This is a genomic window from Candidatus Macondimonas diazotrophica (assembly GCF_004684205.1).
Taxonomy (GTDB): Bacteria; Pseudomonadota; Gammaproteobacteria; order UBA5335; family UBA5335; genus Macondimonas; species Macondimonas diazotrophica.
Genome location: NZ_SRIO01000016.1, coordinates 1 through 45,480, shown reverse-complemented (window position 1 = coordinate 45,480; position 45,480 = coordinate 1). Strand labels below are relative to the sequence as shown.

Sequence of the window (45,480 nt, the reverse complement as noted above, 5' to 3'; positions counted from 1 at the left end):
AGCATGGCTGAGGCCTGAAGCGCACCGAACCGATCGCTGGCGGCCGGCTCGGCTGAAAAAGGCGACCCGCTCAGGGTCGCCTTTTTCACGCCAGCGGTCGTTTGCTGTGCTGGACGAGCGGGTCAGTCCGCGTCCGGACAATCTTGCGTCAAGGCATAGCCGAACGCGAAGGCGGCGTCACTGGCCGGCCAGGTCGGCACCCAGTAGAGCGGCTGAGGATTCAGCGGCAGATCGTCCGTCGTAGCAAGCCGGGTAAGTGATGCCGGTGGGGCGCTGCGCTCGGCTGTTGCCCGCCAGACCCACAGGCATGGACCGGCGGGGGCACCGTCGGGCCATCCCAGACGGGCCAGTGTGACCGGGTCGACCACGGCGCTGCCGGGAAACTGCAACTTGAGGTTGCCGGCGGTCAGCGCATCGGCGGCGAGGATGCGGCCGTTCTGGAAGCCTTGAGTCTCGAGTTGGGCGGCGAGTGCGGGATAAGGGACATTCATGCGGTTGGGGTCGGCGAGCGCCGGGCCCAGCAGGATGCGTAGTGGCATGAGCAGAAGGATCAGCCAGGCTATCGTGGCACTCAGTCGCAGGAATCGTCGCATCCGGGCCGCAGCGAGGCAGCCGTCACCGGTGTGGGAAAAGGCCCACAGGGGCACGAGAAACAAGAGCGGTTGCAGCCACCGATCCTTGAAATGGGGGAAGCTGAGCACCCACGCCGAAAAGATCAAGGTGGCCAGCAATGTGCTGAAGTAAAATGAGAAACTGAAATTCTGGCGCAACGATGGCGACTTTGAGCGCCAAGGCCGGAAGCACAACGTCCAGACCAGTGTAAAGGGCAGCACGAAGCTGATGGTGGCCAGCACCAGGCTTTGCAGGCTGCCGCCGAGGCTGGAATGGGCATCGGCCCGGAGCGCCGCTGTGGTATCGGAGAGCTCGGCCGGCAGGGCCAGCAGGACCGGGGCGGCGATGAGCATGGCGGGCAGCCAGGCCAATGCCAGGGCGGCGCGAGTTTGGGCGTTTCGGGCGGTCCAAGCGGCGGCAAGGCTGATGGCGATCAGAACGTACAGGCCGTTGAGTTTCGCCAGCAGCAGCGCAGCGGCCAACACGCCCCAGCATCCGGCTCGCCACGGCGCCGGATGGCGTAGCAAGTCGAGCGTCGTCACGAACAGCATGGCGGCAAGGCTCATGGCCAGGACGCTATGGGTGAGATCGCGCTGTGATTCCCAGGCGATCTGGGGGATCAGGAAGAGTGAAACGGTGGCCAGGACAGGTCGGAAGGGGTCCGCGAACAAGCGTTTTCCGGCCGCTAGAACCGACAGATGGAAGATCAGCAGCAGCGTGTTCTTGAGCACCGCCAGGGTCCAGATCGGGGATGGACTGAACCGGCCGAGTCCGATCACGATCCAAGTATAGAGTGGGGGCTGGCCGGGGTAGGTCTTGGTCAGCCATTGCGACCAGAGCACCTGCTGGGCCTCGTCGCTTTCCAAGGCATGCGGAAAAGCGAGGCGGATCGCCGTCTGCCCGATAAAGAAAACGGCCAGACCGAGGGCCAGCCACCGACTGTTGCAGGGAAACGCCGGCAAGGCGGACTGGTGGCAGGGCGAGCGGGCGGCGCGGATGCCAGGACGGAACCTGTCCATGTCGATCGGCATTGGTCTAAATCGGCGGGGGATGCTTGCGATTAGTCTAATGGATGAATGCGTCAGGATGACGACGCTGAAGTTTCGCGCAACGCGGAATGGGCAGCGGCACCCGGACGGGTCGTGGATGCCCGCATGTTTTGAAAGTGGGTCAGTGGCAAGCTTTTAATAATCGGTTAAGGTGTGCGGTCTAGTTTCGCAGCTTTCCACGATCTGACCGGGCATAAAGAGATTTGAAGACACATGGCGGGGTGCGCGCGATTCGGTGGTCGGCGCACTGGGGATGGCTTTTCGTATGGGCATTGTTCATCACCGTTGCCGCATCGACGCGGACGCTATGGCCGATCGACGAGACGCGCTATGCCACTGTCGCTTGGGAGATGTGGCACAACGGGCAATGGCTGGTCCCTCATCTCAATGGGGCGCCCTACCCGCATAAACCCCCGATCCTCTTCTGGCTCATGCACCTGGGGTGGATGGCGTTCGGCGTGAACGATCTGTGGCCGCGACTGATCGCGCCGCTAGCGGGACTGGCCAGCGCGCTGCTGGGCCGCGCTCTGGCGCGCCGGCTCTGGCCGGAACATGCGCCGGTTGCCTGGCTGTTGCCGTGGCTGCTGTTGTTCGGTCTTTACTGGGCCGGCTTCCATGGCATGTTGATGTTCGATGGCCTGATGGTGCTCTGGACACTGCTGGCGTGGACGGGGCTGTGGCAGGCGACGCAACGGCCGCGCGCCGGATTCGCCTGGATGGGGGCGGCATTGGGATTGGGCCTGCTGACCAAGGGGCCGATCATCGCGCTTTTTGTCTTTCCCCCGGCCGTGCTGGCGCCCTGGTGGCATCCAATGTGGCCGGGATGGGCGGTGTGGGGCAGGGGGCTGCTGCGGGCCATCGGGATCATGGTGCTCATTGCGCTTGCTTGGGCGTTGCCGGCGGCACTCTTGGGCGGGCAGTCCTACGCGGCCGATCTGCTCTGGCGCCAGAGCGCGGGGCGGGCACTCGAGTCCTTTGCGCATCGTCGGCCATGGTGGTGGTATCTTCCGGTGCTGCCGCTGATGGTGCTGCCCTGGTCGCTGTTTCCGGCGTTTTATCGCGCCGTTGCGAGGGCTGTGGCCCAGACTGGTATCGATCGTGGGGTGCGTTTCTGCCTCGCCGCATTCCTGCCTGGCGTGGTGCTTTGCTCCATGGTGAGTGGCAAGCAGCCACATTACCTTTTGCCGTTGTTGCCGGCGCTGATGCTATTGGCGGCACGCGGCATGGTGGCGGCGCCGCAATCGTTTTCCCTGCGCCCGATGGCGGGCGCACTGGCCGTGATTGCCGTGGCGCTCACGGTGGCGCCGATCTGGACACGGGTGCGCGGCGATACCAGCTGGGTTGCCGATCTGTCTCCACTGTGGGGATTGAGCGTGCTGCCGCTGATGGTGCTGATCTGGCGCATGCCGCATTCGGGATTCGCCCGACAGGTGCCGCTGCTGGGGATGCTGATGGCTTCGATGCTCGTGTTCGGGCACCTGTCCGTGATCCGTGAAGCGCGGTCGAGATTCGATCTGACCGAAGTGAGTCGTATGCTCGGCGCGCTGGAGCGGGATGGACATCCGTTGGCTTTCGTGGGGACCTATCGCGGCCAGTTCCAGTTTCTCGGTCGTCTGGAACAGACGCCGGCATTGTTGAAAGACCACGAGGCGGGACGGCTTTGGGCCGCGCAGAATCCCGCCGGCATCCTGATCGACGAGGTGGATCGGGAACGCGATTGCATCGTCCCGCCCAGTCTGTTGTGCCGACCCTATCGGGGTCATTACCTGGTGCTGCGAGAAGCGGCGCAAATTCGGGTGCTCAGCGATGTCAACGCTTTGCCCTGATGGGGCAATGCATTCTCCGGTCCGCGCTGCGGTTACAATGAACTGCTTGGCTATGCTAAACCCCTGCTCGACTGTTCGACTCATTCTGGAAAGACGTCTGCATGCAAGCTGATCCACTGGTTTCTGTCGTGATTCCTGTCAAGGATGAAGCGGCCAATGTTGCGACCTTGGCGCGTGAAATTGGCCAAGTACTCGATGGGGTGATTCCCTTTGAGATGATTTTCGTCGATGACGGCAGCACCGATGCCACGGTGGATCAGCTCGTGCAGTTGAAAGACGCGTTTGGCAGCCGGTTGCGGATTCTGCGCCACGTTCGCAATGCCGGTCAGAGTGCCGCGATCACCAGCGGCGTTCGGGCGGCGCGAGGTCGATGGATTGCGACCTTGGACGGTGATGGTCAGAACGATCCGGCCGATCTGCCCCGACTGCTCGGCCGCACGCAGATCGATCTCGATCCGCCGGCCCGTGTGCTGATCCAGGGGGCTCGCACACGACGCGAGGACGACTGGCTCCGGCGGGTTTCATCCCGTGTGGCCAATGCGGTGCGGGCCGCGCTCCTGCAGGACCAGACGCCGGACAGTGGGTGTGGTATCAAACTGTTGCCGCGATCGCTCTATCTCGAACTACCTTATTTCGACCATATGCATCGCTTCATGCCAGCACTCGCGTTGCGCGCGGGTGCCGCGGTGCAGTGCATTGGCGTCAATCACCGGCCCCGCGGTGGCGGGAAATCCAAATACGGGCTCAACAACCGGCTCTGGGCGGGTCTGGTCGACCTGTTTGGGGTGATGTGGTTGCGGCGGCGTGGGCGCCTGGACTTTCAGGCGAGGGAAGATTCATGAACTGGACTGAAACTATTTGGCTGGGTGTCGGTTTTGCTGGACAGGCGCTTTTTTCCATGCGTTTTCTGGTGCAATGGCTTTACAGCGAGAAAGCCAAGCGCAGCGTGATCCCGGTCCAGTTCTGGTATTTCAGTGTGGCCGGTGGCCTCACATTGCTGACCTATGCCATCTACAAGCGCGATCCGGTGTTCATTGTGGGTCAGGCCAGCGGCCTGTTCGTTTACGCCCGCAATCTGTACTGGGTGCGCCGTGAAGATGATTCGCTGACATCGCTTGATCAACACCTGAAATCCTGATGACTGACGCAAAGATTACTCGCGCCGCTCATCGGCGACGCGATCGCTTCGTCCTGTTCGTGGTCGGACTCGTTTTGTTCGGGCCCGGTTTGGGTCTGCGCGATCCTTGGCCGGCGGATGAGCCGCGCTTCGCGCAGATCGCGCGCGAGATGCTGTCCAGCGGGCAATGGCTCATTCCACATATCGGTGGTCATCCCTATTCCGACAAACCGCCCGTCTTTTTCTGGGCCATCGCCGGCTTCGAGGCGATTACGGGCAGCCCGCGGCTGGCCTTCTTGTTGCCTTCTCTCTTTGCTGCGCTGGCCACTGTGTTGTTGACCTACGACCTGGGACGGCGGCTGTGGAATCCACGCGTCGGTATGATGGCCGCTTTGCTGCTGGCTTTTACCGTGCAGTTCACGCTTCAGGCCAGATTGGCGCAGATCGACGCGCTGCTTTGTTTCTGGACCACACTGGGCCTATGGGGTTTTTTGCGACATCTGTTGCGCGGCCCCGATCTGCCGGCCCTGTATTTGGGATTTTTCGCCATTGCGGCGGGAATCCTGACCAAGGGGGTGGCATTCTTGCCACTCATCGTCCTGCCGATTGCGGCATTGTTGCGCCGTCGAGCGGGCGTCGAGCTGTTCGGAGTCCCGTTGCGTCATCTCGTGGGTGGTTTCATCCTGTTCGGCGTGATATTGCTCGCTTGGGTGGGGCCCATGCTGTGGGTCAGCATGCAGGACCCGGCTCTGGCAGCCTATCGGGACGATCTGCTGCTGCGGCAGACGGTCACCCGCTATGTCGATGCCTGGGGACATCGCGAACCGTTCTGGTACTACCTGGTGCAGGTGATTCCGCTGTTCTGGTTGCCGGGGAGTCTGTTTCTTCCCTGGTTGATTCCGGCTTGGCGCCGCCGCCTGGCAAGGGGCGATTCACGTTATCTTTTGTTGCTTGGTTACGTGGTGACCGTGGTGGTGTTCTTCAGCCTCAGCAGCGGCAAGCGGGGTCTGTATGTGTTACCCGCGCTGCCTGCTTTTGCGCTGGCGTGCGCCCCCCTCCTGCCGGGCTTGCTCCGCAAGAAAACCGTGCAGCTCGTGGTCTGGAGTGCGGTTGTTCTGCTCGGTCTGGGGCTGTTGGCGGGATGGCTCTATCTGGCCTGGATCGACGATGCGTTGGTGCAGGAGCTGGCACTGCGCTATCGGATTCAACCATGGGCACCGCTGTCGATCATGACCGTGGCGACGCTCGGGTTGGCGGCCTGGCTGGGTCCCCGTCGGGGTTATCGGGCGCTGCTCATGACCCTGCTGGTCGGTTGGTGGGTCTATGGCTTCTGGGGCGCCCCGATGCTGGATGACGTGCGGTCTGGGCGGGTACTGATGCGTCAGGTGGTCGATCGCCTTGATCCGCAGGCCGAGTTGGGCATGGTGGATTGGAAGGAGCAGTTTCTCTATCAGGCTGACCGCCCGATTGCGACGTTTGGTTACCGCCGCGCCGACCGCGTTGGCGAGGCTGCCGAGGCGATCGAATGGATGCGGGCCCGGCCCGGTCGCTGGGTTCTGTTGCCCGAAGAGCGGCTGGTGCCCTGTTTCGAACCGCGACTGGCTACCCTCGTGGGCCACGCCCATCGGGAGCAATGGTATCTGGTTGGTCCGGCAGCCGCCCGGACTTGCGGAGACGCCAACGAATGACCCGTCGTGAAATGGCCGTCTGGCGTTGGGCGCTTGTGATCCTGACGATCCTCGTCGGTTTGGCCAACATGGTTGACTTACCGATGGAGCCGCATGAGACCTACGTGGTCCGCACGGTCGAGGAGATGCATGATCGCGGCGACTGGGTCGTGCCTTATCTGAATGACGTGCCCCGGTTGAACAAACCCCCGCTGAACTACTGGCTGACTGCGCTGGTTGGCGAACTGGCCAATGATCTCCACCGGGTCGCGCCGTGGGAAGGACGATTGGTGTCGGTACTCGCCGGCGGCGGGTTGGTGGCCGTGACCGGGCTTTTGGGCGTAGCGTTGGCGAGCCCCCAGATTGGCCTCATGGCCGCAGCCATCGCTGCTTCGTCTTACGGCACGTTCTATTACACCCACAGTGCCCGCCCCGAGATGCTCTACGCCTTCTTTTGCGCAGTGGGGTTGTTGTGGTTTGTCTATGCCTGGCGTGCCGAGGAACCGTCGATGCGGTGGCGCTGGGTGCTCGCGATGTGGCTGGCTTTCTCCTTGGCGTGTCTGACCAAGGGTCCTCAGCTGCCCATTATGCTGATCTTAGCCTGCGCCGCGTTCACCCGTCTGCACGTGCCGTTGCGTCCACACAGCTTGGCGCTGCTCCGGCCGTTATCGGGCGTCTTGATCCTGTTGGCGTTGAATGTGCCTTGGTGGTACGCGCTCGGTGAGCGTGTCGGCATGGCGACCCTGGAGAATTCGCAGCTCGGCGGGGCTTTGCTGCGACCCCGTCTATTGGATGGGAACCCCTATTATTTTTATCGAACCTGGCAGCTGGTGCTGCCGTGGGTGGGTTTGCTGCCGGCCCTGATCGTCTTGCGCCGGTTAGAGCCGCACCAGCGGCCTGCCCTGACCTGGTTGGCGTTGGTGGTGGTACTACCCGCCGTGGCACTCAGTTTCGGACCCCAGGAACGCTGGTATTACATGCTGCCCGCATTGCCCGCGTTATGCGTCCTGCTGGCGCTCGCGGCAGATCGCTTCTGGCATCCGCACCGGTTGCGGCGGTGGATGCCGGCCTGGCTGCTCAGTCACGGGATCCTCATGCTGGGTCTGGTGGGCGGTATTGGGCTGATGTATGCGCCTTCGGCGCGCTGGCCCCTGCTCGGTGTCACGGCCATCCTTGCTCTGGCGATGTTGGCTTGGCGTCAGAACCGTCGCCCGGGAGGGTTGTCGCTGCCCGGGTGGATACTCATCACCGCAGCGTTGTTCATGACCACCACCGCGAGCGTGGCCTATATTCCGCAGATGTGGGGCATGGATCGCTATGCCGAGCGCGCGGAGGCGGTGCGACTTGCCCGCCTGGTGGGTCCTGAAGAGCCACTCGTGTCATGGCGGACCGATTTGACGAACCTGGTCTACTACCTCGACCGTCCGATCCCACGGGCCGAGCATGCACCGGATCTGCATCGCCTACGGGCCCAATGGGTGCTGACGCCGGCGCGCGGGGTGCACAGTTTGCTCGCAGCGGCGCCGGTGATCGGGCACTGTGCATTCAATGTCGGCGATGAGTACCTTTGGCTGGTTCGGACCGGAAGCGTGGATGGCATCGATCCGTCCTGGTTCAATGCCCCAGATTGCGACCCCCGTCCACTGCCAGAATCTGTCCCGTGACATAGGGTGCCTCGAACAAAAGAAAGGCTACGGTGCGGGCAATGTCTTGCGGGGTGCCAGGGCGCTTCAGTGCGACCCGTTCCACGATCCGCTCGCGTGCCAGCGTCGACATGGGCCGTTCCGGCCACAAAATGGCGCCAGGGGCCACGCCATTCACCCGGATGTCGGGCGCGAGTTCACGCGCGAGTGAGCGGGTCATCATGGCGAGGCCCGCTTTGGCGACCGAATAGACGGAATGTTCCTTGAGCGGCCGTTCCGCATGAATGTCCACCAGGTTCACCACCGCCCCTTGGGTGGCGCGCAGCGCTGGCGTCAGGGCTTGGGTGAGGAAATACGGCGCGCGCAGATTGGTGCCCATGAGGTCCTCCCATTGCGTATCGGTCGTGGACCCGATAGGCGTCGGGTAGAACGTCGAGGCGTTGTTCACCAGACCGTCGAGCTGCCCCCAGCGGTGCCAGGCGGCATCGGCTAGTGCCTTGAGCTGAGCCGTTTCGCGCAGGTCCGCGGCATGGCAGTGTGCGCTGTCTGGCCGCTGCGTATTGAGTTCATCCACCAACAGCCGGGCCGGCTCGGCGGCATGATGATAGTGGATCAGGACATGCGCGCCGCGTCCGTGCAGCTCCCGCGCAATGGCGGCGCCGATGCGGCGGGCGGCGCCGGTGATGAGGACACAGGGCGGATTGTTCCGGGCCATGGTGGCGCCTTTTCTTTTGGGACACAATGCGGCTCATGGTAACCGGATCTTCAGCTTCCGATCTTCCCCTTCCGTCCGAGGCCGCGCTGGCGCATAGCGCTCGGCTCTGCGCACATATTGCCGCCGAGGTGGCACAGTCCGGCGGCAGAATCGGTTTCGACCGCTACATGGAGCTTGCGCTTTATGCGCCCGGGCTGGGTTACTACAGTGCCGGCGCCACCAAGTTCGGTGCTGAGGGCGATTTTGTGACGGCGCCCGAGTTGACGCCGCTGTTCGGCCGCACACTGGCTGCCCCGTGCGCGCACTGGCTGGAACAACTGGGATCGGAGGCCTGGTTGCTCGAACTGGGGGCCGGGAGTGGGGCGCTCGCTGCGGACCTGCTGGAGACTCTGGCGCAGTGCGGTCAACTGCCGGCAACCTACGCGATCCTCGAGCGGAGTGCTGAGCTGCGCGAGCGCCAGCGGGCGATGCTGCGCCGCCGTGTACCCGAGTTGCTCAACCGGGTGCGCTGGCTCGATGTGCTGCCCGCAGTGCCGATCGAGGGCGTGCTTCTGGCCAACGAGGTGCTCGATGCATTGCCTGTCGTCAGGGCGTACAAGAACGGCTCGGGTTGGACGGAGCTTCAGGTCGGTGGGGACACAGCACGCGGCTTTGCGGATGCTCAGGCACCGGCCTCGCCGGCGCTCATCGCTCAACTCGAGGCGATCGAGTCGGCGCTGGGCTGGGTTCTGCCACCCGGCTACACCACCGAGCTCCAACCATGGCTTCCGGCCTGGATGGCATCGTTGGGCGCTAGCTTTTCGCGTGGCGCCATGCTTTGGATCGATTATGGTCTGCCGCGCCATTTGTATTACCACCCCGAGCGGGTGAGTGGCACCTTGCGCTGCCACTATCGCCATCGTGCTCACAATGACCCTTACTGCTGGCCGGGCTTGCAGGACATCACTGCCTGGGTCGATTTCACTGCGCTTGCCGAGGCCGCCCAGGCTGCCGGCTGGCGGGTGGACGGCTACACGACGCAGGCCGCGTTCCTGATCGGCGCCGGCATCGAGTCGCATCTGGGTCGGCTGGATCTGGTGGCGGACTACAATCTTCTGCAGCGCACCAAGCGCCTGCTCATGCCGGGCGAAATGGGCGAGGCCTTCAAGGTGATGGCTCTCGCCAAGGGTGGCATCGAAAGCCCGATCGCCTTCGAGTTGCTCGATCAGCGCGCCCGGCTCTGGCCGACCGTATGACCGCCGCCAAGGCTGACGCCGAAGCGCTCAATGCACGCTCGGGGGGAGAGCTGCGCTGCGCGCTTGCGTCTTGGGTGCAGGCCGCCGACGCGCCGTAAGCGGGTCAGCGCGCCTGCAGGGTCAAAAGACGTTCAAGCCGCTCAGTCCGTTGATCGACCACGGCGTCGAAACGACCGAAACGCCCGTGATTCCCAACGGTAGGCTAAACCCGCTGAAAAGCGAGAGTCCAAGGGTATTGGTGATCGAGACGCCCGTCACGCCGCCGATGTTCAGCATCGTCCCGCCGCTCAGCGCCCCGATATTCACGCCGGACAAAAGGCTGGTGGCCCCAAACAGGTTGAAGGCGGTCAGCGGAAGGTTGAACAGGGGACCCACATTCACCAGCCCCGGGAGTATGGCCAGCTGGCCATGGACCGCACTGAGTTCCGCATCGCCCATCGACCGGAGGTCTGCATGGGCCATACCGGCATAACCGAGAGTTGCGCTGAACAGCAAAACGCCCAGTTCGGTTTTCGTCATCATCTGGTGCATTCCTTACGCGAGTGGATTGCCAAACCACGGCTTGATCGATATGGCATGGAAGCCAACGACCGGTGCGATCGCTGACTTCCATGGTCAATGCCGGATCAGAGGATCAGAACAGGTTGAAGACCCCAAAGCCGTTGAAGGTCCACGGCAGGGTTACCACACTCGCCCCAGTTGCCCCTACAGGCAGGCTGACACCGGAGAATGCGGAAATGCCCAGCGTGTTGGCGCCGGAGAACGTGGCTAGACCGCCCAGGTTGAAGAGCGTCCCAATGGGCGCGAGCCCCGCGACGTTGACTGCGGAGAGCCAGCCGCTGGCAAGGACTGTCGCGCCGGTCAACACGGAACGGCCACCCAGAATCTGGGCACCGGACACCAGGCTGTCAGCGCCGAAGCCGCTCACCAGACTGAATACGCTGTCACTGAAGATGCCTGCATTCACAACGCTGACCAAATTGATCTGTCCTCGGACTGAGGACAATTCGGCGTCCTGCATTTCCACCATGCTGGCATGAGTGCCCATCGAGCAGGCCATCAACGCGGTCAAGGTAATGGTTTTGTTCATTGCTCAGACTCCCTTGGATATTGAGTTTTCAACCAGATGAGGCGGCTTTCACGAATGCATGATGCATACCAATATGTTTCAGTTGGTGCAAAGCCAGCTCGCTCGATTGATGATTCATTCAAGCTCAACAAAATTGTAATCTGGTTAATTAAGCTAATCGTATGACTGGGTATTCAGCTCCTTCTCTGAGTGGAAATCGTGGCGGTGAGAGAAAACGGTTCAATGAGCCATCCGTCATCCTCGGGACTTGCTATCCTCTTATGAGTCGATGCACACATGCATTGAGGGCGAATCAAGGACGTTCTGCGCGCGCCTCCTGTTCAGTCCGGGATCGATCTATATTTTATGGTTTTATATCAAATTGATAATTGCTTATTTGACGCGCTGGTGAAACCGGATCATGTACTCGTCCGGGCATGATTGTCTTGCTTCCGGAACGGAGAAACAGGCAAATGCGATCGAGAATTTCCCCCGTGGCCATGCGATGTCCAGAGCGGACATGATGATTTATTCCGTCGGGGTCCGGGGTCGCTCTGCGCTTGAATGTTACAGAGTGACTAACGATAGGATCGCTCGGAACGGGTTTATTCTGTTGGTGAGTCATCTTTGACATCTCCATCAAGGAGCGCGTAAAACACCATTCTAATTATGGTGTTGTGATTAATACCAAAGAAATACTAAAAGAACAACGCGATGTCAGAGATTGACTCCAAGCAGTCATATATCGGGTCGGGCGTCTTGCCGTTTTCGGTCCCACCGTTTCCAACAGTCCAAGTCGATCGAATGGTCATTCAGCATTGCAGTCTCATTGCACCCGAAGGCCAGTGGAGGCGCATCCAGCGGATCCGCCTACTTGCGGAGGGAGCAACGGCCGCAGGTAAAGATACGGATGCTGTTGTGCCTCACCGCACTCGGAGGATGCGGCCATGTGGTTCCTGGTTTTCGCGGCTATGCGCGAGGAGGTGAGCCGTGAGCCAAGAGGGGGATTCGGGTCTGGGCGCAAGGTGAAGGGCCCCGAGTCTGGGGCTGATTTCGGCTGCATAAGCGAGGCATGCCGGTACCATATTGAACAACACAGGCAAGTAGTGGGCTGATCGGGTTGGTACCGGCAGGAATCCACGTCCGTCGAATGCTCGGCGCACCATTGACGTGCCGGATGGGCTGAAATCGGGGCCATGATGGGCGATGATCGTGCAGTCGCAGCTCGAAGGGCGTCGTGCCCGTCATTGACGGTCGGCATCGCTGGTCGCGGCGCAAGCAGGGGATTGATGCGAGGTGGCTGGGTGCCCCAGCATGATTTGGGGATTTGCCGCCTATCGACCCGCGTCGAAGCGTCATTCGGATCTAGTGATGGCTGCCGATGAACGGCTCGACAAGACGATCGTGGCTGCGTTTGCCGATGATGTCCTGCCTGTAGGTCGCATGGCAGCCGACGCATTGAACCAATGTACGGCTCAGGTTGGCGGTGACATCCTGGATGTCCTTTCGGCGCGCTGCTGCGGCGATTTCATCGGCCGATTTGTGAAAGGCAATCGCGCGCTCGGCGAATCCCGGCGCGTCCGCGCCCATGTGCTCGCATTGGGTGGCTGTTTCGATGGCTGTGAAATCGCCGGTGGCCAGGCCTGCGACGATCGCCTGGACGGCTTCGAGGTGTTCGCGCATGTTCTGTTTCTGATGCCGCGCTAGGGCCGGCCTGACCGGCAGCGAGATCCGTGTATCCGCATGAAGGCCGGCCATTGAATGGTGCGCTGATGCGGCAGGCGGTGCTGCTCCAGCGGGGGTTACGATGCCCATGACAGTTGCTGCTGCGCAGGCAAACCACGATCTTGGCGTCATGACGATCTCCAATGCCTCGGACGGTGTCGGATTCGGCGTACAGCGCACCACGGCGCATCGGGATGATGCGGCGGTAATGTGTCGCGGGGGCGACCGGGCGCCCCGGATCGCCGCTTTCGTTCTGATCGCCAGTCAGGCCATTGTGGACAGGATGGCAACGGTATCGGAGGAGGCAACCATTATGTCCAATACCGGCGAGCATGCCCACATATCCGGAAGCGATATCGCGATCTGAGACAAGCGTGGCCCATCGTCCTTTGGGATCGAGACGAGATGGGCGAGCTCGTCAGTGTCTGTACAGGACGGCGGGGGATGATGCGACAGGTTTCAAGCGCTGATCGGGGCCGGGCGCAGAGGCAGTCAGCCGACGGCGAGGATCAGGATTCCGAAGACGATTCGGTACCAGGCGAACACACTGAAATCATGGCGCTGGATGTAGCGCAGCAAGGCACGGACGGCAATGAAAGCGCTGGCAAAGGCTGCGGCGAATCCCACCGCGAATGGCCCAATATCCTCGACAGTCAGCAGGGCGCCATGTTTGTAGAGGTCGTAGGAAGCGGCGGCGAACATGGTCGGGATCGCCAAAAAAAAGGAAAATTCCGTCGCGGCACGGCGCGAGAGGCCGAACCATAGCCCGCCAATGATCGTGGCGCCGGAACGGGAGACGCCGGGAATCAGCGCCAAGGTCTGGGCCAGGCCCACTTTCAGCGCGTCCACCGGGCGCAGGTCCTCCACCTCATGAACGTGCACTTCATGCATCCGCCGTTCAGTCCACAGGATGAAAATACCGCCGAGAATCCAGGCTGATGCGACGATGGGGGTTTGAAAAAGCACGGACTTGATGGGGCCGATGAAGAGCGCGCCCAGCACGGCGGCGGGCAGAAAGGCGATCATCACGTTGGTGGCAAAGCGCCGCGCCTGGGCATCGCTCGAAAGACCACCCACGACGCCGCCCAGTCGCGCGCGATATTCCCAGCAGATGGCCAGGATGGCGCCCAACTGAATGACGACCTCGAAGAGCTTGCCCTTCTCGTCATGTACGCCCATCCATTCAGCAGCGAGAATCAGATGGCCGGTGCTGGATACGGGAAGGAACTCGGTTAGCCCTTCGATAATGCCCAGAACGAGCGCGGCGAGGTAGGCAGACATCCAGGTTGGCTCCTGCGGGAAAAACGGCGTCATTATGACGTGCGAGGCACGGGGTCGACTATTCCGCACGACGGCAAGGGCGGTCAGTCAGGCTGATTCTGACGTTCCCAGAGCACATCCTGAATCACCCGTCGGCGGGCGTTGCGAATTTCCTGGCCGAGGGCCCATCCGCTGTGCCCGGCCTGGCGCAGGGCATCACTGGATACCGTGTTCACCTGCTGAAACACGCGCCGCAGGCAGGCCGCGCTTGGAGATCGGGCCTGCGAAAAATGTTCCCATTCGGCCAGCAAGTCGAGGAATTCCAGGAATCGCGCTGGCCGGCGCAGGGCGTCGGTGTCTTCCAGAAAGCCCAGCCATGTTTCGGCGTCTGTTCCTGCAGGTGGGGATGCACCGGGACCCAGGGCGAGATTGGCCAGATCGGCGAAGCGAACCGGAATCCGGTAGCGCCGGGCGACCGCGGCGTGCGCAGTCGGGACGACAGCGGCGGCGAGCCAGAGGCCGGCATACCGTAATCGAGGGCGTGATTCGCGTAATGCCAAGTCATCGAGAAACGTACGCCAAACCGGTGGATCCCGGTCGGGCCAGGGAAGCTCGGGCCAGAGCATCTGATGGGCACCACAGGCGTGCAGGACCGTAAAGAACACGCCAGGGACGGGTTGTTCCAAGGCCTTTTCCCACTCCCGCCAGACCCGTTCGGCGGTCAACTCGGCGAGCATTCCCTGTTCGACCATCTGGCGCATCAGCGCGAGTGTTTCCGGCGCTACCGAAAAGCCCAGTGGGGCGAGGCGGCTTGCGAATCGGGCGACACGCAGGATTCGCAGTGGGTCCTCGACAAAGGCCGGTGAGACATGCTGCAACCGTCGTGCGGCCAGATCACGTTGTCCTCCGTAGGGATCGATCAGCGTGCCGTCGGCGGCGCGCGCCATGGCATTGATGGTGAGGTCTCTCCGGCGCAAGTCTTCTTCCAGATCGACGTCGGGATCGGCGTGGACCACGAACCCCCGATGTCCAGGGCCGCTTTTGCGTTCGGTGCGCGCAAGTGCGTATTCCTCACCCGTACGCGGATGAAGGAACACCGGGAAGTCGCGGCCGACCTGGCGGAAGCCGTGGGCGCGCATTTGCTCTGGGGTGGCGCCAATCACGACGTGATCGCGCTCCCGCACGGGCAGGCTGAGCAGCTCATCGCGGACGGCGCCCCCGACGAGATAGGTTTGCAGGGTTTCTGTTTTGGAACGATTCATGGTCGCGGTGACCCGCGCATTGGGAGATAGGTGGGCAACATTGCCGCTACGCTACGCGGCGCAAGGGCAAAGACGGTCGTTAATGCATTCGTCGGGCAGACATTGTCGATTTGGGTCGAGTGATAGTTGTCCATGGAAAACGGTTTGCCGGGTAAATACGCCATGATGGCGGCCTGCAAACGCGAAATCATGTCGGGTAGCGGGACGACCACGCGCCGGATCCTGGCCGTCTCCGCCGTCTGGCGGACCAGCTCGATCAGCGTATGGACATGGGGGCCACCCAGGCAATAGCGCTGCCCAATGGTGTCGGGGCGATCCAGGCATGCGGCCAACGCCAGGACGACATCTCCGACAAAGACCGGTTGCATGCGCGCCCACGGGCATGGCAGGGGAAAGATGCCCGGTGCCCATTTCAAGAGTTGAGCGAAGCGATTCAAAAACAGATCCCCGGGACCGAATATCACCGAAGGACGCAGAATGGTAATGTCCAAGCGATCGCCGCCGTTGATATGCAGCTGCTGTTCACCTTCGCCTTTGGTTCGCAGGTACATACTGGCGCCATGATTGGGATCGGCACCGGCGGCGCTGAGGTGGATGATCCGTGTCGCCCCGGCCCGCCTGCTGGCGCGGGCGAGTTTTGCCGGCAAGTCGACGTGCACGTGGCGAAATGTCCGGTGGGTATGGCCGGTTTCGTTGAGAATACCCACCAGATTGACGGCGGCCTGGCATCCTCTCAGCGCCTCGGTGAGGGCTGCTTCATCGTGGACATCGACGGCGCGCAGTTCCAGACCGGGCAGTACCCGCAGGTCGCGATGCCGCTCTGGCCAGCGAGTGAACACTCGGAGGTGGTGCCCTTGATCATGCAGATGCGGAAGCAAATGATGGCCGACGAAACCAGAACCGCCCAAGACGCCGATGCACAAGGATTTCACGGTCTCTCCTGCGAGATGGCCACTCGTTTCCGATAGCCTATCCGAATGCGTGCATCACGTGTTGTATCCGCCATGAACGTTGTCCGCTCGGGCATCAGATCTGTCCTTGCAGGCGCGTACGAATGGACGCCCCGCGAATCGGCCCTCTGGTCAGAATGCGGCATGCAAGGCGCGTCCATCTGGCGTGCTATCAAGACCGCGCGTCAAGCCGTGGCGACAGCTTTCCGATGCCCTGCGTCGATATGGGTATCACGAGTCAGCGTTGATCGGGATCGGTCCGCACGATAGCGCGTATTCCAGGTTGACGTTTGCGTCCAGCCGAAAGTTCAGTTCAGCAACACTCGAGTGCCGGTCATGGCGATGGAGCGCCATACGGCGGCGCGCCGTGATGCAGAGCCATCAGAACGATCCAGGGCGTGGGGCGGCGAAACACCGTTGACCAATTTGGCAGACGGCCTGCCTGTTTGCGGCGGTCAAGGCGATTCAGTAGGGCTCGTGAACTTCTGCCTACAAAGCCGGCGGCTGCCTGTCGAGCGAAGCCGGTTGCGCCATGGTCGCCCAGGCAGAATTCACCTTCCCGATTTCATCGCCATCATGGTGCAGCAAGGCAACGATGGATCCTTGCCCGGTGAGTGGTGGAAATTCAGCGGTTGTTTTGTCCGCACCTCGCCTCGGGCATGATCCGGCTCGTCACTGCCGAATCAAAGGCCCATGGGGATGGTGTCAGCGTCATGGCGGCACACCGCCGCCCCGTTCCATGGCATGACAAGTGCTCACTTTTGGGGCACTGGCGTTGGGTTTGGGGCGGGACAGATCCACGCTTTTCAATATAATGAACATGAGTAGAAGCGCGCGGGCGTTCGGGGCACCGTCGCGAACGGCCGGATGTGCGCGGGAGATCGGCGGATGGAAAGCACTCGCGTGAGTATCACCTACTGTTCGCAATGCCAGTGGCTATTGCGTGCCGCATGGTTGGCGCAAGAGTTGCTCATGACGTTTGGTGATGATTTGTCCGAAGTCGCGTTGCGGCCCGGGACCGGTGGCATATTCGAGATCCGGCTGGGGGATGAGCTATTGTGGTCCCGATCGCGTGAGGGGCGGTTTCCGGAAGCCAAGGAGATCAAGCAGTGCTTGCGCGATCGCATTGATCCGACCCGTTCGCTTGGCCATGCTGATCGCGGCAGCAGCCGGTAGATAACCAGTTCCCGTCAGCGGTGGGTAGGCGTGCAGGATCGGAAAACGTTCACGCAGCAACGTGGCCACGGTCCACTTTTTCATCGGCCGCCGCAATGCCATGAGCATGGCCGCGAAGCCGCCACCACAGTGTCTTTTCGCAGACAGGTTTTCCTGCAGTGCGCAGGTGGGTAAACTCCGGGCGGCGCGGTAAGGCCCGCGTTGACCGATATGGATGGTCAGGGTGCGAACGGTAGGATGCTTTGATGAAAAAAGAAATCGGCTTGACGATTCTCTCCCTTGGAATGATGACGGGTGTAGGGCAGGCAGAGGAAGCCGGTTTGCTGTCCGGCGAGATTCTCGAGCGCGCCTATCAGGCCCATATCGGATTCGACGGATTGAGCGGATCGCGTTTTGAGTCGAAAGTCCTGCATCCGCTTGGGGACCATCTTTTCCTGAGCACCGATCAACATGCCCCTTATCCGCAGCAGGTTGGCTCATTCAACCTTCCCCTTGATGCCCTTTCGGCCGGGGTGGGGGGGCAGTACAGCTTAATGCCACTGCTGGACGGCGTTTCCTTGGATTTATTCGGTGAGCTGTCGTATCTCAATCGCTATGATGCATGGTTCGATACCGAACGGTGGCACGGCTATGGGCTCGGTGGTGGCCTGCGCATGGGTATTCAACAGGCGTTGTCCCTTGAGTTCGGTGTTTTGCAGAATGCACTGGATAACACCCGCAACAACCTGACATCCGAATTACTGAGCTACTCCTTCGGTGCGCTGTATCAGTTGACGCCCAATTTGGGGCTGACTGCTTCGTTCATGGCCGGTGAATACGAGCGCGACCTTCGCGGGCAGGAAATTTCCGAGTGGCGTATCGGCGCCCGACTCGGATTCTGATTTCCGCCGCAGCGATCAATCGGCGATTCGCAAGGATCGCCAATACGGCGAAACCCGCTGCGGTGTCGGCACGGGCCGTGTCGCCTTCGGCGTGACCCTTCAGGCCCGCTTGCGCGCTAAAGTCAATCCATCAGCCAAGGGAAGCAGGCAAAGATCGATGCGCTCGTCACTTCGGCGGGCGGTGTTGAATGCGCGCAGGGCAACCGTATCCGGGTCGGTTACGGCCGGGTCGGCGACCTGCCCAGACCAGAGCGTATTGTCAATCGCGATCACGCCGCCCGGGCGCAGCAGTTCCAGACAGCCTTCGAAGTAGGCGGGATAAGCCGTCTTGTCCGCGTCGATAAAGGCGAAATCGAAGCTGCCCGACTGGCCTGAATCGATCAGCGCCTGCAAGGTTTCCTGAGCTGGGCGCAGATGCAACTGAATGCGGTTGGCCACCCCGGCCTGTGACCAATAACGCTGCGCGATGGCTGTCCATTCGGCATTGATGTCACAGGCGATCAATTCGCCGTCAGCCGGAAGTGCCAGTGCCGTGATGAGCGCGCTATAACCCGTATAGGTTCCCACTTCGATGGCGCGCCGAACACCCAGGCTGCGAATCAGAAAATCCAGAAATTGTCCCTGCTCGGGCGCAATTTGCATGTTGGATTCGGGATGTGTCGCGGTTTCTTCCCGCAACGTGCGTGCCAGCTCGGGTTCACGTACCCCAGCGGCGAACAGATAGTTGTTCAGGCGTTCGTCGAGTGAAAGTGTTTTGCGGCTCATCGGTGATCAGCCTCGTTTCATGGTGTCGAAGAACTCGCTGTTGGTTTTCGTGTTCTTCATGCGATCCAGCAGGAACTCGATTGCTGCCAACTCATCCATTGAGTGCAGGAGTTTGCGTAGAATCCAGATTTTCTGCATCTCTTCCTGCTGGATGAGAAACTCCTCACGGCGCGTCCCGGAGCGATTGATGTTGATGGCGGGGAAGATGCGTTTCTCCGCAATACGGCGCTCCAGGTGGATTTCCATGTTCCCGGTGCCCTTGAATTCTTCATAGATGACATCGTCCATGCGCGAGCCGGTGTCGACCAGAGCCGTGGCGATGATGGTCAGCGAGCCGCCTTCTTCGATGTTGCGGGCGGCGCCGAAGAACCGTTTGGGCCGATGCAGTGCATTGGCGTCCACACCCCCGGTAAGCACCTTCCCGGACGAGGGAATCACGGTGTTGTAGGCACGCGCCAGGCGGGTAATGGAATCGAGCAGAATCACCACATCCCGCTTGTGTTCCACCAACCGCTTGGCTTTCTCGATCACCATCTCGGCAACCTGTACATGGCGGGTAGCCGGCTCGTCGAAGGTGGAAGCGATGACCTCACCACGCACCGAGCGACTCATCTCGGTGACTTCCTCGGGACGCTCATCGATGAGCAGGACGATGAGATAGCATTCGGGATGGTTGGCTGCAATGCTATGCGCGATGTTTTGCAGCATCATGGTCTTGCCCGCTTTGGGCGGGGAGACGACGAGTCCGCGTTGACCTTTGCCGATGGGCGAGATCATGTCGATGATGCGCGACGTCAGATCCTCGGTGCTGCCATTGCCTTGCTCCAGATTCAGGTTTTCCTTGGCAAACAAAGGCGTGAGGTTCTCGAACAGGATCTTGTGGTGAGACGCCTCCGGGCGTTCGAAATTGATCTCGTCGACCTTCAGCAGTGCGAAGTAGCGCTCACCTTCCTTGGGGGGGCGGATCCGCCCGGTGACGGTATCACCTGTGCGCAGATTGAAGCGGCGGATCTGGCTGGGCGAGACGTAGATGTCATCCGGTCCGGCTAGGTACGAGCTGTCCCCCGAGCGCAGGAAACCATAGCCATCCTGCAAGATCTCCACCACGCCGTCGCCGAATATTTCGTCGCCGTTTTTGGCTGCGTGCTTGAGAATGGAGAAGATGATGTCCTGTTTGCGTGACCGTGCAGTCCCCTCGATATTCATGGACTGAGCCAGGGCAACGAGCTCAGCGGCCGGCATTTTTTTTAAATCGGTCAGATTCATGAGGTTGTACTCAAAAAAGGCTGCGCTGGAAGGTGTATCTGGGATGGATGGCGGGACCGGCCGCACATGCGTGCCGGCGGAATCGTTCAAGCCTGGATCAGGCGCCGCTTTAGGCTTTCGGCGGCGTGCGCTTTTCGTATTTATGAGGAAGTTCTTTGTGATTCTGGGCAGGAGCCTCCATGGATCGGGGGCTCCGCCGTGGGATTGTCCATGATGATCAGAGTTGGCCGTCCAAGAATGTGGTCAGCTGCGATTTCGACAGTGCGCCTACCTTGGTGGCTTCCACGTTACCGCCCTTGAACAGCATCAATGTTGGAATGCCTCGGATCCCATACTTCGGTGGCGTCTGGGGGTTTTCGTCGATATTGAGTTTTGCGATCTTCAGTCGACCTGAATATTCTTCGGAAATTTCATCCAGGATGGGCGCGATCATTTTGCAGGGACCACACCATTCGGCCCAGTAATCGACCAGTACCGGGACCTGGGATTGGAGTACTTCCCGCTCGAAATTGTCATCCGTGACATGGGTGATGACACCGCTCACGAAACATACCTCCACGATAACTTAAAGGAAAAATTGGATTCTCGTGCCGGAAACGCAAGGACTGCGTCGGCGGGAACCAAGCCGGGTGTGACTCGACCTGACCGGATGAGGCAGAATAGATAAGTTAATTTTACTGCTCGGAGTTAGCTTACCCAGTGACCGACCTCAAATGCAATAGGGCTGTTGTTCCCATCCACTCGTTCGGCCTGTCGGGAGTTGCCACATGACCGCGGCATCCTTTCCCGACGGGATTCCGGTTTCCTTCTCCGAACTTGCGCTTCATCCCGCGCTGCTCGCAGGAACCGCGCTGGTGGGCTTTACCCAGTGCACGCCGATTCAGGCAGCGACGTTGCCACTGGCCTTGGCGGGACACGATGTTGCCGGGCAGGCCCAGACCGGCACCGGAAAGACGGCAGCCTTCCTGTTGGCGCTGATGCAGCGACTGTTGACCCATGCGGCTTCACCCCAGCGCAGCCAAACCCAGCCCCGCGCGTTGATTCTGGCGCCCACCCGCGAGTTGGCCGTTCAGATTCATCGTGATGCTGTTCAGCTCGGAGAAGCGACCGGGTTGAATTTCGGCGTGGTCTACGGCGGCACCGGCTATCATGCGCAACGCGAGGCGCTTCAAGAAGGCGTGGATGTGCTGGTCGGGACGCCAGGACGACTCATCGACTACCTGAAGCAGGGTGTTTTCGACCTGAAGGCGATCGAGGTGGTCGTCCTGGACGAGGCAGATCGAATGTTCGATCTGGGTTTCATCAGTGACGTGCGGTACTTGATGCGCCGGTTGCCGCCACCGGCGCGTCGCCTGAATCTGCTGTTTTCGGCGACGCTGTCCCATCGTGTGACCGAGTTGGCCTACGAGCACATGAACAATCCGCAGCTGGTCCGCACGCAATCCGAACAGATGACAGCGGCCGGTGCACGGGAGCGGCTTTATCATGTTTCGAGTGACGAGAAGCTTTCCGTGTTGCGGGCGCTGCTGGCCGAACATTGCGGCGAACGAACGATCATCTTCGTCAACACCCGCAGGGCATCGGAGAAAATCGATCAGCGCCTGCGCGCGCTCGGGCTGTCTGTGGGTCGCCTGAGCGGGGATGTGCCCCAGAGTAAGCGAATGGGACTACTGAAGTCGTTTACCGAGGGCCGTGTGCAGGTGTTGGTGGCGACCGATGTTGCCGCCCGGGGGCTGCACATTGCTGATGTGGGACTCGTGATCAATTACGATTTGCCGCAGGATGCCGAAGATTACGTGCACCGTATCGGCCGAACCGCCCGTGCCGGCGCTCAGGGTGATGCCGTTTCCTTGTGCTGCGAGCATTACTGTTACGCCTTACCGGATATCGAAAACTACATCGGGCACAAGATACCGGTGGAGCAGCTGCCCGATGTGGCTGATGTGCCACCCCCGTCCACGCCCAAGACGACCGTTCAGGGTGGAGCCGAAGGTTCGGCATCCCCGGAAAGGCGCCGACGGCGTCCGCGTCGACGTCCGGCTCCGACGACAACACCACCTCACGGAGATTGATGGTCATGTCGACCTTTGATGCACTGCTCGATCCGGTTATCCGGCTGGCCGGCGATGCCGCGCAGGCCATTCTGTCCGTCTACGAAAAAGACGATTTCTCGGTACAGGACAAGGGGGATACTTCGCCTTTAACCGAAGCGGATCTGGCTGCCCATCGAGTCCTGGCGGTCGGGCTCGGCGCATTGACACCGGATTGGCCCATTCTGTCCGAGGAAGGTGGGTTGCCCGAGTTTTCCGAACGCTCGCGCTGGTCGCGCTATTGGTTGGTCGATCCGCTCGACGGTACCAAGGAGTTCATCAAGCGCAATGGGGAATTCACGGTCAACGTCGCGTTGATCGATAACCACAGGCCGGTTCTGGGCGTCGTTCATGTACCGGCAACCGGGGTGTATTACGCCGCGAGCGAGGGACGCGGTGCGTTCAAGGCTGATGCGGACGGGCCAGTTCATGCCATCGCAACGCGGCCTTGTCCGACGGGCCAGCGTGTGGTTGCGGTGGCGAGCCGGAGTCATCAGAGCCCGGAGGTTGCGGCCTATCTGGAAAAACTGGGTTCATGTGATCTGGCCAGCATGGGCAGTTCACTGAAGATTTGTCTTGTGGCCGAAGGGCGGGCAGATATTTATCCACGGCTTGGACTGACCAGTGAATGGGATACTGCAGCAGCGCAGGCCGTACTCGAGATTGCCGGCGGTCAGCTCACCGACCTGGACGGTCGTCCAATGCGCTACAACACCAAGGCCGAGATTCTTAATCCGTACTTTCTGGCGTTTGGCGACGGCGGACATGACTGGCGGCAATACCTGCCGCCACGATCCGCCTGACTCGAGGCGTTTACGCTACACTGATCATTCAGGCACGGGATTCGACGAGCGGGTTGCCAATAAGGTGATGTTCAACATCGCGATCATAACGATGAGGAGATTGCAATGCTCGTGTTTCGCTTGGTTGATCAGAATCGACAGCCGATCAAGAAAGCCAAGGTCACCGTCAAGGTGACCAATGGCGGTGATGCAACCGCATGGAGTGACAAGAACGGCTTTGTCGCGCAGCCCATTACCGGCGGGCAGCACGGCAAGGTGCTCATCGACGGAAAGGAGGTCTATGAAGGACCGCTTTACGTTGACGAGATCGTGGCACACCTGTGAGCGTGGCGGCTGATGACGGGGAGTAATGATCCGTCATCAGCCGATCGTCGGTTGGGGCGATGCGCTGGCGGGGTTAGCGGGCGAGTGAGGCGCGGATGTTCACCGTCACGCCCACAATACCGAGCACGATAAACCAGATCAGGCACCAGCCCGGGATACTGATCCCGAGAAACGACCAGTCCACAATTGCGCACTCGCCGCTTCCTCTCAGTACATTCTGAATGACGGTCTGCAACGGCCAGGCCTGCATCATCGTCGCCAGATCCGGTCCGCAGGCCGGTACTTTGTCAGGCGGCAGGTTTTGCAGCCAGACATGTCGGCCGGCGACGCCCGCGCCAGCTATCGCAATGAGGCCTAGCAGAACAGCGTAGATGCGCTGGCCGATGCGGCCAGGTTGGTACACGGTCATGGACAGGAAGGTCAGACCCAGCGCCACCAGTCCAACGCGCTGAAATATGCACAATGGACAGGGTTCGCGGCCTTCCACGTACTGCAGATAATAGGCATACGCCATCAGTAGCACACAGATGGAGAACCCACCGAAATTGATCTGACGCGGACTCAAGCCCAGAAACCGCGGAGCTTCTTGCTCCATTAGGATCGCCGCCATGGCAAAACCTCCTCAATCTAATTCTTGGCGTCTCTCTCTGATTTGCGCCGCAAGGCGACATAGCGTGCGCGACTCATGACTGAATGAGCGCTGCGCTCGCCTTCGATTATAATCTCCAAATCCATCACCGCCTTGCCGCGGATCATGAAATTATCGACGAAACGCTTCAGCGTTTCGGGATCCGGTCGGACACATCGGCTTACCATCACGCAGGTGATGGGTGCGAGGTAATTCACGTCGAGGCGACCAATCACGACTTCCGCATCCAGGTCGCGCTCCCGACACGCCAGCTCGACAACAGACCAGCCCGTCACGACAGCCAGCGCCGCCAAGCTGCCACCGAACGCAGCGCCTTTGTGGTTTCGATTCGGCTCATAGGGCGCAGCGAGGCGAAGATGCTCGGCGTTGCAATCGTGGATGGTCACGCCCATAAACCCGGTCAGCGGGATGCCGTTGCGCAGGATGGCCGACAAGGTTTCTTCGGCTGTCGTGCTCTTCGGTGCGGCTGAAGCCATCCTCCATTCTCCCGCATACTTTTCTCGGATCACACGGGTTCACTATACCGCTTCAAGGCGTGTCATCGCCATCATCCAACCGTCATCATCCATTCACCGGATCGTCATCGCGCCTTCCTACGCTCTGTCGGTTAAAGGGTTCGGCAAGATGGAGTGCGCATGCGCGAACAGATGAACAGCCACGATCCGGAAAAGAAAGCGACGCTCAAAGTCCGTATGGCACAGCATCTGGACGAGATTCGGGATGCCCAGCGTCTGCGCTATCGAATCTTCGCGGAAGACATGGGTGCCAAGCTGCACACGCTGGTCCCGGGTCATGATGTGGATGAATTCGATGACTATTGCCAGCATCTCTTGGTATGGGATGAATCGGCCGAGATGATCGCAGGCTATACCCGAGTCCTGTTGCACGAAGATGCCCAGCGCGCAGGACGGTTCTATTCAGAAACCGAATTTCACCTGGGAACCGTTCTGGCCCGTAGCGGGCGGTTCATGGAACTGGGGCGAACCTGCATTCATCCAAATTATCGCAACGGGTTGACTATCGCCACCTTGTGGATGGGGGTAGCCGAGATTCTTCAATCGCAGCGCTACGATTATCTGATCGGCTGTTGCTCCATTGGGCTCGACCGCGGCATTGCGGCGGTTCATGCATTGATCGGCCAGTTACGCCATGAGCAACTGCTGGATGCCAGTCTAGAAATCCGGGCCCGGCATCGCCTACCGCCCTTCGATGGGGCCGATCAGCAGGCGGCGCCCATGCCGCCCTTACTCAAGGCTTACTTTCGTCTAGGCGCGCAGATCTCGGCGGATCCGTGCTGGGATGAGGACTTCAATGTGGCCGATGTGTTCATCCTGCTCGACCAGCAACGCGTGGCCCAACGCTATGCTCGACATTTCCGGGTTGCAGCATGAATGGCGCTCGGTTGCTTCGCATCGGGCGCGCGGCCCGGCTTGCACTGCATCTCGTCTATGCGCTGGGCTTGGTCGTGGCCGTCCTGATTCCGCTTTGGCTCTTGGCCAAACCGTGGTGGCGGCCGATCCGCAACCGCGTGGTGATGTACTGGTTTCGCGGGCTCGCGCGTCAACTCGGCCTGCGGATCGTTGCGGAAGGTGCACCGACTGATGCGCGCGTGCTGCGGGTCGCCAACCACGTCTCATGGCTGGACATCGTCGTACTCAACGCGATCTCGCCGTCGATCTTCGTCGCCAAGGCGGAGGTTGCGCAGTGGCCCCTGATCGGTTGGATGGCCGAATGGTTGGGGACGTTGTTTCTACGCCGCGGCGATGTGCGTAGCAGTCAGCGTCTGATCGAAATCATGAGCTGGCAACTTCGGCGTGGTGAAGCGGTCACGCTGTTTCCAGAGGGCACCACGGGAAACGGACAACAGGTCGGGAAGTTCTACGGGCGGTTGTATCAGCCAGCGCTGTCGGCACGCGCACCGGTCCAGCCCGTCGCGATCAGTTATCCCTGTTCCGAGACAGGGGCGGCGATTCATCCGTTGGCGCCGTTTGTGGGCGATCAGACGCTGCTGAGCCATGTGTGGGCGCTTCTGGGCGCGCGCTCGATGGTCGCCCGGGTGGTTTTCTTGCCACCGCTGCCGACGGCGGACGCCAACCGGCCGTCACTGGCGATTCAGTCCCGAGCAGCGATCGAGGCAGTGTTGATGCCCGCCCGCGAACAAGCGCGCATGGCGGGCTGATCGGGCTGCACCACCCAAGCGCGCTATCGGGGCCGCTCAGCGCGCGACCCGTAAGCCCTTTTGGCTAGCATAGAACGCCGCCAGATCGCGGATTTCCTGCTCGGTCAATGGCTGCGCCATCCCGGTCATCACAGGATTCTTGCGGTCGCCATTCTGATAGCCCTTCAGTGCATGCTCCAGATAGTCCTGGTACTGGCCAGCCAACTTGGGGTATTGCGCGTTTTCGCTGTTGCCGGTGGGGCCATGGCAAGCGGCGCAGACCTGCGTTGCCTTCTGCTGGCCGGCTGCGGCATCGCCCGCGGCGCCCGCCGGAACAGAAAGGCAGATCAGGCCGAGCAGCGTCAAAGTCTTCATTGCACGCATGGTCACGATCTCCGGGAAAGGCGCGGAATCACTGTCCGTCAAGGGTGGCAAGGTAGGCGGCAATGTCCAGCATGTCCTGCTCGCTCAGAGAGCCGGCCTGGAAGGTCATGGTCTTATGGCTGCGTTCGCCGCTTTTGTAGGCCTTGAGGGCAGCGACGATGTATTCGGGGTGCTGACCGGCCAGTTTAGGGAACTTGAAGGTGGGGTAGGCATTGGTCGCCAGCGGCTGGGCATGGCAGCCGATGCATCCCTGGAATTTGACCTTGCCCTGTTGCGGGTCGCCCGATTCGGCGTTCGCAACCAGTGCCATACCCGAGAGCATCGCCAATACAGCGATGCCGGCTAGACGCTGGATCATGTTTCTCGGCCTCTCGATCGGTTTTCCTGACGCGGGCGGTATTATTTGTTCATCGCCCTCATTTTGGCAGCGCCGATTATAGGGGAGGCGAGACGGTCAGGATAGGGCATTCGCGGTTGAACCGCTCATTTTTCCGTATTGCGCCGTAGCAATGTCATAAACCAGGTGCCGGGAAGGAGGCGCTGCAAAGCCAGGAGTGGGCCGGCATAAAGGCCTGCATGATAGCGCAGACGCCGGCTCGGATCCTCTGCAGCGCGGACGATGCACTCGGCAATCACGTCGGGTGGTGTTCCCGTATTGCCTTGCTTGAGGCGCTCTGTCAGGCGCTGAATTCGCTCGCGGTAAAAGGGCAGGTCGATCGTGCCCATTTTGAGGCCGGTTTCGGCAAACGCCGTCTGCGTGAAGCCGGGTTCCACGACTTTGACACGGACCGCACTGGGATAGAGGTCGTGCCAGAGTCCTTCGCTGGTTGCTTCGAGCGCGTATTTGGCGGCGCTGTAATAGCCATAAAATGGGAAGGTCATGCGCCCGCCGATGCTGGTGACGTTGACGATCACACCGCGGTTGCGGTCGCGCATGCCGGGAAGAAACGCACGGATGGCTGCAAGAGTGCCGAATAGGTTGGTTTCGAAGGAGTCACGCACTTGTTCCAAGGTACAAGTTTCGATGGCGCCGGTGAGACCGTAGCCCGCATTGTTGATCAGGGCGTCGACATGGCCGAAACGCGATTCGGCGGCAGCTCGCGCAGCTTCGATGCTCTCCGGGTCGTTCAGATCCAGCCGTTCGACCAGAATATCGGCTGGCCAGCCAAAGTCGGCAGCGCGCGAGGGATTGCGCATGGTGGCCACGACTTGCCAGTCATGACGGTGAAAAGCCATGACGGCAGCTTTACCGATTCCGGATGAAGTGCCCGTGATCAGAACGGTCCGGCGCATTGGGGAGACTCCTCGATGACGAATGAATTTGCCACGATGACAGGCGCCTAGCGTCAATCATATCGGTTCAGGCGCGGGAATCTGAATGACACCGGGCTGCCAAGTGGGACCGCGGGAATTTCGAACGGTTCGTCGTTTCTTGACGCTGCTTTGACCCCTACCTACTATTTGGAAACCTTTTTCCACTGTTGAAGGAACAGCAGGATATTCCTATGGCCAAGAAAATCTCTCCCGATCTCGTCGGTGAAACCTTTAGCCCCATGCCGGCGTCCTGGACCAAGAAGGACATACAGCTGTATGCCTTGGGTGTGGGATGTCAGCCGGATACCGAGCTTGCCTTCGTCTATGAGCAGAAGGGTCCCAAGGTTCTCCCGACCTATGGCGTGATCCCCGGTATGATGGCGTTGGGTGGCATGATGGGTAAGGTGGAGATGAACCTTGCCAATCTGCTGCATGGCGAGCAGGCGATTGTTCAGCATCGTCCGATCCCCCCGCAGGCGAAGGTGGAATGCATTGGCAAGATCACCGAAGTGTGGGACAAGGGCAAGGCCGCCGTTCTGGGTGTGGAAGGTTTGGTGCAGGATAAGGATGGCCCCATCTGCACGACGCATGCGACGATCTTCCTGAAAGGTGCAGGCGGCTTCGGCGGGGACCGTGGTCCGTCCTCTGAAGGCATCAACGTGGCGCCGGAGCGGGAGCCGGATCATGTCGTGACCTATCCCACGCGGCCCGAGCAGGCGGCGCTCTACCGCCTGTCCGGTGATCCGAATCCCATCCACATCGATCCCAATTTCGCCATGATGGCGGGCTACAAAAAGCCGTTCCTGCATGGCCTTTGCACCTACGGCTTCGTTGGTCGGGCGATTCTGCACACCCTTTGCGGCAGTGATCCGGCGCGTTTCGGCTCCTTCGAAGCGCGTTTTGCCGATCAGGTCTATCCCGGCGATGACATCGTCACCAAGCTGTGGGTGGTCGAGCCGGGTGTGGCGATCGTCCAGGCTGAAACCCAGAAGGGGAACGTGGTGTTGTCCAAGTCCAAATGCACCTTCAAGCCTGAATAAGGGCGGCAGTTCCTGTTCAACCAAACGGGGGGCGGCAAGCCCCCTTTTTTTGAGGACTTGAAGCAGCAGGGGCGGGCTATACTGGCTCAGACCCGATGGAATTCACATAGTCGGTAGTGGCCTGTAGAGCAGGAGGAGAGCCGGGATGACTGCAAGCAAGACGCTCAATGTAGGCGACAAGGCGCCCGATTTCCACCTTCCGGATGCGGAAGGACGGATGATTTCCCTGTCGGATTATCGCGGTGTACCGGTCGTCGTGTATTTCTATCCCAAGGACGACACGCCCGGATGTACCGCGGAGGCCTGCGCTTTCCGGGATCAGTACGAGGACTTCAAGCAGGTCGGCGCCGAGGTCATCGGGATCAGTTCCGATGCGCCGGACCGGCATGCGCGTTTCGCCGGAAAGCATCGATTGCCGTTCGTGCTGCTCAGCGATCAGGACGGTGCCGTTCGCAAGGCCTACGGCGTGGCTGCCACCTTTGGGATCTTGCCGGGCCGGGTGACCTTCGTGATTGATCGGGATGGCGTCATCGGGCACATTTTCTCAAGCCAGTTTCGCGCCACCCGCCACGTCTCCGAGGCCATCGATGTGTTGGGGCGCCTAGCCTGACTGGGCGATAAGTCCTCTCGGTCTGATCGGAGCGGGCAGCCATCCGGGGACGGTGCCCGCCCTTCATTGGGCTACTAGAAGCTTATGTGCTCGGAATGGTAGGTGAGAACTCGACTTTAACCGGAGTGTACTGGGCGGCCAGTGCATCACCGACGATCGGAATGAGGGCGAACTGTGCACGCAGGGACACCGTTACCGGCACGAGCGCTGCATTGGTGGTCTCGAGCGCGGTGTCTTTGGCAGTGTCGATTACGTTGGGCGCGCGGCTATAGGCGGCCTGATAGACCGTTGAGAATTCAACGCCACGAACATTGCGTGCGCCAATGGTCGTGGTATCCAGCGTGTAGAGATCAAGCTCGCCGGCGCGGAGGGTGTAAAAGCCTTGGGCATGGACTGCCGAGAGACTGTCATCGTCAAGCGGTTGCAGTGCAGCCTGCGCGGCGAGCGGGGCGGCCAGCAGCGGTGCAGTCAACGGGAGCAGAAACTTTTTCATGCAAGAACTCCTTTTCAATAGAGCGGCTTTTCAAGCAGCCTCATCCTACCATAGAGCTCTGTGGAATCAATGACTTTTCGGTGAAGCGAGAGCGTTCGGCCGCGTTTTTTCAGTTCGTCAATCCAGTGTTGACGAACCGGTGATCGAAATGCAGCGATGCGTTCGACGTCTGGCCTTCCTCCGTGACGATCTCACTCGAACTTCAAGGTCACCAAGGGGACGTAACTCCAGAGCAAGGGGCCCAGCGTTCCGACGGGCGGCGGTGCCACCTCGAGCGCGGTGCCGATGGCTGTGTAGGTTGTCGTGTTGATGCCGTTGAAGCTGGCGACCAGGAGATTGCGCGGAATGGCGAATAAGTTGGGCGAGCGGCTTTCCACTCCCTGGGCGAAAGCGCTGATGCCGAGCGGGCCGATCTCGATATGGCGCTCAGCCAGGGTTTTGAAGCCGAAGGGAATATCAACCGATCCCAGGCTGATGTAATAAGCCTGCCCGCCTACGTCGGCCAGCTGGGAATAGCTCATACGAGTCATTTCGGCATGGGTCGCCGTCGGGGCCAGTCCCAGCAGCAGGGCCGGATAAAGATGACGCAGTTTCATGTGGCTGTCCTTTTTGCGATGGAAAGAGCGTTTCGGGGTTGGTGCTCCCTGTACCCTGGGTTGCTCGGATCCAGTGCCTTTAAGATCGGCTTGGGCAGCGATTTCTTGACCCATACACGGCATCAAAATAAAGAAGGCGCCCGAGGGCGCCTTTCTGATCAATGGGTGAAATGCATTCTGATTAATAGTGCAGGTAGTCGTGGATGCCATGGCCTGTTTTGCGGCTCTTGCTCGAGGTATCCACGCCGCGGACCATCGATCCCTCCTTCTGCATTTCCTGAGCTTGTTCTGGGGTGCCGAAACCCAGCGCGCGGGCACGATCCTGCATCCGTTGACGGTGCTGGTTCAGAAACGTGCGCCGGTCCTCATCCGATTCGATCGCCTCATACTGCTCGCGGTACTGTTTGCGCTCATCTTTGGTCATGATGTCGAATCCGTAGATCTGATCGCGGTCTGGCAGAGCGGCGCCTTGTTCCACCGCCATCGGCTCCACGACGTCTTGGGCCGCAGCCCATCCGGAAACGCTGCCCAGCATGACTACCATCACGCCCACTCCCAGCTTTTTCATCTCGTCTCCTTGAAATCATGTATCGACGATGCCCGTCACTCAATCCGAGCACGGGCGGCGAGGCAAGCTTAGCGTTCCGGAGAGACCGGAGCAAACAGGCGCACACGGATTTGATCTCGGGCAAGCGCTCGGTGATCATGTGCTCTCGGTATGGTGTATCGGTGTTCGCAGCCAGGTGCAGCAACTCCATAGGGGTATGATCACGGAGATGAACGAAAAGAACGCCGCTCGACCGGTCCGGGTCTGGGATCTACCGACGCGGTTCTTCCATTGGTCCTTGGTGGTGTTGCTCGTGGTCGCATGGTCGACCGCTCAAGCCGGACTGGAATGGATGACCTATCACCTCTGGGCTGGCTACAGCATCCTGGCCTTGCTGCTGTTCCGGCTGATGTGGGGTTTCCTGGGGGCGCCAACGGCCCAATTCGGCAGTTTTATCGCAAGGCCGGGCGTCGCTTGGCGCTACGCACGTGAATTGGCTGCGGGGCGCCATGCGGTGTACGTGGGCCATAACCCCTTGGGCGGCTACATGGTGTTTCTGCTGTTGCTACTGGTTTTGATTCAGGTGGTGACCGGCCTATTCTCAACCGATGACATTCTGGTATCGGGGCCGTTGGCAGACCGGGTGCCGCGTCAATACAGCCGCTGGGCGACCGGGGTGCACAAGGTCAACATCAATATTCTGATAGCTGCTGTTGCGGTGCACGTGGGCGCGATCGGCTTTTATCGGTGGCGCTTCGGCGACAATCTGGTGCTCCCCATGGTGACGGGCAAGAAGCTGCTGTCGGATGAGGTGGCGCCGCACCAAGGGGAGGCTTCCCCCTGGCGGGCCGCTGGACTGTTGCTGATCAGCGTTGTGGCGGTCTACTTGGTCGTTTCCTGCTTGTAATGATCAATCCTTGCGATAGTCATCGTGGCAAGCCTTGCAGGTCTTGGCGGTATTCATGAACTGGCCCTTGATTTTGGCCGTATCGCCGACTTGGGCCACTTCAGCCAGTTGCGCGGCTTCGTTTTGAAAGGCTTCCATCTTCTTTGCAAAGTCGGCGGGATTTTTCCAGATCTCGGCTTTGGCGTCGCTCTTGCCCTTGTGGGGGCCGTTTGCGAATCCAGCAGTCAGTAGGGGGGCTACGGCCGATACCGCTGCTGCGTGGGCCGCAAAGTCCTTAGTGTCCATCGGCATTTCGCCCTTGACCATTGCGGCCATGGGTTCGAAATGCCAACCGATCAGGTAAAAGCCCGATTGGCGGTAGCGGATGGGGTCGGCATGGTCTCCGCCATGAGCCGACGCGAGAAATGGGGTCATGAGGCTGAGGGCGAGGGCAATTCTCAAGGGCTTCATCAGGGTCTCCTGTGCGGATTCGACGCGCAATCAGTGTACCCGACATTGCGGAATAGTTGACTCTGGGCGGATTACAGGCAAAAAAAACCCCCTGAGGGTCAGGGGGTCAAGTGCGTGAAAGGACGAGGGGGTCCTTTCAGGAGGAGACACAGTGCTATGACCTTGCTCAGCCCCGCTCGAATCATCGAGCGGTTGATGGGATCGAATCATAGGGAGCCATCATGATTTTGTCAATTGCCTGAAAAAATATTTCCCCATTTGTTAATGATCACCATCAGTCTTTAAAGAGAAGATGGTGCCGGCTCGCCAACCACGACACCACCGTGTCGCCCAGACGTCCCCCGAGGCTCAACAGCCGCCGAGACATGGGGCGCGCAAGGCGATAGCGCAGTCGATAGATCTGAGCCTGGTCGAGCAGGCGCATCAGATAGTCATCACTGGTTGAAACTTCATCGATCAATCGCAGTTCAAGGGCTTGGGTGCCGTACCAGTGCTCCCCGGTGGCCACCTTGTCGATATCAAGGCGGGTGCGGTGCTGGCGGACGAATTGCTTGAAAAGATCATGGGCTTCCTCGAGTTCCTGGCGGAACTTCTCTCGCGCCTCCGGGGTATTTTCTCCCAGGACGGTGAGCGTGCGCTTGAAGACGCCGGCAGTGTGCAGTTCAATATCGACATCGCGTCGCTGGAGAAGCCGGTGCAAGTTGGGCAGTTGGGCCACGACGCCGATGGATCCCACAATGGCAAACGGTGCGGCGACGATGCGCTGTCCGACACAGGCCATCATATATCCGCCGCTGGCAGCCACCTTGTCCACGCAGACCGTTAGCGCGATCCCACGGTCGCGCAGGCGCTGCAGCTGCGAAGCGGCCAGTCCATAGGCATGCACCATTCCGCCGCTGCTTTCCAGCCTCAGGACGACTTCATCGTGATTTTCGGCGACTTGAAGCAAAGCCGAAATTTCCTCACGAAGGGCGACGGTCGCTGATGCCTGCAAATCGCCGTGGAAATCGAGAACGAATACGCGTCGGCCATTGGTCTGAGCGGGCGGGGTCTTGGCTTTGGCGCGCCATGGGCGGTGATTCTTGAGACGCTGCCAACGACCGTTTCGTGCCGGCTGCAGTCTGCGGCTCAGCCCGTCGCGCAAGCGCTGATAATGCCGATTCAGATGTTCGAGTTGCAGATCGCCTTGTGGAATCGGTGGGCGTTGGCGACGCATGCCCCCAACGATCAGCGCCAGGGCGAGTACGCCAACGAGTAAAGTGATCAGCTTGGCAGCAAACAGGCCATATTGGCCCAGCAATTCGGTCCACACGGATGTTGTCCTTGAACGTTTGAGGGCAGCGGAATAGGCGTTCTTGGTATTGGAGGCGTATTGAAACGGTAGTATTGCGCTTCATCGGACGCAAGAATACGTGACATCAGGGAGAATGCATCATGATTACACTCCTGCAGACCTTGGGGCGGGTAGTGACCGTCGCGGCAGGCGTGATGCCATTGGCGGCCTCGGCGTCGTGGATGGCTGGTATCGAGCTGGGCAGAACCGAAACCGGCGGCGAGTTGGTGCGGCTGGGGATTTCGGGGCCTCGGGCTTATGCGCTGGGGCAGACGGGGACATGGTCTTGGGACGTGACTCCCGAGATGGTTGTTGGCCGGTGGTCCGATGGCGAGTATGACCGCTCTGTCTGGGAAGTCGGGGTGACACCGCTGTTCGCGGCACATCGCGCCGTGTCCGCGGGACAGATCGGCATCAATTTCGGCATCGGTGCCCATTTGCTGTCGGCTGTCCGTTTCGAGGACAGGCGCCTCGGTTCGGCCTTTCAGTTCGGCGACCACATCGGCGTCGAATGGCGCTCACCAAGCGGGCGGTGGACGCTGGGCTATCGTTACCAGCATCTGTCTAATGCAAGCATCCAGCCGCCGAACGATGGCGTCGAATTTCACCTGCTGCGGCTCGATTGGTCTTTCTAGTGCACGTCGATACAAGGAAGCATATTCTCATGGAGAGGACATCTCAATCGGTCTCGGATCAACTGGCTGAGGCCTACGCTCAGGATGGCTGGGCACGTTTTCTTGGGGTTGAATTGAATCCCGGTGATGGCGCCGAACGATTGCGGCTTCCTTATGATACGCGGCTGCTCAACGCCGACGGCGGGGTGGTGCATGGCGGAATCTTGGCGTCCTTGTTGCTTGATGCCGCGCGACTGGAAGTCGCAACGGCCTGGGGGAACGCTACGGATCTGGCGGGTGTACGTCCGCTGGACGGCCAGATCGTTTATCTGAGACCGGCGCGCGAGGTAGACGTGGTGGCTTCTGCACAGTTGTTGCGCGCCGGCCGGACACTTGCGTTTGTGGCGTCGGAAACTCGCGACCCGCAAGGTCAGCTCATCGCGCAGGGGCAATGGGTGTTCGCCCGCTCAGATGATGAGTCGGTCGATGCTGGGCCGTTACCGGAAACCCCATCACTGGCAGGCAGTTGGAGCGGCGAGGTCGATGCCGGTCGCATGGGTGCCCTCCTCGAGACCAACATGAAAAAGCGCTTGCCGGGCTTGACGCTCTGTGAAATGGGTGCGGGCCGCTGTGTCATTGAGGTCGCGAATACCCCGGAGATGCGCGATGCGTCTGGCGCCCTGTCGGCGGGCGTCCAGTTGCTCACTTGCGACAATGTCGGGGTGTTCGCCAGCTTTGGCCTCAATGCCCGGATCACCCGCATGTCGACAGCGGCGCTCAAGCTCACGTTTGTCGCGCCTCCGAGGGACGAAGCCCTGATCGTCGTGGGCACCAGCCTCGGCAAGGCGGGACCTTTGATTGCCAACCAGAGCCGGGTCTACGGCCGAGAAACGGGTCGGTTGTACGCCTTTGGCACCGTTACGCTCGCCACATGAGGCATCCTGATGCGCGATGATTCCCGCTTGACCACGATTCCCGGACCGTCTGGCGCCTTGGAGATCGAGGTGGATCAGCCCATGGCGCCCGCCGAGGACCGTGCACGCGTGGTCGTGATTTGCCATCCTCACCCGCAATTCGGTGGGACGATGAACAATAAGGTCGTCACCACGCTGGCGCGGGCCGCAGTCGACGTGGGGTGGCATGCCGTGCGGTTCAACTTCCGGGGCGTGGGCGCCAGTGACGGGACCTATGATCACGGTGATGGGGAATTCGATGATGCCCAGGCAGTGCTGACCTGGGCCACTCGGCGATGGCCGGCCCATCGTCCAGCGCTGGCAGGGTTTTCGTTCGGTGCCTGGGTGGCTGTGCGGGTGGCTTTGCAAACACCGGTGTCGCGATTGTTGACCGTCGCGCCCCCCGTAAACCGGTTCGATGGGTTTCCCGATCATGCTCCGGAATGTCCATGGTGGCTGATTCAGGGGATGGCTGATGAGGTGGTGGATGCTGAGCGTGTGGTCGCTTGGGCGGCGCAATTCGTGCCGCCTGTAAACGTGATTACCGTGCCGGATGCGAGCCATTTTTTCCACGGTCAACTGAAAATCTTGCGCGATCTTGCGCATCGCTTCTATCAGGATGAGGGGTGAGATTATGCCGGCTCAGGCTGAATTTCGTTCACTGCATTGCGCCGTTCTGACGCTGTCGGACAGCCGTACACCGCAGACCGATACATCGGGCGATTTTCTGGTTTCGCGGTTGCAGGGGGCGGGTCATCGTCTTCGGGATCGCGCGCTTCTGCCGGACGACCTGTATCAGGTGCGTGCAAAGGTCAGTGTTTGGATCGCGGATCCAGCCGTGGAGGTAATCATCACGACCGGCGGGACCGGTTTGACCGGACGGGATCGGACGCCAGAGGCAATCGAGCCTTTGCTCGATCGGCGGATTGATGGCTTCGGTGAGCTGTTTCGGCAGCTGTCCTTTCAGGAAATTGGGGTCTCGACGCTCGAGTCCCGTGCATTCGCCGGGGTGGCCAATGCGACCGTGATCTTCTGTTTGCCCGGTTCGCGCAATGCGTGTGAGACTGGATGGGATCGAATCATCCAGTTCCAGCTCGATGCACGCCACCATCCCTGTAATTTGGTGGCGCTCTTGCCACGCTTGAATGAGCGCTAGCACTCAAGCTGGTGTTTTCCACGCCGTTAGAATGAACGAGTCGCTTTCCGTCGTGTCCGAGAAAAGAGGGTTGATCGTTGACCACTCTTTAAATCCTCGATCCAACAAGAAAAACAGCAAAGGAGAGTTCACCATGGCGACCGTATGTCAGGCAAAGTTCGCTCCCGGTCACGTCGTTGAGCACCGGGATCTCCGCTATCGCGCTGTCGTGCTGGATGTAGACCCGCGTTTCCTTGGGCGCGAGGATTGGTATCCGCAGGATGCCTTTCCGGCGCCCGATCGCGACCAACCGTGGTATCGGCTGTTGGTCGACGGGCACAAGTATCAGACCTATGTTCCAGAATCGGTGCTGAGAGTTGATGATCTCGAAGCGCCTGTAGAGCATCTCTCGCTACGGATCTTCTTCAAAGGCTACGAGAGCGGACGCTATCAGCCGAGGTGGCTGCCGAACTGATATCACAAAGGAGTTGAGGCGCTGGCTGGCGTAGCCGCCAGTCAGCGCGGTTCGCTGGTTGTCATTGGGATTGGGCAATGGCGCTCTGATCGGGCCATCGCTCAGGAAGCGCGGGAGCGGATCACCGCCGGCCGGCGGAAATGTTGCTCAAGGCCCCGTAAAGAATTCCTTTTCAAATTGAACCTTGAACGGCTTGCTTGCGCCATCTGGAAGCACGTTGATCTGAAAGCGCAGCGTTTCCTGATTGTTGATCGGGAAATCGCCGATGTAATAGATGGCATCGCCATCACGCATCTCGCGCAGCGACAGTTCGCGATACTGATTGTTCAAATTGACCGCACTGGCGGAGATTGCCGCGGTGATCGCCGTGGTGCTGCCATCAGCCTGTTTCTGGCGTAAGGCCAGGTTGATCATACCCCGATTACGGCTGCGCTGAATTCCCGCTTTTTGCGTCGATTCCGCGGGAAGCTCGTCAGTGCGAAGCGCATTGTAGTGGAAGATATAGTTCTCATATTCGAAACTGTTGGCTTGCACGGTGGATGCCAGCAAGGCCAGCAAGCACAAGGCAGCGACCCAGTACATGGAACGGACTCTGGCTGTTTTCATGGTAGTCTCCCTGGACACACTAACGATATTGGACCGCTTTTTCGAAGTATAGCCCACCCGCTATTACAGCGGGCCTTTCCGTCCTGTCAGGCTATAGAGCGCGATTTCCCCGAGCAAATTGGGGGAAAAGTGCATCAACCAGCTCCCATGATGACGTGAGTCGACCACCTGACGGCTTCGAATTCGATAGCCTTGCTCCCGACACAGGATTTCAAAATCCTTCAAGGTGCACAGACGGATGTTGGGCGTGTTGTACCATGGCTGTGGCAGTGTTTCCGACAGCGGCATGCGACCTCTCCAGGCCAATTGCAGCCGACACCGCCAATGGCCGAAGTTGGGGAAGGTCACAATGCCTTCCCGACCCACGCGCAGCATTTCCCGCAGCAACTGTTCCGGGTGATGGACGACCTGTAACGCCTGAGTCAAGATCACATAGTCGAAGGATTGATCTGCGAAGGGAGCGAGCCCTTGATCGATGTCCGTTTGGACGACCTGAATACCGGCCTTGATCGATTTCACGACGTTTTCAGGATCGATTTCCAGTCCATAGCCGGTGACTTGGCGGGTTTCCTGTAGATGACGCAACAGGGTGCCGTCGCCACAGCCCAAATCCAGAACATGCGTCCTGGGGCGAACCCAGTGGGAGATGATCTCCAGATCAGGACGTAAGGCGCTCATCCTTCGATCTCCTCGGCTACCTGCTCCATGTAGGCATTCAGGACGTCCAGGTAGTCTGGGTTGGGCATGAGGAAGTCGTCATGACCTTGTGTGGAGCGGATATCCGCATAGCACACCGATTTTCGGACTTCCATCAAGGCGTTCACGATTTCCCGCGAGCGCGCGGAGGAAAACCGCCAGTCGCTGGTGAACGAAATGACCAGAAAGCGGGAGCGGCTGGCCTGAAAGGCCTGTGCGAGACTCCCCCCGAATTCCTGCGCTGGATCGAAATAATCCAGTGCCTTGGTCATCAACAGGTAGGTATTGGCATCAAAGCGATCGACGAACGAGGTCCCTTGATGGCGCAGGTAACTCTCGACTTGAAATTCGACGTCGAAGCCGAACCGGATTCGTCCTTCGCGCAATTCCCGCCCGAAACGCTCACGCATCGAGTGCTCAGACAAATAGGTGATATGGCCCAACATGCGAGCCAACATCAATCCGCGCCGCGGCACGATCCCGAAGTCCTGGTATCGGCCATCATGGAAGTCGGGGTCTGAAAGAATCGCTTGGCGCGCCACTTCGTTGAACGCGATGTTTTGCGCCGACAGCTTCGGGGTCGCCGCGATGATGAGGGCGTGGCGAACCGCATCACTGTGATGAATGGCCCATTGCATGACCTGCATGCCACCTAGGCTGCCGCCAGCCACGGCGGCCCATTGCCGGATGCCGAGCTGCTCGCCCAGCCGGCGCTGGCTGTTGACCCAGTCGCCCACGGTCACGATCGGGAAATCGGGGCCGTAGATTTTTCCGTTTTCGGGATTGATGCTCGTCGGGCCGCTGCTGCCCTTGCAACCGCCGAGGTTGTTGAGGGAGACAATGAAAAACTTACGGGTATCGAATGGCTTTCCGGGGCCGATACAGGCATCCCACCAGCCGGGCTTGCGATCGCTGAGCTGGTGATAACCTGCTGCATGATGATCTCCAGACAAGGCATGGCAGATCAGGATGGCGTTGCTGCGGTCGGCATTGAGCGTGCCGTAGGTTTCATATACCAAGTGGTAGCGGTCCAGCCGTTTCCCACCCTCGAGTTCCAGCGGCGTATCGAAGACCATCTCTTGAGGCGTCACCAGACCTACCGAATTGGGCGGCAGGGCAGTGCGCCGGGATGCGATGTCAGGGGTATCGCGGGATGGCATGGTTCAGGCGTGCTGGATTGGGGAGCATGGCCGGCCGAGTTTAGTGGCGCCCAAAGGGCAACGCAAGGGCGATCCGCGCTTTCAGGGCATCCGGTCCCAGTGTCGAAGACGCTGAGCCAGAAGCGGCGGCGCGTTACGGATTCGGATGCGCTTGGCGCGCGAGGTCGCACCTTGAACCAATTCGAACTGTTGCAACGGCAGGTCCAAGGCTTCAGCCAGCCATCGAAGTAATTGCTGGTTCGCCCGTCCCTTGTTCGCTGGTGCGGCGATGGCGATTTTGAGACGGTCTCCGTAGGGCCCGATAATTCCCATTCGGCGGGCACTCGGCTGAACCTGCAGCGCCAGAATCATATCGGGTCCATCCCACCGATAGAACATATCGGGCGGCATCGTCGTTACAAGCCGGTTCCCAGCGGCGCAATGAGTCGCTTGAGCACTTGGATCACCAACAAGACCAGAAGCGGCGAGAAATCGATCATGCCGGTGTCCGGCAACATACGGCGTGCGCGATCGAGGATGGGCCCGCTCAGGCGAAACAACAGCAGCGCCGCGGGGGGATACTGGTTGGGGGAGATCCAACTCAGCACGACCTGGATCAGAATGACCACGGTATAGACATTCAGTACCAGAATCGTCAGGTCGGCCAAGGCAAACTGAGGGAGCAGCGGCAACGGGATGCGAAGCCCCGAAATGGCTGTGATCGCGAAATAAAAACCGATTTGCAGCACCAGCAGCACCAGCAGGGCCGCCAGCTCATGTCCCCGATAGCGCGGAATGATTTTCCGCAGCGGCGCTAAAACCGGTTCAGTCAGTTGCACGATCGATCGAAGCAACGGATCGAAACGGTCCCGGGAATTCAGAACCACGATGACGCGGACCCAGAACAGCACGATCGCCAACTTGAACAGCGTGGAAAACAAGAAAATCAGGGGATCTTGCCAGTAGCCAGGCATTACATCGACGCTCCCAATGCTTTGGATAAAATGAGGGCCTGAGCCTGCGCGGCTTCTAGTGTTTCACGAACAATCCGGTGCAATCCTTCCCGCTCAAGGATCTTGAGCCCCTGCTCCGTGGTGCCACCAGGGGATGTCACGCGTCGTCGCAGTTCATCCACGCCCAATCCGCTGTGCTTGGCCATCTGTGCTGCGCCCAAGGCCGTCTGAAGGGTCAGCTCCCGTGCCAGATCGGGATCCATCCCCAGTTCTCTTGCACCGTCCGCCAAGGCTTGCATAAACAGAAAGAAGTAAGCCGGACCGCTTCCCGACAGGGCAGTGACCAGATCAATGTCGGCTTCGTCATCCAGCCACCGTGCGATACCGACTCCCTCGAACAGCTGCGTTGCCCACTGGCGCTGCAGCGCACTGACGGCTGGCGTGGCGAACAAACCGGTCGCGCCATAACCGAGCATCGCAGGTGTATTGGGCATGGCGCGGACCAATGGAAGCGAACCACCGAGCCAACGGGCCAACGTCCCGGTATCCACGCCTGCGGCGATGGAAATGATCAGCGGCTTATGACTGCCCAGGCCACCGCGCAGCAACTGACAGACCTCGCCGAGGATTTGCGGCTTGACGGCCAGGACCAAGACATCGGACTTTTCGGCGATCTGCAGGTTGTCGGCTGTCATGAACAGCTCGCTGGTGTTCGCCAACGCCGTGCGTTTCTCCGCATCAGGCTCCGCAACGCCCAGGGCCGAAGCGGGAATGCCTTGACGAAGTAATCCACTGATCAGGCTGGTGGCCATGTTGCCGCCACCGATGAAACCGATGAAAGGGTGCATGAGGTTTCGTCAGGCTCCACGTAGGGGGTGGCGATCTATGATCAGCATCTGTCGGGTGGTGTGCAACCCGGCAGTGATGCTGCGGGATTCGGGGCGCGGGGACCGAAAAGTGCGCTGCCGACGCGAACAAGGGTGCTTCCTTCGAAAATTGCGGCTTCCAAATCCCCGGACATACCCATCGAAAGCGTGTCGAGGGAATGGCCGTCGCGGCGCAAGGCATCGAAGAGTTCGCGGAGATGGCGGTAGGTCGCGCGCTGCTCGGCGATGTCGTCGGACGCCCGGGGAATGGTCATCAATCCGCGCAGACGCAGACGGGGCAACCGCGCCACATGTGCGGCCAGCCGCGGAAGTTCGTGAGGCGGTATCCCCGCCTTGCGTGGTTCCTCACTGAACTTGACTTGGAGACAGACCTCCAGCGGCGGCAAGTGAGGCGGGCGAAGCCGGTTCAGGCGGTCCGCCAGGCCTGCACGATCCAGACTGTGCAACCAGTGGAAGCGTTGGGCGATGTCCCGGCATTTGTTGGATTGCAGCGGGCCGATGAAATGCCAGATCAGCGTTGGATCAGCCAGCGCGTCCATTTTTTCCAGCGCCTCTTTGAGATAGCTCTCGCCGAACTCACGCTGGCCAGCACGACGCAGGTGCTCGATTGCGGTGACGGGTTGTCCCTTGGATACCGCCAACAGCCTGATCAGGGATGGATCCCGTTGGACTTGGCGCGCTGCATCGCGAATCCGCGCATGTACCGCAGCATTTCGATCGCCTGTCTGAGCGGCTGCGACAGACTCAAGGCCGATCAAGGGTTGGTCGCTAATTCTAGGGTCAGTCACGGGCTTTCGGAGTGGGCGATGGATATCGCACAGTTGTTGTCATTTTCCGTCAAGAACGGGGCCTCGGATTTGCATCTGTCGGCTGGGCTGCCGCCCATGATCCGGGTCGATGGCGACGTCCGCCGGATCAACCTGCCCCCCATGGAGCCGAAGCAGACCCACGATCTCATTTACGACATTATGAACGATCGGCAACGCAAGGAATATGAGGAATACTTCGAAACCGATTTTTCCTTTGCCATTGCGGGACTTGCCCGGTTTCGCGTCAATGCGTTCAATCAGAATCGCGGTCCGGCCGCGGTATTTCGCACCGTTCCGGAAAAGATCCTCACTCTGGAACAACTGGCCTGTCCAGCCATTTTCAAAGAGCTGGCGCTCAAACCGCGCGGTATCGTGTTGGTGACGGGTCCGACCGGCTCGGGAAAATCGACGACACTGGCGGCGATGATCGACTACGTCAACGACAATGAAGCCGGACATATCCTCACCATCGAGGATCCCATCGAGTTCGTGCATCCCAGCAAGCGCTGCCTGGTCAACCAGCGCGAAGTCAAGCGTGATACCCATGGGTTTGCCGAGGCGTTGCGTTCGGCCCTGCGTGAGGATCCTGACGTGATTCTCGTGGGGGAAATGCGTGATCTGGAAACCATACGGCTGGCGCTGACAGCTGCGGAAACCGGACACATGGTCTTCGGCACGTTGCACACCAGTTCGGCGGCCAAGACCATCGATCGCATCGTCGATGTGTTTCCCGCTGCGGAAAAGGACATGGTGCGTGCCATGCTTTCGGAGTCCCTGCAGGCGGTCATTTCACAGTCGCTGCTTAAGAAAAAGGCCGGTGGTCGCATCGCTGCCCATGAAATCATGATCGGCACTCCCGCGATTCGCAATTTGATTCGAGAGAACAAGATTGCCCAAATGTATTCCTCGATTCAGACCGGTCAACAGTTCGGCATGCAGACCCTTGATCAGTGCCTGCAGGATTTGGTGCGCAAGAACATGATCACCAAAGAAATCGCCAAGGCAAAAGCGGTTCACAAAGACAATTTCTGAACGGGAGGACCGATGGATCGCGATCAGGCTGTTCGCATCATGCATGACCTGCTGCGGGTGTTGGTGCGCCGCGGCGGATCCGATCTATTCATCACGGCAGGCTTTCCACCGGCCATCAAGGTCGATGGTGCCATGAATCCCGTGGCCGAAAAGCCGTTTTTGCCCGAACATACGGCAACCATAGCCCGCGCGATCATGAATGATCGACAGGCTCGCGAATTCGAAGCCAGCAACGAATGCAACTTTGCCATCTCGCCGCGTGGAATCGGTCGCTTTCGGGTGAGCGCCTTCATCCAGCAAGGTCGAGTGGCCATGGTGCTCCGCACCATCAAAACCGAGATCCCCGATTTCGAGTCGCTCGGCTTGCCCGATGTTCTTAAAGAAGTGGTGATGTCCAAGAGAGGCCTGGCCATCATGGTTGGGGCGACTGGCTCAGGAAAGTCGACAACCCTCGCCGCCATGGTCGGCTATCGCAATGCCCATTCGCAGGGTCACATCATCACGATCGAGGATCCGGTGGAGTTCGTTCATCCCCATATGAACAGCATCGTCACGCAGCGCGAAGTGGGGGTGGATACGGAGAGCTGGGGGGTTGCTCTGAAGAATACCTTGCGGCAAGCGCCGGATGTCATCCTCATCGGCGAGGTTCGGGATCGGGAAACGATGGAATACGCCGTGCAGTTTGCCGAAACGGGTCATTTATGTCTCTGTACGCTGCATGCCAACAGTGCCAATCAGGCGCTGGACCGGATCATCAACCTGTTTTCCCAGGATAAGCGGGAGCAGGTGCTGATGGATCTATCTCTCAATCTTCGAGCCATCATATCTCAGCGCCTGATACCCCATCTCAGCGGTTCCGGCCGAGTTGCCGCCTTCGAGATCATGCTCGGCACGCCATTGATCGCAGATCTCATCTTCAAGGGAGGCGTTCACCAGATCAAGGAGGTGATGGCCAAATCAATTGCCCAGGGTATGTGTACTTTCGATCAGTATCTGTTTGATCTGTATGAGCATGATCAGATCAGCTACGAGGATGCCTTGCGCAATGCCGATTCCAAGAACGAGCTTCGCCTGCGCATCAAGCTCGAAAGTGGCAAGGTTTCCCGCCGGGACGATGAGCGCTTGACGATGCTGGAAACGCGTTCTTGATCATCAGATGCTACCTGCGGAGGTTCGATTCGCGATGCTTTTGAAACCTTATCTGGAAATGATGGTGGCGCAGCGAGCATCTGACCTGTACCTAAGCCCGGGATCACTGCCGCAGTTGCGGCTCGAAGGGCGAAACCGGCCGATCGGCAGGATGCCCCTTTCAGCTGACGAAGTTGCGCGGGCCGTCGATGAAAGTTTCGATGAGCGTGAACGCAATCAGTTTCGGCAACGATGGCAGGTTGATTATTCCTACATCATGCCGGAGGTCGGACGCTTTCGTTTCACGGCCTTTCGCCAGCGCGGACAGGTCGCATTGGTGGTGCGGTATGTTCAGCCCGCCTTGCCTCGCATTCGAGACTTGGAACTGCCTCTGATCCTTCAGGACTTGGCCTTGTTGCGACAGGGGTTGATTTTGGTTGTGGGATCGACCGGATGTGGTAAGTCGACAACGCTGGCCGCAACGCTGCAACATCGCAACGAACATGTCCCTGGGCACATCCTGACCATCGAGGATCCCATCGAGTTTTTTCTCGAAAGCCGAAAGTCAGTGGTCAATCAACGTGAACTCGGTGTCGATGCCATTGATTATGCGTCGGCGTTGAGAAGCGCGCTGCGGGCTGCACCGGATGTGATCATGGTGGGCGAGATTCGGGACATGGAAACGCTGGCCGCGACTGTTGAACTGGCTGGAACCGGACATCTGGTGATGGCCACCCTCCATGCCAACAATGCCCCGCAGACACTGGATCGTATTGCGAATCTCTATCCAGCCACCCAGCATGCCCAGTTGTTTCTCGATCTGTCCCTCTATCTGCGGGCAATTATCTCGCAGCGTTTGGTCATGGGGCGCCATGGGCACCGCCTGCCGGCAGTCGAAGTGATGCTCAATACCCCGTATATCGCCGAATTGATCGCCAAGGGTCAGTTCGACAAAATCAAGGCGGCCATGGAAGACAGCAAAGTCCGTGGCATGCAGGATATGGATTCGGTGCTTTACAGACTGTACCGAGAAGAATTGATCGACAAGGATGAAGCCTTGGCTCACGCGGATTCTCAACCTAATCTGGAGGCCAAGATTCACTTTTCGTCATAAAGAAAGCCCGCCGATCGGCGGGC

Annotated in this window: 54 protein-coding genes; 26 read left to right on the top strand and 28 right to left on the bottom strand. The window is 60.0% G+C overall.

What is annotated here, in order from left to right; genetic code table 11:
- Nucleotides 1–122 precede the first annotated feature (122 nt).
- Complete coding sequence (locus E4680_RS11350) at nucleotides 123–1,631, bottom strand: hypothetical protein (protein WP_135282531.1); 1,509 nt, start codon at nucleotides 1,629–1,631, stop codon at nucleotides 123–125.
- Between the two features lie 233 nt (nucleotides 1,632–1,864).
- On the opposite strand from E4680_RS11350, the gene E4680_RS11345 reads away from it, so the two are divergent.
- The 5 genes from E4680_RS11345 to E4680_RS11325 all read left to right on the top strand — a co-directional run bounded on the left by E4680_RS11345 (nucleotide 1,865) and on the right by E4680_RS11325 (nucleotide 7,935).
- Nucleotides 1,865–3,487 (top strand): ArnT family glycosyltransferase, encoded by a 1,623-nt coding sequence (locus E4680_RS11345; RefSeq protein WP_135282530.1) that lies wholly within the window; start codon nucleotides 1,865–1,867, stop codon nucleotides 3,485–3,487.
- 101 nt (nucleotides 3,488–3,588) lie between these two features.
- Entirely contained in the window at nucleotides 3,589–4,329 is a 741-nt protein-coding gene (locus tag E4680_RS11340; protein ID WP_135282529.1) for a glycosyltransferase, read from the top strand.
- Nucleotides 4,326–4,625: a lipid-A-disaccharide synthase N-terminal domain-containing protein gene (locus E4680_RS11335; RefSeq protein ID WP_135282528.1), complete on the top strand. Its 300-nt coding sequence runs from the start codon at nucleotides 4,326–4,328 to the stop codon at nucleotides 4,623–4,625. Before E4680_RS11340 ends, E4680_RS11335 begins: the two co-directional genes overlap by 4 nt.
- Nucleotides 4,625–6,292, top strand: a complete 1,668-nt coding sequence (locus tag E4680_RS11330; protein ID WP_135282527.1) for an ArnT family glycosyltransferase — start codon at nucleotides 4,625–4,627, stop codon at nucleotides 6,290–6,292. The genes E4680_RS11335 and E4680_RS11330 overlap by 1 nt, the downstream gene beginning before the upstream one ends.
- Entirely contained in the window at nucleotides 6,289–7,935 is a 1,647-nt protein-coding gene (locus tag E4680_RS11325; RefSeq protein ID WP_167792487.1) for an ArnT family glycosyltransferase, read from the top strand. The genes E4680_RS11330 and E4680_RS11325 overlap by 4 nt, the downstream gene beginning before the upstream one ends.
- Here E4680_RS11325 and E4680_RS11320 read toward each other — a convergent pair.
- Nucleotides 7,886–8,629 carry a pteridine reductase gene (locus E4680_RS11320; RefSeq protein WP_135282525.1) on the bottom strand — a complete coding sequence of 248 codons (744 nt, stop codon included), beginning with the start codon at nucleotides 8,627–8,629 and terminating at the stop codon, nucleotides 7,886–7,888. The two genes, E4680_RS11325 and E4680_RS11320, sit on opposite strands and share 50 nt — an antisense overlap.
- Nucleotides 8,630–8,664: 35 nt before the next feature.
- Between E4680_RS11320 and E4680_RS11315 the strand changes: the two genes are divergently transcribed.
- On the top strand, nucleotides 8,665–9,864 hold the full coding sequence (locus E4680_RS11315; protein ID WP_135282524.1) for a class I SAM-dependent methyltransferase: 1,200 nt from the start codon (nucleotides 8,665–8,667) through the stop codon (nucleotides 9,862–9,864).
- A gap of 120 nt (nucleotides 9,865–9,984) precedes the next feature.
- Here the strand turns inward: E4680_RS11315 and E4680_RS11310 are convergent, their stop codons facing one another.
- From E4680_RS11310 to E4680_RS14640, 3 genes are all read right to left on the bottom strand, one after another.
- On the bottom strand, nucleotides 9,985–10,386 hold the full coding sequence (locus E4680_RS11310) for a hypothetical protein (RefSeq protein ID WP_135282523.1): 402 nt from the start codon (nucleotides 10,384–10,386) through the stop codon (nucleotides 9,985–9,987).
- 112 nt (nucleotides 10,387–10,498) lie between these two features.
- Nucleotides 10,499–10,954 carry a hypothetical protein gene (locus E4680_RS11305; RefSeq protein WP_135282522.1) on the bottom strand — a complete coding sequence of 152 codons (456 nt, stop codon included), beginning with the start codon at nucleotides 10,952–10,954 and terminating at the stop codon, nucleotides 10,499–10,501.
- 1,344 nt (nucleotides 10,955–12,298) lie between these two features.
- Complete coding sequence (locus E4680_RS14640) at nucleotides 12,299–12,523, bottom strand: cytochrome c (protein WP_422666677.1); 225 nt, start codon at nucleotides 12,521–12,523, stop codon at nucleotides 12,299–12,301.
- Between the two features lie 217 nt (nucleotides 12,524–12,740).
- Here E4680_RS14640 and E4680_RS11295 point away from each other — a divergent pair, with 217 nt between their 5' ends.
- On the top strand, nucleotides 12,741–13,025 hold the full coding sequence (locus E4680_RS11295; protein ID WP_167792482.1) for a hypothetical protein: 285 nt from the start codon (nucleotides 12,741–12,743) through the stop codon (nucleotides 13,023–13,025).
- Nucleotides 13,026–13,150: 125 nt separating this feature from the next.
- Here E4680_RS11295 and E4680_RS11290 read toward each other — a convergent pair whose 3' ends face one another.
- The 3 genes from E4680_RS11290 to E4680_RS11280 all read right to left on the bottom strand — a co-directional run bounded on the left by E4680_RS11290 (nucleotide 13,151) and on the right by E4680_RS11280 (nucleotide 16,112).
- Nucleotides 13,151–13,939, bottom strand: coding sequence for an undecaprenyl-diphosphate phosphatase (locus E4680_RS11290; protein WP_135282519.1), 789 nt, complete (start codon nucleotides 13,937–13,939; stop codon nucleotides 13,151–13,153).
- Nucleotides 13,940–14,022: 83 nt separating this feature from the next.
- Nucleotides 14,023–15,180: a tRNA nucleotidyltransferase/poly(A) polymerase-related protein gene (locus E4680_RS11285; RefSeq protein WP_320410117.1), complete on the bottom strand. Its 1,158-nt coding sequence runs from the start codon at nucleotides 15,178–15,180 to the stop codon at nucleotides 14,023–14,025.
- Complete coding sequence (locus E4680_RS11280; RefSeq protein WP_135282518.1) at nucleotides 15,177–16,112, bottom strand: complex I NDUFA9 subunit family protein; 936 nt, start codon at nucleotides 16,110–16,112, stop codon at nucleotides 15,177–15,179. The genes E4680_RS11285 and E4680_RS11280 overlap by 4 nt, the downstream gene beginning before the upstream one ends.
- 354 nt (nucleotides 16,113–16,466) lie before the next feature.
- Here E4680_RS11280 and E4680_RS11275 point away from each other — a divergent pair, with 354 nt between their 5' ends.
- The 3 genes from E4680_RS11275 to E4680_RS11265 all read left to right on the top strand — a co-directional run bounded on the left by E4680_RS11275 (nucleotide 16,467) and on the right by E4680_RS11265 (nucleotide 18,187).
- Entirely contained in the window at nucleotides 16,467–16,793 is a 327-nt protein-coding gene (locus E4680_RS11275) for a hypothetical protein (RefSeq protein WP_135282517.1), read from the top strand.
- 225 nt (nucleotides 16,794–17,018) lie between these two features.
- Nucleotides 17,019–17,306, top strand: coding sequence for an Rdx family protein (locus tag E4680_RS11270; protein WP_135282516.1), 288 nt, complete (start codon nucleotides 17,019–17,021; stop codon nucleotides 17,304–17,306).
- A 245-nt stretch (nucleotides 17,307–17,551) separates the two neighbouring features.
- Entirely contained in the window at nucleotides 17,552–18,187 is a 636-nt protein-coding gene (locus E4680_RS11265; RefSeq protein WP_135282515.1) for a hypothetical protein, read from the top strand.
- Nucleotides 18,188–18,286: 99 nt separating this feature from the next.
- Here the strand turns inward: E4680_RS11265 and E4680_RS11260 are convergent, their stop codons facing one another.
- The 3 genes from E4680_RS11260 to trxA form a co-directional block, all read right to left on the bottom strand.
- Nucleotides 18,287–18,952, bottom strand: coding sequence for a class I SAM-dependent methyltransferase (locus tag E4680_RS11260; protein ID WP_135282514.1), 666 nt, complete (start codon nucleotides 18,950–18,952; stop codon nucleotides 18,287–18,289).
- 6 nt (nucleotides 18,953–18,958) lie between these two features.
- The gene (rho, locus tag E4680_RS11255; RefSeq protein WP_135282513.1) at nucleotides 18,959–20,218 is read right to left on the bottom strand and encodes a transcription termination factor Rho; all 1,260 of its coding nucleotides are present in this window, start codon (nucleotides 20,216–20,218) and stop codon (nucleotides 18,959–18,961) included.
- A gap of 217 nt (nucleotides 20,219–20,435) precedes the next feature.
- Nucleotides 20,436–20,762: a thioredoxin TrxA gene (gene trxA / locus E4680_RS11250; RefSeq protein WP_135282512.1), complete on the bottom strand. Its 327-nt coding sequence runs from the start codon at nucleotides 20,760–20,762 to the stop codon at nucleotides 20,436–20,438.
- A 223-nt stretch (nucleotides 20,763–20,985) separates the two neighbouring features.
- Between trxA and E4680_RS11245 the strand changes: the two genes are divergently transcribed.
- The 3 genes from E4680_RS11245 (at nucleotide 20,986) to E4680_RS11235 (ending at nucleotide 23,435) form a co-directional block, all read left to right on the top strand.
- Complete coding sequence (locus tag E4680_RS11245) at nucleotides 20,986–22,290, top strand: DEAD/DEAH box helicase (RefSeq protein ID WP_135282511.1); 1,305 nt, start codon at nucleotides 20,986–20,988, stop codon at nucleotides 22,288–22,290.
- A gap of 5 nt (nucleotides 22,291–22,295) precedes the next feature.
- Entirely contained in the window at nucleotides 22,296–23,111 is an 816-nt protein-coding gene (gene cysQ, locus E4680_RS11240; RefSeq protein ID WP_205688916.1) for a 3'(2'),5'-bisphosphate nucleotidase CysQ, read from the top strand.
- Nucleotides 23,112–23,216: 105 nt separating this feature from the next.
- On the top strand, nucleotides 23,217–23,435 hold the full coding sequence (locus E4680_RS11235; protein ID WP_135282509.1) for a hypothetical protein: 219 nt from the start codon (nucleotides 23,217–23,219) through the stop codon (nucleotides 23,433–23,435).
- Between the two features lie 73 nt (nucleotides 23,436–23,508).
- On the opposite strand, the gene E4680_RS11230 is transcribed toward E4680_RS11235, so the two are convergent.
- Both E4680_RS11230 and E4680_RS11225 read right to left on the bottom strand, forming a co-directional pair.
- Nucleotides 23,509–24,045, bottom strand: coding sequence for a disulfide bond formation protein B (locus E4680_RS11230; protein ID WP_276605626.1), 537 nt, complete (start codon nucleotides 24,043–24,045; stop codon nucleotides 23,509–23,511).
- Nucleotides 24,046–24,062: 17 nt separating this feature from the next.
- Nucleotides 24,063–24,560 carry a YiiD C-terminal domain-containing protein gene (locus E4680_RS11225; protein WP_135282508.1) on the bottom strand — a complete coding sequence of 166 codons (498 nt, stop codon included), beginning with the start codon at nucleotides 24,558–24,560 and terminating at the stop codon, nucleotides 24,063–24,065.
- 159 nt (nucleotides 24,561–24,719) lie between these two features.
- On the opposite strand from E4680_RS11225, the gene E4680_RS11220 reads away from it, so the two are divergent.
- Both E4680_RS11220 and E4680_RS11215 read left to right on the top strand, forming a co-directional pair.
- Nucleotides 24,720–25,475: a GNAT family N-acetyltransferase gene (locus tag E4680_RS11220; protein ID WP_135282507.1), complete on the top strand. Its 756-nt coding sequence runs from the start codon at nucleotides 24,720–24,722 to the stop codon at nucleotides 25,473–25,475.
- On the top strand, nucleotides 25,472–26,263 hold the full coding sequence (locus E4680_RS11215; RefSeq protein ID WP_135282506.1) for a lysophospholipid acyltransferase family protein: 792 nt from the start codon (nucleotides 25,472–25,474) through the stop codon (nucleotides 26,261–26,263). The genes E4680_RS11220 and E4680_RS11215 overlap by 4 nt, the downstream gene beginning before the upstream one ends.
- A gap of 36 nt (nucleotides 26,264–26,299) precedes the next feature.
- Here the strand turns inward: E4680_RS11215 and E4680_RS11210 are convergent, their stop codons facing one another.
- From E4680_RS11210 to E4680_RS11200, 3 genes are all read right to left on the bottom strand, one after another.
- Nucleotides 26,300–26,626 (bottom strand): c-type cytochrome, encoded by a 327-nt coding sequence (locus E4680_RS11210; protein WP_205688915.1) that lies wholly within the window; start codon nucleotides 26,624–26,626, stop codon nucleotides 26,300–26,302.
- A gap of 28 nt (nucleotides 26,627–26,654) precedes the next feature.
- On the bottom strand, nucleotides 26,655–26,984 hold the full coding sequence (locus tag E4680_RS11205) for a c-type cytochrome (protein WP_135282505.1): 330 nt from the start codon (nucleotides 26,982–26,984) through the stop codon (nucleotides 26,655–26,657).
- Nucleotides 26,985–27,109: 125 nt separating this feature from the next.
- Nucleotides 27,110–27,919 carry an SDR family oxidoreductase gene (locus E4680_RS11200; protein WP_135282504.1) on the bottom strand — a complete coding sequence of 270 codons (810 nt, stop codon included), beginning with the start codon at nucleotides 27,917–27,919 and terminating at the stop codon, nucleotides 27,110–27,112.
- Nucleotides 27,920–28,131: 212 nt separating this feature from the next.
- Between E4680_RS11200 and E4680_RS11195 the strand changes: the two genes are divergently transcribed.
- Both E4680_RS11195 and E4680_RS11190 read left to right on the top strand, forming a co-directional pair.
- Nucleotides 28,132–28,980, top strand: coding sequence for a MaoC family dehydratase (locus E4680_RS11195; RefSeq protein ID WP_135282503.1), 849 nt, complete (start codon nucleotides 28,132–28,134; stop codon nucleotides 28,978–28,980).
- Between the two features lie 145 nt (nucleotides 28,981–29,125).
- Nucleotides 29,126–29,590: a peroxiredoxin gene (locus E4680_RS11190; RefSeq protein WP_135282502.1), complete on the top strand. Its 465-nt coding sequence runs from the start codon at nucleotides 29,126–29,128 to the stop codon at nucleotides 29,588–29,590.
- Between the two features lie 82 nt (nucleotides 29,591–29,672).
- Here the strand turns inward: E4680_RS11190 and E4680_RS11185 are convergent, their stop codons facing one another.
- From E4680_RS11185 to E4680_RS11175, 3 genes are all read right to left on the bottom strand, one after another.
- Complete coding sequence (locus tag E4680_RS11185) at nucleotides 29,673–30,083, bottom strand: hypothetical protein (protein ID WP_135282501.1); 411 nt, start codon at nucleotides 30,081–30,083, stop codon at nucleotides 29,673–29,675.
- A gap of 191 nt (nucleotides 30,084–30,274) precedes the next feature.
- Nucleotides 30,275–30,679 carry a hypothetical protein gene (locus tag E4680_RS11180; RefSeq protein ID WP_135282500.1) on the bottom strand — a complete coding sequence of 135 codons (405 nt, stop codon included), beginning with the start codon at nucleotides 30,677–30,679 and terminating at the stop codon, nucleotides 30,275–30,277.
- Between the two features lie 181 nt (nucleotides 30,680–30,860).
- On the bottom strand, nucleotides 30,861–31,247 hold the full coding sequence (locus tag E4680_RS11175) for a hypothetical protein (RefSeq protein WP_135282499.1): 387 nt from the start codon (nucleotides 31,245–31,247) through the stop codon (nucleotides 30,861–30,863).
- A gap of 208 nt (nucleotides 31,248–31,455) precedes the next feature.
- Between E4680_RS11175 and E4680_RS11170 the strand changes: the two genes are divergently transcribed.
- Nucleotides 31,456–32,133, top strand: coding sequence for a cytochrome b/b6 domain-containing protein (locus tag E4680_RS11170; protein WP_167792486.1), 678 nt, complete (start codon nucleotides 31,456–31,458; stop codon nucleotides 32,131–32,133).
- 3 nt (nucleotides 32,134–32,136) lie between these two features.
- On the opposite strand, the gene E4680_RS11165 is transcribed toward E4680_RS11170, so the two are convergent.
- Together E4680_RS11165 and sohB are read right to left on the bottom strand one after the other, a co-directional pair.
- Nucleotides 32,137–32,583, bottom strand: coding sequence for a c-type cytochrome (locus tag E4680_RS11165; RefSeq protein ID WP_135282497.1), 447 nt, complete (start codon nucleotides 32,581–32,583; stop codon nucleotides 32,137–32,139).
- Between the two features lie 274 nt (nucleotides 32,584–32,857).
- The gene (gene sohB / locus E4680_RS11160; RefSeq protein ID WP_135282496.1) at nucleotides 32,858–33,895 is read right to left on the bottom strand and encodes a protease SohB; all 1,038 of its coding nucleotides are present in this window, start codon (nucleotides 33,893–33,895) and stop codon (nucleotides 32,858–32,860) included.
- Nucleotides 33,896–34,017: 122 nt separating this feature from the next.
- Between sohB and E4680_RS11155 the strand changes: the two genes are divergently transcribed.
- The 5 genes from E4680_RS11155 to hspQ all read left to right on the top strand — a co-directional run bounded on the left by E4680_RS11155 (nucleotide 34,018) and on the right by hspQ (nucleotide 37,093).
- Nucleotides 34,018–34,551, top strand: coding sequence for an acyloxyacyl hydrolase (locus E4680_RS11155; RefSeq protein WP_135282495.1), 534 nt, complete (start codon nucleotides 34,018–34,020; stop codon nucleotides 34,549–34,551).
- A 29-nt stretch (nucleotides 34,552–34,580) separates the two neighbouring features.
- Nucleotides 34,581–35,465 carry a PaaI family thioesterase gene (locus E4680_RS11150; RefSeq protein WP_135282494.1) on the top strand — a complete coding sequence of 295 codons (885 nt, stop codon included), beginning with the start codon at nucleotides 34,581–34,583 and terminating at the stop codon, nucleotides 35,463–35,465.
- Nucleotides 35,466–35,474: 9 nt separating this feature from the next.
- Nucleotides 35,475–36,113, top strand: coding sequence for an alpha/beta hydrolase (locus E4680_RS11145; protein ID WP_135282493.1), 639 nt, complete (start codon nucleotides 35,475–35,477; stop codon nucleotides 36,111–36,113).
- 4 nt (nucleotides 36,114–36,117) lie between these two features.
- Nucleotides 36,118–36,639 carry a molybdenum cofactor biosynthesis protein B gene (gene moaB, locus E4680_RS11140; RefSeq protein WP_135282492.1) on the top strand — a complete coding sequence of 174 codons (522 nt, stop codon included), beginning with the start codon at nucleotides 36,118–36,120 and terminating at the stop codon, nucleotides 36,637–36,639.
- 133 nt (nucleotides 36,640–36,772) lie between these two features.
- Nucleotides 36,773–37,093, top strand: a complete 321-nt coding sequence (gene hspQ, locus E4680_RS11135) for a heat shock protein HspQ (RefSeq protein ID WP_167792485.1) — start codon at nucleotides 36,773–36,775, stop codon at nucleotides 37,091–37,093.
- A gap of 147 nt (nucleotides 37,094–37,240) precedes the next feature.
- Here the strand turns inward: hspQ and E4680_RS11130 are convergent, their stop codons facing one another.
- The 7 genes from E4680_RS11130 to E4680_RS11100 form a co-directional block, all read right to left on the bottom strand.
- Nucleotides 37,241–37,651 (bottom strand): DUF4426 domain-containing protein, encoded by a 411-nt coding sequence (locus E4680_RS11130; protein WP_167792484.1) that lies wholly within the window; start codon nucleotides 37,649–37,651, stop codon nucleotides 37,241–37,243.
- Nucleotides 37,652–37,762: 111 nt separating this feature from the next.
- On the bottom strand, nucleotides 37,763–38,377 hold the full coding sequence (metW, locus tag E4680_RS11125) for a methionine biosynthesis protein MetW (protein ID WP_135282489.1): 615 nt from the start codon (nucleotides 38,375–38,377) through the stop codon (nucleotides 37,763–37,765).
- Nucleotides 38,374–39,555, bottom strand: coding sequence for a homoserine O-succinyltransferase MetX (gene metX, locus E4680_RS11120; protein ID WP_135282488.1), 1,182 nt, complete (start codon nucleotides 39,553–39,555; stop codon nucleotides 38,374–38,376). The genes metW and metX overlap by 4 nt, the downstream gene beginning before the upstream one ends.
- Before the next feature lie 81 nt (nucleotides 39,556–39,636).
- A complete protein-coding gene (locus tag E4680_RS11115) occupies nucleotides 39,637–39,906 on the bottom strand; it encodes a DUF167 domain-containing protein (RefSeq protein WP_167792483.1) in 270 nt (89 codons plus the stop codon).
- Nucleotides 39,907–39,950: 44 nt separating this feature from the next.
- On the bottom strand, nucleotides 39,951–40,508 hold the full coding sequence (locus E4680_RS11110; RefSeq protein WP_135282486.1) for a YggT family protein: 558 nt from the start codon (nucleotides 40,506–40,508) through the stop codon (nucleotides 39,951–39,953).
- Nucleotides 40,508–41,335: a pyrroline-5-carboxylate reductase gene (proC, locus tag E4680_RS11105; RefSeq protein ID WP_135282485.1), complete on the bottom strand. Its 828-nt coding sequence runs from the start codon at nucleotides 41,333–41,335 to the stop codon at nucleotides 40,508–40,510. The genes E4680_RS11110 and proC overlap by 1 nt, the downstream gene beginning before the upstream one ends.
- 41 nt (nucleotides 41,336–41,376) lie before the next feature.
- Complete coding sequence (locus E4680_RS11100; RefSeq protein ID WP_135282532.1) at nucleotides 41,377–42,129, bottom strand: YggS family pyridoxal phosphate-dependent enzyme; 753 nt, start codon at nucleotides 42,127–42,129, stop codon at nucleotides 41,377–41,379.
- A gap of 51 nt (nucleotides 42,130–42,180) precedes the next feature.
- Here E4680_RS11100 and E4680_RS11095 point away from each other — a divergent pair, with 51 nt between their 5' ends.
- The 3 genes from E4680_RS11095 to E4680_RS11085 are packed head-to-tail and all read left to right on the top strand — an operon-like array spanning nucleotide 42,181 to nucleotide 45,457.
- Nucleotides 42,181–43,215 carry a type IV pilus twitching motility protein PilT gene (locus tag E4680_RS11095; RefSeq protein WP_135282484.1) on the top strand — a complete coding sequence of 345 codons (1,035 nt, stop codon included), beginning with the start codon at nucleotides 42,181–42,183 and terminating at the stop codon, nucleotides 43,213–43,215.
- Between the two features lie 12 nt (nucleotides 43,216–43,227).
- Nucleotides 43,228–44,364: a PilT/PilU family type 4a pilus ATPase gene (locus E4680_RS11090; protein WP_135282483.1), complete on the top strand. Its 1,137-nt coding sequence runs from the start codon at nucleotides 43,228–43,230 to the stop codon at nucleotides 44,362–44,364.
- A 7-nt stretch (nucleotides 44,365–44,371) separates the two neighbouring features.
- Nucleotides 44,372–45,457, top strand: coding sequence for a PilT/PilU family type 4a pilus ATPase (locus E4680_RS11085; RefSeq protein ID WP_240696196.1), 1,086 nt, complete (start codon nucleotides 44,372–44,374; stop codon nucleotides 45,455–45,457).
- Nucleotides 45,458–45,480: the final 23 nt, after the last annotated feature.

Excerpts from the sequence above, each read along its gene's own strand:
- E4680_RS11350 (WP_135282531.1), bottom strand. The coding sequence starts at position 1,631 with ATGGACAGGTTCCGTCCTGGCATCCGCGCCGCCCGCTCGCCCTGCCAC.
- E4680_RS11340 (WP_135282529.1), top strand. The coding sequence starts at position 3,589 with ATGCAAGCTGATCCACTGGTTTCTGTCGTGATTCCTGTCAAGGATGAA.
- E4680_RS11335 (WP_135282528.1), top strand. The coding sequence starts at position 4,326 with ATGAACTGGACTGAAACTATTTGGCTGGGTGTCGGTTTTGCTGGACAG.
- E4680_RS11330 (WP_135282527.1), top strand. The coding sequence starts at position 4,625 with ATGACTGACGCAAAGATTACTCGCGCCGCTCATCGGCGACGCGATCGC.
- E4680_RS11325 (WP_167792487.1), top strand. The coding sequence starts at position 6,289 with ATGACCCGTCGTGAAATGGCCGTCTGGCGTTGGGCGCTTGTGATCCTG.
- E4680_RS11320 (WP_135282525.1), bottom strand. The coding sequence starts at position 8,629 with ATGGCCCGGAACAATCCGCCCTGTGTCCTCATCACCGGCGCCGCCCGC.
- E4680_RS11315 (WP_135282524.1), top strand. The coding sequence starts at position 8,665 with ATGGTAACCGGATCTTCAGCTTCCGATCTTCCCCTTCCGTCCGAGGCC.
- E4680_RS11310 (WP_135282523.1), bottom strand. The coding sequence starts at position 10,386 with ATGATGACGAAAACCGAACTGGGCGTTTTGCTGTTCAGCGCAACTCTC.
- E4680_RS11305 (WP_135282522.1), bottom strand. The coding sequence starts at position 10,954 with ATGAACAAAACCATTACCTTGACCGCGTTGATGGCCTGCTCGATGGGC.
- E4680_RS14640 (WP_422666677.1), bottom strand. The coding sequence starts at position 12,523 with ATGGGCGCGGACGCGCCGGGATTCGCCGAGCGCGCGATTGCCTTTCAC.
- E4680_RS11295 (WP_167792482.1), top strand. The coding sequence starts at position 12,741 with ATGCCCATGACAGTTGCTGCTGCGCAGGCAAACCACGATCTTGGCGTC.
- E4680_RS11290 (WP_135282519.1), bottom strand. The coding sequence starts at position 13,939 with ATGTCTGCCTACCTCGCCGCGCTCGTTCTGGGCATTATCGAAGGGCTA.
- E4680_RS11285 (WP_320410117.1), bottom strand. The coding sequence starts at position 15,180 with ATGAATCGTTCCAAAACAGAAACCCTGCAAACCTATCTCGTCGGGGGC.
- E4680_RS11275 (WP_135282517.1), top strand. The coding sequence starts at position 16,467 with ATGGCGATGGAGCGCCATACGGCGGCGCGCCGTGATGCAGAGCCATCA.
- E4680_RS11270 (WP_135282516.1), top strand. The coding sequence starts at position 17,019 with ATGGAAAGCACTCGCGTGAGTATCACCTACTGTTCGCAATGCCAGTGG.
- E4680_RS11265 (WP_135282515.1), top strand. The coding sequence starts at position 17,552 with ATGAAAAAAGAAATCGGCTTGACGATTCTCTCCCTTGGAATGATGACG.
- E4680_RS11260 (WP_135282514.1), bottom strand. The coding sequence starts at position 18,952 with ATGAGCCGCAAAACACTTTCACTCGACGAACGCCTGAACAACTATCTG.
- rho (WP_135282513.1), bottom strand. The coding sequence starts at position 20,218 with ATGAATCTGACCGATTTAAAAAAAATGCCGGCCGCTGAGCTCGTTGCC.
- E4680_RS11245 (WP_135282511.1), top strand. The coding sequence starts at position 20,986 with ATGACCGCGGCATCCTTTCCCGACGGGATTCCGGTTTCCTTCTCCGAA.
- cysQ (WP_205688916.1), top strand. The coding sequence starts at position 22,296 with ATGTCGACCTTTGATGCACTGCTCGATCCGGTTATCCGGCTGGCCGGC.
- E4680_RS11235 (WP_135282509.1), top strand. The coding sequence starts at position 23,217 with ATGCTCGTGTTTCGCTTGGTTGATCAGAATCGACAGCCGATCAAGAAA.
- E4680_RS11230 (WP_276605626.1), bottom strand. The coding sequence starts at position 24,045 with ATGGCGGCGATCCTAATGGAGCAAGAAGCTCCGCGGTTTCTGGGCTTG.
- E4680_RS11225 (WP_135282508.1), bottom strand. The coding sequence starts at position 24,560 with ATGGCTTCAGCCGCACCGAAGAGCACGACAGCCGAAGAAACCTTGTCG.
- E4680_RS11220 (WP_135282507.1), top strand. The coding sequence starts at position 24,720 with ATGCGCGAACAGATGAACAGCCACGATCCGGAAAAGAAAGCGACGCTC.
- E4680_RS11215 (WP_135282506.1), top strand. The coding sequence starts at position 25,472 with ATGAATGGCGCTCGGTTGCTTCGCATCGGGCGCGCGGCCCGGCTTGCA.
- E4680_RS11210 (WP_205688915.1), bottom strand. The coding sequence starts at position 26,626 with ATGCGTGCAATGAAGACTTTGACGCTGCTCGGCCTGATCTGCCTTTCT.
- E4680_RS11205 (WP_135282505.1), bottom strand. The coding sequence starts at position 26,984 with ATGATCCAGCGTCTAGCCGGCATCGCTGTATTGGCGATGCTCTCGGGT.
- E4680_RS11200 (WP_135282504.1), bottom strand. The coding sequence starts at position 27,919 with ATGCGCCGGACCGTTCTGATCACGGGCACTTCATCCGGAATCGGTAAA.
- E4680_RS11195 (WP_135282503.1), top strand. The coding sequence starts at position 28,132 with ATGGCCAAGAAAATCTCTCCCGATCTCGTCGGTGAAACCTTTAGCCCC.
- E4680_RS11190 (WP_135282502.1), top strand. The coding sequence starts at position 29,126 with ATGACTGCAAGCAAGACGCTCAATGTAGGCGACAAGGCGCCCGATTTC.
- E4680_RS11185 (WP_135282501.1), bottom strand. The coding sequence starts at position 30,083 with ATGAAAAAGTTTCTGCTCCCGTTGACTGCACCGCTGCTGGCCGCCCCG.
- E4680_RS11180 (WP_135282500.1), bottom strand. The coding sequence starts at position 30,679 with ATGAAACTGCGTCATCTTTATCCGGCCCTGCTGCTGGGACTGGCCCCG.
- E4680_RS11175 (WP_135282499.1), bottom strand. The coding sequence starts at position 31,247 with ATGAAAAAGCTGGGAGTGGGCGTGATGGTAGTCATGCTGGGCAGCGTT.
- E4680_RS11170 (WP_167792486.1), top strand. The coding sequence starts at position 31,456 with ATGAACGAAAAGAACGCCGCTCGACCGGTCCGGGTCTGGGATCTACCG.
- E4680_RS11165 (WP_135282497.1), bottom strand. The coding sequence starts at position 32,583 with ATGAAGCCCTTGAGAATTGCCCTCGCCCTCAGCCTCATGACCCCATTT.
- E4680_RS11155 (WP_135282495.1), top strand. The coding sequence starts at position 34,018 with ATGATTACACTCCTGCAGACCTTGGGGCGGGTAGTGACCGTCGCGGCA.
- E4680_RS11150 (WP_135282494.1), top strand. The coding sequence starts at position 34,581 with ATGGAGAGGACATCTCAATCGGTCTCGGATCAACTGGCTGAGGCCTAC.
- E4680_RS11145 (WP_135282493.1), top strand. The coding sequence starts at position 35,475 with ATGCGCGATGATTCCCGCTTGACCACGATTCCCGGACCGTCTGGCGCC.
- moaB (WP_135282492.1), top strand. The coding sequence starts at position 36,118 with ATGCCGGCTCAGGCTGAATTTCGTTCACTGCATTGCGCCGTTCTGACG.
- hspQ (WP_167792485.1), top strand. The coding sequence starts at position 36,773 with ATGGCGACCGTATGTCAGGCAAAGTTCGCTCCCGGTCACGTCGTTGAG.
- metW (WP_135282489.1), bottom strand. The coding sequence starts at position 38,377 with ATGAGCGCCTTACGTCCTGATCTGGAGATCATCTCCCACTGGGTTCGC.
- metX (WP_135282488.1), bottom strand. The coding sequence starts at position 39,555 with ATGCCATCCCGCGATACCCCTGACATCGCATCCCGGCGCACTGCCCTG.
- E4680_RS11115 (WP_167792483.1), bottom strand. The coding sequence starts at position 39,906 with ATGATTCTGGCGCTGCAGGTTCAGCCGAGTGCCCGCCGAATGGGAATT.
- E4680_RS11110 (WP_135282486.1), bottom strand. The coding sequence starts at position 40,508 with ATGCCTGGCTACTGGCAAGATCCCCTGATTTTCTTGTTTTCCACGCTG.
- proC (WP_135282485.1), bottom strand. The coding sequence starts at position 41,335 with ATGCACCCTTTCATCGGTTTCATCGGTGGCGGCAACATGGCCACCAGC.
- E4680_RS11095 (WP_135282484.1), top strand. The coding sequence starts at position 42,181 with ATGGATATCGCACAGTTGTTGTCATTTTCCGTCAAGAACGGGGCCTCG.
- E4680_RS11090 (WP_135282483.1), top strand. The coding sequence starts at position 43,228 with ATGGATCGCGATCAGGCTGTTCGCATCATGCATGACCTGCTGCGGGTG.
- E4680_RS11085 (WP_240696196.1), top strand. The coding sequence starts at position 44,372 with ATGCTACCTGCGGAGGTTCGATTCGCGATGCTTTTGAAACCTTATCTG.